Genomic DNA, 57,395 nt, shown 5'->3' on the forward strand with positions numbered 1-57,395 from the left:
CCCCCACCACGACCACCGCCGCACCGCGGATGTCCTCGGACGCACCCCCGCCTCCCTCCGCGCCCCCTCCGCCACCACCCCCTTTCGGCCCACCGCCGCCCACCGCCCCGCCCGCGCGGGGGGCCACCGAGACCGACGCGCGCGCCGTCGACGACGAGCCGGAGCAGGACGCGCTGCGGGGATGGCCCGCCGGGGGGGATGCCCCCGCCACTTCGCGCCCCGCCGGTCCAGCGCCGAGGAGCGCTCCCTGGGAGCCGCCCCCCACGGCCCAGGACGCCGCAGCCGCATCCGCCCCGGAACAGGACGCCGCCGACGCCCGGGACGGCCGTCCCGGCACTTCCCCCCAGGCCGGCCCCGCCGACCCGCAAACGCTTCGGACCGCCACCCGAGTCGACCTCCCCGTCCCGTTGCCCGCGCCCGTCGGCTACGTCGGCTCCGGGCCCCCCACCTACGAAGCCGAACCCACCGCGCTGCCCCCGGCGGACCCGGACGACCTCGACGACCTCGTCGCGGACACCGTGCTGGACGGGGCCCGGTACGGATCCTCCACGCTGCGGGCCGCCTCCATGCGGGGCGACTCCGCGCGGTACCGGGGAGAGCCACGGCGGGATTCCCTGCTCACCGCACGCTTCGGGGCGGGGGAGCACGCGCTGGTGCTGGTCGCGATGGCGACCGGTGCGCGGGCCACGCCGGGTGCGCACCGGGCGGCCGCCGAGGCGTGCCGCTGGATCGGGCGGGCCGTGGGCCGTAGCCACGTCAGGCTCGCCGAGGACATAAGGGCGGGACGGCGCGGCGACCTGAAGTCGGGTCTGCACCGTCTCACCGACCGAAGCCTCGGCAAACTCCGGGCCAGCGCCGCCGAGCAGGGCGTCGAACCGGAGGAGTACGCCGCCGCCCTGCGCTGCCTGCTCCTGCCCGCCGACCCCGAGTGCCGTACGCGCGTCTTCTTCGGAGTCGGCGCGGGCGGACTGTTCCGGCTGCGCGGCGGCGAGTGGCAGGACATCGAACCGCGGGTCTTCGACGTCCCCGGCGAGCCGGTGGTCGGCTTCGGGTCCCTGCCGGCCGAGACCCCCGAGGGCGACCGGCTCACCATGGACCTCGGCATCCCGACACCCCCGAGCCCGTACGAACCGGCCCCCGAGCCGCCCCGTGAACCCTTCCGCTTCCGCGCCTCGGTGGCCCGGCCGGGGGACACGCTCCTGATGTGCACAGACGGCCTCGCCGAACCGCTGCGCGGCGAACCCGAACTGTGCGGGTACCTCACCGGCCGCTGGTCCGGGCCCACCCCGCCCGGACTCGCCGAGTTCCTCGCCGACGCCCAGGTCAGGGTCAAGGGGTACGCGGACGACCGTACGGCCGCGGCCGTCTGGGAGGCGTGACAGCCGGCCCCTCAGCCGGTCCTCTCCACCCACTGGCGCGAGACGTCGTACCAGTAACGCGGCAGCCCCTTGATGGAGCTCGTGCGGAACGGCCGGCCGGCGTCGTCGATGCGGACGGTGCCGGTGCGGCCCTGCGAGGCCCAGTCCAGCTCCAGGTACCAGCGGCAGTCGCAGCCCTCGGTGCGGGCGGTGACGAGCAGGACCTCCGGGTCCTCGGCGGAGACGCGGTACGGCAGGCGCATGGCCGGGATGGGCGTGCCCGTGTCGTTGCCCTCTACGGGGCGGGCGATGGGGCGGTCGATGTCGAGGTCGACGTCGAAGAAGCGGGGGGTGACGGCTCCGCCGCAGCCCTGGTCCATGGAGTAGGCGGTGCCGGGGGCGGGGTCGGTGCGTCCGACGACCCGTACCCGCAGCGCCTCCAGGATGACGGCCGTGGAGGTCCGTCCCTGCACCGAGATCCGTACGTTCGTGTCGCGCCCGTGCACCGCGTTCTGGGTGCCCGCCCAGGTGCCGGCGTCCTGCGGGGCGGGGGGCGGGGGGACCTGCCGGGGCTCCTTGTCGATGACGTAGTCGTGGCCGCAGCCCAGCGCCCAGACCTGGGAGTCGGCGGTCCAGGTGAGGGGGACGGCGGGGACGTCCCCGCCGTCCTGCTCGTGGCTTCCCGAGGGGCTGCGGCTCCCCGTCGGCTTTCCGGAGGGCTTCGCCGTCGTGCCGTCGGCCGAGGGGGACCCGGCGGTCGCGGAAGGGCTCGGCGATCCGGTCGAGGGAAGGCGGCCCGGGGCGCCCGGCGCGGTCGTACGGGACGACGGGGCGCGCGAGGACCGTGCGGAGTCGTCACCCTCCGGCGAACCGGACGGCATGGCCGACAGACTGCCCAGCGTGACGAGGAGTACCGCCGCGACGGCCGCGGACACGACGGTGCGTCGGCGGCGGTACCAGGGGCGGGGCGCGGGAGCGGGGACCGTGCCCACCGGGGGCACGTCTGGCTCTGGCTTTGGCTCCGTCTCCGTCTGTGACTGCGTCTCCGTCTGGGGCTGTGGCTGAGGCTGCGCAGCCTCGGCTGCCTCGGACGCCGCTTCCCCAGGCCGCGGTCGCTGCCGTGCCGCCACCGCCATCAGCCACAGCCGGTGCAACTCCAGCCGTTCCTCCGCCGACGCCCCGCACAGGCCCGCGAACCGCTCCACCGGAGCGAAGTCCTGGGGGACCGCATCACCGGCGCAGTAGCGGTGCAGCGTGGAGGTGTTCATGTCCAGGCGGCGGGCCAGCGAACCGTAACTGCGGTCCGTCCGCTCCTTCAGCTGCGTCAGCAGCGCCGCGAACTCCCCGACGTCGTCCTGTGATGCCGGCACCATTCCCCCGTCCGCCCGGATCCGTATCCCAGGCACTCCATATACCTGCACGTCAGATGGGCTGGGACGGTTCCACCCTGATGGATCGCGCATCCCCTGTTGCGCCCGCCTGCCGTGACCACTGATGCTCTGGGTGTCGCACCGACGACCGCCGGACCGACCATCCGGCGTCGTGGCGGCACATCCCACACCCATGCACTCGTTCACGGGGGACACCCATGCCCAAGCGCATCCGAGCCGGCGCGCTCACCGTACTGGCCATCACGGGCGTCACGCTCGGCTCCGCCCTCGTCGTACAGGCCGACGCCCAGCAGGCGCCGGCCGCCACGACGAACACCGCGGCGGCGACGACCGCCGCCGCACCGAAGTTCCTCGCCGCCGCCGAACTCCCGCCGCACCCCACGTCCTCGTGGACCGCCGGCAAAGTCACCGACGGCGTCCCGGACGAGCTGCGGCTCTGTCTGGAGGAGGCGCTCCTCGCCTACGACTCGCGGTACCGCGCCTTCCACACCGACCTCGACACGAGCGCCCGGCAGCTCACCGTCGTCGTCGGCAGCACCGCCAAGGCCAAGGCGCTCGCCACGCGTCTGAACAAGGAGATCCGCTCCTGCGCGACGCGCATCGAGCAGTCCGACCCGGAGACCGAGGCCTCGTACAAGGGCTACGGAACGCTGCCCGTCGAGGAGGGCGCCCGTGTCCACGGTCTGCACACCGTCACGTCCTGGGGTGCCTCGGACGTCCGGCTCCTCTCCGTCGGGCGGGACGGCCGGGCCGTCACCGTCGTGGAGTGGGCGCAGTTGGGCGACTTCGGTGACGCGCCGGTGAAGGCGTTCAGGAAGACGACCACGACCGCCGTGAACAAGCTCTACTGACCGCACGACGGCCGCGGAAGCCGGGGCCGCCCTCCCGCACGGGGGTCGGGCGGGCGGCCCCCGCACCGCCTCATCTCCCGCTGGGGACCCGCCACGGGCAACTGCGTGAGGAAGGAACCAGCGGATTCCGGCCAGTTTCGCGAGCCGTACGGTCTGCCTGGTCGGCGCTCGTCGCCGGGCCTGTCGGCATCCGGCCCGGCCGGGCCCTCGGCTGGTGCGCGCGCGGCGCCGGCCCGCGAGCAGCGAACACCGGCTTCGGGTGGTCGGCGGCCGACGCGGTGACGTTGGCGAAAGTGCGCAAGGCCGTGCGGACTGTTTCGCCGGGCGGCCGGCACCGTGCCCGAGACGTCGTGGACCACAGGACCCATGGCGGCGGACGGCCCCATGACGGCCCCATGTCGGCTCCGAGAAGCCTCAAGGATGGCCGAACACCTGGTCGTTGACTATTCGACATGACTGTCGTGAGTCCCACAGGGGCATGGATCCCCGTGAACGTGTTCGAGCAGGAGGGGAACCGACATCGGCACGCGGGCGGGGGTCATGAAGAGGCAGGTACGAGGAGGCGGTCCCATGGCAAGAGGGGCCTTCTCGACGGACACAGTGGAGGACAGGGCCGACAGCGCGATGGACGAGGCGCCGGCGCCACAGCTCAAACGCAGACTCGGACGGGCGGACCTGGGAGCGGTGCCCGAGGCGCGCAGAGCACTGCGCGAGCTGTTACGGCACTGGGGCAGGCCCGGACGGGCCGAGGTCGCGGAACTCCTGACCAGCGAGATCGTCACCAACGCGATCATCCACACCGACCACGACGCGCTGCTGACGGCCACCGTCGGACCGCGTGGTCTGCGGGTGGAGGTGCGGGACTTCGTCTCCCGCAGGCCCAGACTGCGCGTACCGAACGCCGACGACGGTACGCACGGCCGGGGCCTGGTCCTCGTGCAGTCCCTCGCGGACGCGTGGGGCGTGCGGGTGCACGGGGTGGGGAAGGCGGTGTGGTTCGAGCTGGACGCCGGCGTCGCCTGAACCAGACGTCGACCAGAACGCGAACCGAAACGGGACGGGGTGCGGCTCGCCTGAGCCGCACCCCGTCCCGTGAACCCGGTTACCTCTAGCCGAACTGCTGCTCCAGGTCCTTGAGCTTGCGCTCAAGGGAGTCGAGGCGCGGCAGGGCCATGGTGTCGTCCTCCGCGGTGAGATCGACGGTGATGGGGTCAGACGCGGTGCGAACGGGCTGCAGGGAGGGCCGCTGGCGTGCGGCGGGCAGTTGCTCCGGCGATATGGCAGGCTCCGCGGTGGTGCGGTCCGACGGGGCACGCTCCAAGGTCGCCTGCGCCTCCAACTGGCGGCCGCGGCCGACGAAACCGCGGTGGCCCCGGCTGATCGCCTTGAGCTGCGCGCGCTCGACCCGCTCCTTGTCACGGCGCCGCATGCGGGCCGCTTCCTTCTCGCGCTTGTCCTCGCGGACCTCGTCGACCGCCTCGTCCAGGCTGCGCACGCCCTCAAGGAGCATCAGCGACCACGCCTTGTACGTCTCACGAGGCGCCCGCATCCAGCGGACGGCGCGGATCTGCGGCAGCGGACGGGGCACCAGGCCCTGCTCGCGCAGGGCGGCCCGGCGGGTCTGCTTCAGCGCGCGGTCGAACAGCACGGCCGCCGACATGGACATGCCTGCGAAGAACTGCGGGGCGCCCGCGTGGTCGATGCCCCTGGGCGCGTGCACCCAGTTGAACCAGGCCGCGGCGCCCGCGAACGTCCACACGAGTATCCGGGAGCCGAGCGCCGCGTCGCCGTGGCTGGCCTCGCGCACCGCGAGCACGGAGCAGAACATCGCCGCACCGTCCAGGCCGAACGGGACCAGGTACTCCCAGCCGCCGGACAGGTTGAGGTTCTGCTGGCCGAAGCCGACCAGGCCATGGAAGGAGAGTGCGGCGGCAACCGCCGCACAGCAGAACAGCAGTACATAGGAGGCGGTGCCGTATATGGCCTCCTTGCGCCTGCGGCGCTCCTCGCTGCGCTCCCACGAGTCGTCCGCGCTCGCGTCCTTCCCCGAGGTGCGCTTGCCACGCGCGAGCACCGCAACCGCCGCCAGCATGCCCAGGAGCAGTACGGCGCCCGGAAGCAACCAGTTCAGCGATATGTCGGTCAGTCTCATCTGGGGTCCCTTGCATTGGGATAGGGCGTAACGCCCGCCATAGTGGCCCAATCCCAACGGCCCTCAGGCGTTTTCGGGGCAAGAGGCCGCCAAGGAAGTGCAAGGGGATGCCCAGGGCGGCGTTCTGCTCGAACTGCCGCTTGAGGGGCGGGAGTTGAGTTCGAATAAGACTACCCGTACGGGTGGTTCCACGGAAAGTTACTGCGGCCGGTGAGGAAATTGTGAAGTGCCTGTAACCCGAGGGTGTCCCAGTCGCGAGTGAGCTTACGGGACGCCTGATCCGGGCCCGACCCGAGGGTGCCTCAACTCGCCGCGAGTGCCGTCAGCTTGGCGACCCGGTCCGCGTCGCAGGTGCGCGGACAGGTGGCGCAGGTGTCCTCGGGCTCCAGCGTGTAGAACATGCAGCAGCTCGCCCGGTCCCGGGTGGGCAGCGACTCGCCGTTCGGTCCGGCCAGCCGGCGGAAGGCCGCCGAGCCGACGTACGGCCTGGTCGACCCCGGCAGGAGGAGTTCCAGCTCGCGCTCGGCCCGTCGCTGCTCGTGCTCGTGCTTGTGCTCGCTCTCGGCCTCGCCGAGCAGTTCGGCGACGTACCAGAGGCCCTCGACGATCTCGTCCGTCACCATGCCCCACAGGGCGCGGCCGCGGCGTCGCATCCGCGGCCCGAACCCGGCCAGTACCGGTTCCATGTGCTCGGCGACCGCCGCCCGCACCTCGGCCCGCAGGGCCTCCTCGTCGGGGACCACCCGGGCGCCGGGCAGTGCTGCCGCCGGGTCGTCCGGCAGGCAGGCGAAGGGGCCGGGGCGCACGGCGAAGGACATCGGGCCCCGGGTGCGGTCGTACGAGACATGCGTCACGGGGAAGCGCGGGACCCGGCGGTGCAGGAACCACGGCGCGGTGATCAGGAGGCAGGCGGGCCAGGCGTACCGGTGCAGCCCGAAACTGGCGATCACGTCCGGGCGGCCGGGGCGGCCGTGGTCCCGTAGCACCTGTGCGTCGTCCCAGGCCAGGAATCCTTCGAGGCCGGGGCCGGCCTCGGCGAGCTCGGTGGCGGTGACCCAGCCGTCGCCGCGAGGGAGCCGCTCGTCGGGGTGCAGTTCCGTGACTGTCAGGGTCGGGAGGACCTCGGTGACGCGTGCGTAGGCGTCTGCGACGGCTGAGCGGGGGGTGGGCTGCGAGGCGGGCATCCGGCACCATCGATTCGAGGTCGCTGTAGAGGTAAGGCTTACCTTATCCAGAGTGCGCGTCATGGGAACTGTCGGGTTATGCCCTAATCTGCTTGACGGGCGAGTAACAAGACGCCGTAATGACCCCAAGTACCGACACGTCCGGAGGAGGACCCGTGAAGCAGGGCGCGCAGGGCTCCGTCGAGGCGGGCGTGCCCGGGTTCTCCGGCGTTCCCGCGGACGCCGTCCGGGTGCCGCCGCAGTCCAGGGCCGCGGACGTGAACCGGGAGTGGGGCACCGCCGTCCGCGGTGAACACACCCACAGCGAAACGCCCATGCCCCGGCCTCGCCCCGCCATCCAGCGGTCCTCGGTGCGCGGGCAGATCCTCGACGCGCTGCGTACCGCGCTGGTCGCCGGTGAGCTCAGGCCCGGCGAGGTCTACTCCGCCCCCGCGCTCGGCGAGCGCTTCGGGGTCTCCGCGACTCCCGTCCGGGAGGCGATGCAGCAGCTCGCGCTGGAGGGTGCCGTCGAGGTCGTCCCTAACCGCGGGTTCCGGGTGGTCGAGCGGGGCACGCGCGAGCTGGCCGAACTCGCCGAGATCCGTGCCCTGATCGAAGTACCCGTGATGATGCGGCTCGCCCGTACGGTGCCGGTCGAACGCTGGGCCGAGATGCGGCCCCTCGCCGACGCGACCGTACGCGCGGCGTCGACCGGGTGCCCGGCTACCTACGCGGAGTCCGACCGTGCCTTCCACCGCGCGGTGCTCGCGCTGTCGGGCAACGAACAGCTGGTCCAGATCGCCGAGGACCTTCACCGCCGCGCCCAGTGGCCCCTGGTCGGGGCGCCCGCCCCGCGGAGGCGGGCCGAACTGGTGGCTGACGCGGCGGAACACGCGGCCTTGCTGGACGCGTTGATCGCACGGGACCTGGATGTGGTGCGGTCGCTGGCGGGGGAGCACTTCACGGGTGCTCGCTGACGGGGCGGGTGCCGGGTGCCGGGTGCGCGTTGCGCCTTGTGTTTCGTGGGGTCGGGGCCGTGTCGGGGGGTGTCCGTCCTCGGAACGGCGCGGAATCGGTTGCCTGCCGAGGTGCCGGCGTTGACGCGCCAACCGCTGCAAGCGGACACCCCCCGACACGTCCCCTTGCCGCCGTACGCGAGTGCGGGAGCGCACACCTAGCGAGGGCGGTGACGGCAGGGCGTGGCCCGCCTTTCGGCCGACCGAGTCGGGTGGTGGGTGGGGTAGGTCCCGGGGGTCTGGGGGCGGAGCCCTCAGTAGGCGCCCGCGTGGGGGGCTACGCCGTTGCTGCCGGGGGGGCAGGGGTCAACTGGCGGGATAGCCAGGTCGGTACGCCTCCCAGGAGGCGGAACAGGCGCCGGGCCTCCTCTCGTAGGCGCGTGGCCTCCGGGTCCACCTCCGCGTCGGCCAGGGAGGCCAGTGCCGGTGCCGTCCCCACGAGGTACCCCAACTCCTCGCGAATCCGCAGCGATTCACGGAAGCCGTGCCGTGCCTCCGCCAACTCCCCCTCCCGCAGCGCGAGTCCGGCGAGATGGCGCCAGGTGAAGGACAGGAGCAGTGGATCGGCGTGCGCGGTGGCCCCGGCGTGGGCACGCCGGTACGCCGCCCGGGCCGACTGCGGGGAGTGCGCCAGGTTCTCCGCCAGCAACCCCCGCCGGAAGTCGAGGAGGGCCCGCCCGGGGGCCCCGGGCGGGATCAGCGCCGCGGCCCGGCCGAGTGCCGCCCGGGCCTCGTCGGCGCGGTCCCGGACGCCGTGCAGCGTCGCCGCGTAGGCAAGGTGCCCGCGTTCACAAGCGGCCGCGCCGCGCTCGTCGTCGCCGTGGGCCAGCGCCTCGGCGGTGCGCAGCGCGTCCTCGGCCTGCTCCCAGCCCTGCTCGGTGTACAGGCACCGTTCCACCAGCAGGGCGGCCCGTTGGAGCGCGGCCGGTGCGGTGACCGGTTGGAGCAGTGCGGCGGCGTCTGTCCAGCAGGCGCGGGAGCGTAGCCGCCATACCGCGGTCTGGAGTGGATCGTCACCGGCGGTCGTTCCGTTACCAGACATGGCGGTATGCGCCACGTTGCCCTCCCCGAGCACGCCATCGAGCTATGAGTGGTGGCGGCATCTCAGCACGGATCGCCCGGCTGGGCCAAGGGGGTGGGTGAAGGATTTCACAAAGTCGTGGGACTCCTGGTAGGCGCGTTGTGCCCTGAGGAGTCAGCTCATTCGCAGTGCCAGGAAGAAATCCAGCTTGTCCTCGAGGCGTGAAAGATCACGGCTCGTCAACTGCTCGATCCGTCCCACCCGGTAGCGCAGCGTGTTGACGTGCAGGTGGAGGCGGTTCGCGCAGCGCGTCCAGGAGCCGTCGCAGTCGAGGAAGGCCTCCAGGGTGGGGATCAGTTCGGCGCGGTGGCGGCGGTCGTAGTCACGCAGGGGGTCGAGGAGGCGGGCGGTGAAGGCCCGGCGGACGTCGTCCGGGACGAAGGGCAGGAGGAGGACGTGGGAGGCCAGTTCCTGGTGGCCGGCCGCGCAGACCCGGCCGGGGCGGGCCGCGGCCACTCTGCGGGCGTGCCGGGCCTCCTCCAGGGCGCCGCGCAGGCCCTCCGCCGAGTGGACCGACGCACTGACGCCGAGCGTGACCCGCCCGTCGTCGTCGAGGCCGGCCGACAGCGGGTCCCGTACGGACTCCAGGAGCTGGTCGGCGAGGATCCCGGCCTCCGAGCCGTCGTGCTCCGTGGACACCGCCGGCAGGGGTACGAGCGCGACGGCCTCGTCCCCGGTGTGTGCGACGGCGATCCGGTCGGAGGGCTCCGGTCCCGTCGACAGCGGGTCGACCAGGATCTCCTCGAGGAGGGACTGGGCGATCGGGCCGCCCTCCAGCTCGCCGTCCCGCCACTCGACGCGGGCGACGACCACCTGCCAGTGCGGGGCCGCGCCGAGGCCGGGGAGGAGGACCGGGGCGGCCACCCGCAGGCGTGCGGCGATCTCGGCGGGCGCGGCACCCGTCTGCACCAGCTCCAGGACCTCCTGGGCGAGGCGCCGGCGGACCGTGCGCGCCGCGTCCCGCCGGTCGCGTTCGACCGAGATCAGCTGGGTGACGCCCTGGAGCAGGTCCAGCCGCTCCTCCGGCCACTCCCCGGCGTCCGCCTCGACGGCCAGCAGCCAGTCCGACAGCACGCTCTCGCGCACGTCCCGGGAGCCCTGAGGGGAGCGGCCGCCGCTGCTGTGGACTGGGAAGAGCGAGTAGGTGGTGGTGCCGAGCAGTACGCGGTACGGGCCGCGGCGGCCCGTGCGGACCGCCGCCAGGTGTTCGGCCGCGAGCTTGGCGCTCACGTCGGCCGGCAGGGCGGGCCCGGCGAGCTTGGAGCCCGCGATGGGCCGCCCGGCGGGGGACAGCACCCAGGCGCGCAGGTCCAGGTCGGAGCCGAGCAGGTCCAGGACCACGTCCGGGCCGCCGCCCGCCGGGCCCGAGGTCATCATCCGCCGGTGCCGGTCCACGACCGCCGCGAGATCACCGGCCCGCTCGCCGGACACCTGTCGTACGACGTGCTCGGTGATGGTCGCGAACGCCACCGACTCGTGCACCGCGAAGAGGGGGAGACGGTGGCGCGCGCAGGCCGCCACCAGGTCGTCCGGCACGGCCCCGAGTTCGGCCTCCCCGGCCGCCAGCGCGGCCACCTGGGCCTGCACCAGGAGTCGTACGAACGGTTCGGAGTCGGTGGCGTCCCGGCGCCAGGCCAGGCCGGTGAGGACCAGCTCTCCGCCGGAGAGGTAGCGGCTGGGGTCCTTGAGGTCGGTGGTCATCACGCCCCGCACGGTGCGGTCCAGCTCGTCCTCGCCGCCGAGCAGCCGCAGGCCCAGCGCGTCGGTGTCCAGCAGTGCGCGCAGCCGCATTCTCGTCGCCGCCGTTCTTTTTCGTCTCGGAATCTACGATGGGTCGTGAGCGTCCGCGGACGAGGTGTCCGTCCGGCGGTGGAGGAGCGGTGCTCGCCGTTCCGGAGCCGCATTCCGGCCGTGTTCCAGGTCACACGGGATGTGCCGCGCGTTTCCAGAGGAAAACGGGGAGGTTGCCGATGGCCTCCTTTCATACGAATCTACAAGATGACCGCCCTGGCCAGCCAACTCCTTCATGGTTTCCGTGACTGACCCGGTCGGCGTACGGCGCTGTGTACTGGCCTGACTCCGCGTAAACAGCCCATGAACGAGCCGGGGCCGCCGCACACGGATTGGCTCGATCTGTACGACCCACGAGACGAAGAAGAGAGCCGGTCATGGACTTCCTTCGCCCCGCCAGCTGGGAGGAGGCGCTCGCCGCGAAGGCCGAGCACCCCACCGCTGTGCCGATTGCGGGTGGCACCGACGTGATGGTCGAGATCAACTTCGACCACCGCCGGCCCGAGTACCTGCTCGACCTGAACCGCGTCGGCGACCTCGAGGAGTGGGAGGTCGGCGAGGACAGTGTGCGGCTCGGGGCCTCCGTCCCCTACGCGAAGATCATGGAGCACCTGCGGGGCGAGCTTCCGGGTCTCGCTCTCGCCTCGCACACCGTCGCCTCCCCGCAGATCCGCAACCGCGGCGGCGTCGGCGGCAACCTCGGTACCGCCTCCCCGGCCGGTGACGCCCACCCCGCCCTGCTGGCGGCGGGTGCGGAGGTCGAGGTCGAGTCGGTGCGAGGATCGCGCCGGATTCCGATCGACGCGTTCTACACCGGCGTGAAGCGCAACGCGCTGGCGCCCGATGAGCTGATCCGCGCGGTGCACATCGACAAGGCGGACGGGCCGCAGCAGTACTCGAAGGTCGGAACCCGCAATGCCATGGTCATCGCCGTGTGTGCGTTCGGGTTCGCCCTGCACCCGAAGACACGGACCGTGCGTACGGGGATCGGGTCGGCCGCGCCCACCCCGGTCCGTGCCAAGGCCGCGGAGGAGTTCCTGAACGCCGCACTGGAGGAAGGCGGCTTCTGGGACAACGGGAAGATCATCACCCCGTCGGTGGCCAAGCAGTTCGCGGACCTGTGCGCCGGCGCCTGCAACCCGATCGACGACGTCCGGGGCACCGCGAGCTACCGCCGCCACGCGGTCGGCGTCATGGCCCGCCGCACCCTCACCTGGACCTGGGAGTCCTACCGCGGCACCGACGGTCGGACACAGCAGAAGGGGAGCGCCGCGTAATGCGCGTCAATTTCACGGTCAACGGCCGTCCGCAGGAAGCCGACGACGTGTGGGAGGGCGAGTCCCTGCTGTACGTGCTGCGGGAGCGGCTCGGCCTGCCGGGTTCGAAGAACGCCTGCGAACAGGGTGAATGCGGGTCCTGCACCGTCCGGATGGACGGTGTGCCCGTGTGTTCCTGTCTGGTCGCCGCGGGACAGGTGGAGGGCCGCGAGGTCGTCACCGTCGAAGGGCTGGCGGAGTTCGCCAAGCAGCGTGCCGAGCACGGGGGCTGTGCGTCCGGTGCCTGCGGTACGTCCCTTCAGGACGCCCAGCAGTGGGCTGCCGAGGGGCACGACTCGCAGACCGGCGAGGGCACCGAACTCTCCCCGGTGCAGCAGGCGTTCATCGACGCCGGCGCCGTCCAGTGCGGCTTCTGCACGCCGGGTCTGCTGGTCGCCGCCGACGAGATGCTGGAGCGCAACCCGAACCCGACCGACGCGGACATCCGCGAGGCACTGTCGGGCAACCTGTGCCGCTGCACGGGCTACGAGAAGATCATGGACGCGGTCCGCCTGGCGGCCGCCCGACAGGGAGAGGCGGTCTGAGCATGCCGAGCAACGGCGCCCCCATCGGGACTCCCACCAAGGTCACCCAGGGCTCGAAGACCAAGGGCGGCATCGGCGAGTCCACGCTCCGCCCGGACGGCACCCTCAAGGTCACCGGCGAGTTCGCGTACTCGTCCGACATGTGGCACGAGGACATGCTCTGGGGGCAGATCCTGCGTTCCACGGTCGCGCACGCCGAGATCGTCTCGATCGACACGAGAGAAGCCCTCGCCCTGCCCGGCGTCCACGCCGTCATGACGTACGACGACCTGCCGACCGACGTGAGGAACTACGGGCTGGAGATCCAGGACACCCCGGTCCTCGCCCACGGCAGGGTCCGCCACCACGGCGAGCCGGTCGCCATCGTCGCCGCCGACCACCCCGAGACCGCGCGCCGCGCCGCCGCGAAGATCAAGGTCGAGTACCGGGAACTGCCCGTCATCACCGACGAGGCCTCCGCGACCGCGCCGGACGCGATCCTGATCCACGAGGACCGCGACGACCACCACGTCGGGCACGTCCCGCACCCGAACATCGTGCACCGCCAGCCGATCATCCGCGGTGACGTCGCGGCGGCCCGGGAACGCGCCGACTTCGTCGTCGAGGGCGAGTACACCTTCGGCATGCAGGACCAGGCCTTCCTCGGCCCCGAGTCGGGCCTTGCCGTACCGGACGAGGACGGCGGCGTCCACCTCTACATCGCCACCCAGTGGCTGCACTCCGACCTGCGCCAGATGGCGCCCGTGCTCGGTCTGCCCGAGAGCAAGGTGCGGATGACGCTGTCCGGCGTCGGCGGCGCGTTCGGCGGCCGCGAGGACCTGTCGATGCAGATCCACGCCTGTCTGCTGGCGCTGCGCACCGGCAAACCCGTCAAGATCGTCTACAACCGTTTCGAGTCCTTCTTCGGGCACGTCCACCGCCACCCGGCCAAGCTGTACTACGAGCACGGGGCGACCAAGGACGGCAGGCTCACCCACCTGAAGGCGCGGATCGTCCTGGACGGCGGCGCGTACGCCTCCGCCTCCCCGGCCGTCGTCGGCAACGCCGCCTCGCTCGGCGCGGGCCCCTACGTCGTCGACAACGTCGACATCGAGGCCATCGCCCTCTACACCAACAACCCGCCCTGCGGCGCCATGCGCGGCTTCGGCGCGGTCCAGGCGTGCTTCGCCTACGAGGCGCAGATGGACAAACTCGCCGACAAGGTGGGCATGGACCGGGTCGCGTTCCGTCAGCTCAACGCGATGGAGCAGGGCAGCCTCATGCCCACGGGCCAGACCGTCGACTCGCCCGCGCCGGTCGCCGAACTCCTGCGCCGCGTCAAGGCGATGCCCATGCCGCCGGAGCAGCAGTGGCTCGCGGCCGGTGAGGCCGCCGACGTACGCCAGCTGCCGGGCGGCCTCTCCAACACCACCCACGGCGAAGGTGTCGTACGCGGTGTCGGCTACGCGGTCGGCATCAAGAACGTCGGCTTCTCCGAGGGCTTCGACGACTACTCGACGGCCAAGGTGCGCATGGAGGTCATCGCCGGTGAACCGGTGGCGACCGTGCACACGGCCATGGCCGAGGTCGGTCAGGGCGGCGTGACCGTGCACGCGCAGATCGCCCGTACCGAGCTGGGCGTCGCCCAGGTGACGATCAAGCCGGCCGACACCCAGGTGGGCAGCGCCGGTTCGACGTCCGCGTCGCGTCAGACGTACGTCACCGGTGGCGCCGTCAAGAACTCCTGCGAGCTGGTGCGCGAGAAGGTCCTGGAGATCGGCCGCCGCAAGTTCGGTTCCTACCACCCCGCCTGGGCGACGGCGGAGCTGCTGCTCGAGGGCGGCAAGGTCGTCACCGACGGCGGCGAGGTCCTCGCGGGCCTGGTCGACGTGCTCGACGGCGAGGCCGTCGAGGTCGAGGCCGAGTGGCGGCACCGGCCGACCGAGGCCTTCGACCTGCGCACCGGGCAGGGTTTCGGACACGTCCAGTACACCTTCGCCGCGCACCGCGCGGTCGTCGAGGTCGACACCGAGCTCGGCCTGGTCAAGGTCATCGAACTGGCCTGCGCCCAGGACGTCGGCAAGGCGCTCAACCCGCTGTCCGTCATCGGCCAGATCCAGGGCGGCACGACCCAGGGTCTCGGCGTGGCGGTCATGGAGGAGATCATCGTCGACCCGAAGACCGCGAAGGTCAGGAACCCCTCCTTCACGGACTACCTGATCCCCACCATCCTCGACACGCCGACCATCCCCGTCGACGTGCTCGAACTCGCCGACGACCACGCCCCGTACGGGCTGCGCGGCGTCGGCGAGGCACCCACCCTGTCGTCGACCCCGGCGGTCCTGGCGGCCATCAGGAACGCGACGGGGCTGGAGCTGAACAGGACGCCGGTCCGTCCGGAACACCTGACGGCGGTGTAGTCGGGCGTCGCGTAAGAGCTCGGGTGGTTGCGGTTCGTGGGCGGGTACGGGTGAGTGGGGCTTCTCGCGCAGTTCCCCGCGCCCCTGAAGGCACGGCCCTTCGGGCCTGGAAGCACGGGGCGCAGCCCGGCCTTTCAGCGGCGAGGGGAACTGCGCGAGAAGCCCCGACGCACCCGCAGCCGCCCACGAACCCACCACGCAAGTACCCCGTTCGTCTCGGGCCGTCCCCCGGGTCGTGAACCTTGGGAGAAGGCCCACATGACCCAGCAGTCACTCCAGCCGAAGGCCCACGCCGAGGAACCCCGCGTCCCCGCCGGCAGGCCCTGGATCGACCGGTACTTCCAGATATCCCCCCGCGGATCCTCGGTCGCACGCGAAGTCCGCGGCGGCGTCACCACCTTCATGGCGATGGCGTACATCCTCCTGCTCAACCCGCTGATCCTGTCCGGCAAGGACGCGGCGGGGAACACGCTCGGCCAGCAGGCGCTGATCACCGCGACCGCGTTCGCGGCGGCCCTCAGCACGCTCCTGATGGGCTTCTTCGGCAAGGTGCCCCTCGCCCTCGCCGCCGGCCTCTCCGTCTCCGGAGTCCTCGCCTCCCAGGTCGCACCCCAGATGACCTGGCCGCAGGCGATGGGCATGTGCGTGATGTACGGCGTGGTCATCATGCTGCTCGTCGTCACCGGGCTCCGCGAGATGATCATGAACGCGATCCCGCTCGCTCTCAAGCACGCGATCACCATGGGCATCGGCCTGTTCGTCGCCCTCATCGGCTTCTACAAGGCCGGTTTCGTGCACCAGGGCAAGGCGACCCCGGTCTCCCTGGGCCCGACCGGCGAACTGGCCGGCTGGCCGGTGCTGCTCTTCGCCGTCACCCTCCTCGCGATCTTCATGCTGCAGGCGCGCGGCGTCCCCGGCGCGATCCTGCTCGGCATCGTCGGCGGCACCGTACTGGCCGTCGTCCTCAACGCCCTTGACGTCATCGACCCCCGGCAGTGGGCGAGCGGCGCTCCCGAACTGCACGGCCAAGCGGTCTCCATGCCGGACTTCTCGATCTTCGGCGACGTCGAGTTCGGCGGCTGGGGCGAGGTCGGCGCGATGACCGTCGGCATGATCGTGTTCACCCTCGTGCTGGCCGGCTTCTTCGACGCGATGGCCACCATCATCGGCGTCGGCACCGAGGCGAAACTCGCCGACGAGCAGGGCCGGATGCCGGGCCTGTCCAAGGCGCTGTTCATCGACGGCGCGGGCGGTGCGATCGGCGGCGTGGCGGGCGCCTCGGGCCAGACGGTGTTCGTCGAGTCGGCGACCGGCGTCGGCGAGGGCGCCCGTACCGGACTGTCGTCCGTGGTCACAGGCCTGTTCTTCGCGGCCTGTCTGTTCTTCACCCCGCTGACGGCCGTCGTGCCGGGTGAGGTCGCCGCCGCGGCCCTGGTCGTGATCGGTGCCATGATGATGATGAACGCCCGGCACGTCGACTGGGCCGACCGCGCCACCGCGATCCCGGTCTTCCTGACCGTCGTGATCATGCCGTTCACGTACTCCATCACCGCGGGCGTCGCCGCCGGTGTCATCTCGTACGTGGCCATCAAGTCCGCCCAGGGCAAGGCGCGGGAGATCGGCGCCTTCATGTGGGGCCTGACAGTGATCTTCCTGGTGTACTTCGCTCTCGACCCGATCGAGAGCTGGCTGGGCGTGCACTAGGGGGTGTTTTGCAAGTCCCGCACAGCACCCACGGCGCCCGGCACGCACCCTCGCCGCACCGGCCAAAGACCCAAGTACGTCCAGTACGAGGGCCTTCGTCCGGCACGCCGAGGGCACGCACCGAACACCGCGGGCACGCACAGGACTTCCAAAACACCCCCTAGCCGACCGTGGCACGTGCCCTCCCCACGACCGCAGTTAGGAGACCGAGACATGCTGGACATCGCCGAGGAACTGAACCGGTGGGCCGGGATGGGACGTGACTTCGCCGTGGCCACCGTCGTGGCCGTCGGCGGCAGCGCCCCCCGCCTGCCCGGCGCCGCCCTCGCGGTGGACGCCGACGGCACGGCGATCGGCTCGGTCTCCGGCGGCTGTGTGGAGGGCGCGGTCTACGACCTGTGCCAACAGGCCCTGCGGGACGGGGAGCCGGTGCTCGAACGCTTCGGGTACAGCGACGACGACGCCTTCGCCGTCGGTCTGACCTGCGGCGGGGTCATCGACGTCCTCGTCACGCCGGTACGGGCGGGCGACCGGGTCCGTCCGGTGGTGACGGCCGCGCTCGACGTCGCCGCGCGCGGGCGGGCGGCCGCGCTGGCCCGGATCGTGTCCGGCCCCGCCGAGCTGGTGGGGCGGGCGATGCTGGTCCGTCCCGAGGGTTCGTACGACGGCGGCTTCGGTGCCCATCCCGAGCTGGACCGCACGGTCGCCGCGGAGGCCGGCGCGTTCCTGGACGCCGGCCGTACCGGCACCCTGGAGATCGGCGAGCAGGGCTCCCGCTGCGGGGCGCCGCTCACGGTGCTGGTGGAGTCGTCCGTCCCGCCGCCCCGGATGATCGTCTTCGGCGCGATCGACTTCGCGTCGGCGCTCGTGCGGATCGGCAGGTTCCTGAACTACCACGTGACGGTGTGCGACGCGCGGCCCGTGTTCGCCACCCCCGCCCGCTTCCCCGAGGCAGACGAGATCGTCGTCGAGTGGCCGCACACCTACCTGGAGCGCACCGACGTCGACGCCCGTACGGTCCTGTGCGTCCTGACCCACGACGCCAAGTTCGACGTACCCCTGCTGAAGCTCGCGCTGCGGCTGCCGGTGGCGTACGTCGGCGCGATGGGCTCCCGGCGCACCCACCTGGACCGCAACGAGCGGCTGCGCGAAGTCGGCGTGACCGAACTGGAGTTGGCGCGGCTCAGGTCGCCGATCGGGCTCGACCTCGGCGCGCGCACGCCGGAGGAGACGGCCCTGTCGATCGCCGCGGAGATCGTCGCCGCCCGGCGCGGCGGCAGCGGGGTCTCACTGACCGGCGCCCACACGCCCATCCATCACGACGTGACGTCGGTGCCGGCGGGGCGGATCGGGTCGGTGGCCTGACGGATGCCGCGGTGTACCGGCGGCTGGTCGGGCCAGGCGAACGCGTAGTCCGGGTCGCCGCCCCGGCCCAGCCGGACGAAGCGGATCAGCTCCCGCGCGATGCCCGCGTTGCCCTGCGCCCACCCCGGGCGGGGTTCGAGGTCGCCCGGGGTGACCTTGTGCTCGAAGTTGGACCAGCGGGCGCCGTCGGCGTCCCGGATCGCGCGGTCGGCCAGATCCGCGACGAGGACGGCGGCGAAGTCGTGGCCGTCGTCCTGCTCGGCGATGCGGTCGCAGGCGAGTGCCAGGACGCCCGCCGTGCCGCAGCAGCGGCCGTTGTTGTCCCAGAAGCCGGGACGCAGCCGTTCCGGCAGACCGGAGCGGGTGACGGTGTGCCAGCAGCGGTCGGCGAGGGCCGACCAGGCGGCGGGGGCATCGAGGACGTCCCGGAGCCGGCGGAAGACCTGCGCGTCGCCGGCGGGCCCGTGACACCATCCGTAGCTGTACCGCTCGATCAGGTCGGGAAGGTGCGCCGGGTCGGAGTGGGCGACCAGAAACCCCTCGGGCCCGTCCTCGGCCCGGGCCACGACGCCCGCGGCACCGGCCTCGGCCAGCTCGACGAGGTCCGTCCGTCCCGCCGCGGCGCCGACGGTGGCCAGCGCGTACACGATCCCCAGCGTGCCGTGCGAGATGTGGTGCATGCGCCCGTCCCTGCCGGTACGGAACTCCCAGTGCACGCCCGCCGGAACCGGCTCGGCGGTCCGCAGATAGGGCTCGAGGGCGAGCACGGCGAACTCCTCGTCACCGGCGGCCAGCGCGCCCAGGGCGATCCCGGCGTTCCCGCCCATCAGGTCGAACAGCTCGCCCCATCGGGTGCCGTCGAACCGCGACCGCACGATCCCCAGAGCCCGGTCGGCGGCGGCACCGGCGGCGGCGTCGCCCAGTTCCTCGTGCACGGTCCGCAGCACGAGCGCCATGCCGGTGAGCCCGAAGTACAGGGAACTGTCCTCACAGTCGTCGACGGCGGCCACGAGAGAGCGGGCCGCGCGCAGGGCGGTGTCGGCGTACGCGTCGTCCCCGAAGTGCCGCCACGCCTCCAGGAGCACCGGGACGACACCGGCCGTACCGCTGTAGAGCATGGGTTCCAGTCCGGCGTCGGATGGCCGCGCGGCCCAGGCGAGGCCGCCGCTCCCGCTCTCCCGCGCCTGCCCGAGCAGCCACCGCAGGGCGTCCACGGCCAGCGCCTCGATCCCGTCCACCGCCACGGCCTTCACGTCCGTCTGAGTCATGACCTCACTCTGGCACCGGCCGGGCGCGCCCACAGGTGTCTTTGCCGACGGATGGGCCGGGGCGCCCGGTCGTCACGGACGTCTGAGCAGCTCGTTGACCGTCCGTCCGAACACCGTCCGTGCCGCGGCCCGCAGCACGGGGTCGAAGACGCGGGGCAGCAGACGCACCCGCAGCTCCTCGCGCCACAGCACCCGCGTACGGCCGCCGGGGCCCGGCCGCACCTCGATCTCGGCCCAGCCCGTGACGATCCGGCCCCGCTTGTCCAGACGGCACAGGCCGGGCAGGTCGCCCGTGGGCGGGCGCCACACCGTGACCTCCATCCGGTCGTCGAAGGCGAGCGGGCCGAGTCCCGAGCGGGCCACGACGAAGGTGCCCTCGCCCGTCGGCGGCGGCGTGAGCTCGGTGACGCGGGTCAGCGGGACGGTGTCGCCGTGGCGCGGCCACTGGGTGAGGCGGCGCCACGCCTCGTCGAGGGAGAGCGGTGCCGTACGTTCGAGGAGGAAGGTGACCACTCAGTGATCGTAGGCAACGCGCGCCGCTGAACAGTGCGTTCGTATACGGCTCGGCCGGGCGCGCGAGTGGGCGAACACCTGGAGTGTTCCGGCCCGGGCACGGAGGGTGATCGAGCGCTCCGCCACGCATGTGCCGCCGTCGTCCTGGTTACTCGCGCCGACACGCAAGTGAAGGCGAGAGCGAGGAGAGGCCCGTGAGCGCACACGCCTGGCGCCGGGCGCTGGTCACCGGCGGAGCAGGATTCGTGGGATCCCATCTGTGCGCGCGACTGGTCGCCGACGGCACCGACGTCGTGTGCCTCGACAACCTGGCCACCGGCTCCCGCGCCAACGTGGCCGAACTGGAGCAGCGCCGCGGCTTCCGCTTCGTCCGCGCCGACGCCACCGACCCCGCCGCGCTGCGCGACCTGCCCGGCCGGTTCGACCTGGTGCTGCACTTCGCCTGCCCGGCCTCGCCCGCCGACTACCTGCGGCTGCCCCTGGAAACCCTCGACGTCGGCAGCACCGGCACCCGCAACGCCCTGGAGCGGGCCAGGGCCGACGGCGCGCGTCTCCTGCTCGCCTCCACCTCCGAGGTCTACGGCGACCCGCTGGAGCACCCGCAGCACGAGGGCTACTGGGGCAACGTCAACCCGATCGGCCCGCGCAGCGTCTACGACGAGTCCAAGCGCTTCGCCGAGGCCCTGCTCACCGCCCACCGCCAGGTCCACGGCACGGACGCCGCCATCGTCCGGATCTTCAACACCTACGGCCCAAGGATGCGCACCGGCGACGGCCGTGCCGTCCCCGCCTTCGTGTCGCAGGCCCTGGACGGCGCCCCGCTCACGGTCGCGGGCGACGGCGGGCAGACCCGCTCGCTGTGCTACGTCGACGACACGGTGGACGGCGTCCTCGCGCTGGCCGCGTCCGGCGCCGACGGCCCCGTGAACATCGGCGGCGCCGAGGAGATCACCATGCTGGAGCTCGCCCGCCGGATCATCGAGCTCACCGGCTCCTCCTCCCGGATCCGGTTCGTCGAGCGCCCCGCCGACGACCCCGCCCGGCGCCGGCCCGACACCCGGCTGGCCCGGGAGCTGCTGGGCTGGCAGCAGAGGATCGGCTGGAGCGAGGGGCTGGAGCGCACGATCGGCTGGTTCACGCACGCCGTGGCGGCCTGAGCGGCCCTGAAGCAGGCCCCGACAGTGACAGTGCGGTGACCCTGAGTGATACCCGAATCATGAAAAGTCGGTGCATTTCGCGGTAAGTCGTCTTCAAGTGTTTGAGGCAGCTGAGCCGAGTCACTCGCGAGCTTTGGAATCACATCCGCCGCTTGGGACGGAGTACACCCCATGCGCATCCTTGGTATCAACGCCCTGTTCCACGACCCGGCCGCCGCCCTCGTCGTCGACGGCCACACGGTCGCGGCAGCCGAGGAGGAGCGCTTCAGCCGCCGCAAGCACGGCAAGCGCCCCCTGCCGTTCTCCGCGTGGGAGCTGCCCGAGCTCTCCGCCCGCTGGTGTCTGGAACAGGCGGGCACACGCCCGGAAGAACTCGACGCGGTGACCTACTCCTTCGACCCGAAGCTGGCCCGGCCCGCCCGCGACCTGGGCCTGGACGACCCCTGGGACCCGCTGCGTCTGGAGTACGCCCGGCGCGCCCCCGAATTCCTGGCCGAGGCCCTGCCCGGCCTCGACGCCGACCGGGTGGTCTTCGTCCCGCACCACGTCGCGCACGCCGCCTCCGCCGGGCCCGCCTCCCCGCACCCCGACAGCGCCGTCCTCGTCCTCGACGGCCGCGGTGAGGCCGCCTCCCACCTGGCCGGCCGCTACCACGAGGGCAAACTCGACATCCTCGCCACCCAGGCGCTGCCCCACTCCCTGGGCCTGCTCTACGAAGAGCTCACCGAACACCTCGGCTTCCTGCGCAGCAGCGACGAGTACAAGGTGATGGCCCTCGCCTCCTACGGCAAACCGCGCTTCCTGCCCCAGCTGCGGCAGCACGTCCACGCCACCGGCGACGGCGGTTTCCGCGCCCACGGCGTCGACTGGGCCGCCCTGACCCCGCCCCGCGCCAAGGGCGAGGACTGGACCCAGGACCACGCCGACCTCGCCGCCAGCGCCCAGGCCGTCCTCGAGGAAGTCCTCCTCGAACTGGTCCACTGGCTGCACGGCGAGGCCGGCGGCCAGGCGCTCACCCTCGCCGGAGGCGTCGCCCTCAACTGCGTCGCCAACTCCAAGATCGCCGCCCGTGGGCCGTACCGGCACCTGTGGGTGCAGCCCGCCGCCTCAGACGCCGGAACCGCCCTGGGCGGAGCCCTCCACGTGGCCGCACAGGACGCACCCCCGCAGCCCATGCCGGGCGCCGACCTCGGCCGCGGCTGGAGCGACGAGGAACTGCGCGCCCGGCTCGACGAGGCCGCCGTACCGTACGAGCGGCCCGCCGACGTCGCCGAGGCCGTCGCCGAGGAACTGGCCCGGGACGGGGTCGTCGCCTGGTTCCAGGGACGCAGCGAGTACGGGCCGCGTGCCCTCGGACACCGCTCCCTGCTCGCCCACCCGGGACGGGCCGAGAACCTGGAACGGCTCAACCACGTCAAGGGCCGCGAGGAGTTCCGGCCCGTCGCCCCGATGGTGCTGGCCGAGCGCGCCCACGAACTGTTCAGCGGGCCGCTGCCCAGCCCCTACATGCTCTTCGTCCACGACGTCGCACGGGCATGGCAGGACCGCATCCCGGCCGTCGTGCACGTCGACGGCACCGCCCGCATCCAGACCGTCGAGGAGCGGCGGGAACCGCTGGTGGCTCGGATGCTGCACGCCTTCGAACGGCGCACCGGGCTGCCCGTGGTCGTCAACACCAGCCTCAACACCGCCGGCCGGCCCATGGTCGACGACCCGCGCGACGCACTGGAGTGCTTCGGTTCCGCGCCCGTCGACCTGCTCGCCATCGGGCCGTACGTCGTGCGCCGGGGGAGGGCGTTCGCATGACACCGACGACCTCCGTCGGCACGGCGTACGCGGTGGTGATCCCCACCCTCGTGCGCGACACCCTCGCCGACTGCCTCGCCGCGCTCGCCGCCGCGACCGGCCCGAAACCGCACGAGATCGTCCTCGTCGACGACCGGTCCGACCCCGATCCCGGGCGGTGGGAACACCCGCTCAGCGTGCTGGGCGACCTGCGCGAGCGCACCACCGTCGTCCCGAGCGGCGGGCGCGGGCCCGCCGCCGCCCGCAACACCGGACTGCGCGTCATCGCCTCGCCCTGGGTCGCCTTCCTCGACGACGACGTCCAGGTCGGCCCGCACTGGTGCGAGCAACTGGTGCAGGACCTGGCCGACACGACCCCGCGGACCGCGGGCGTGCAGGGCGTGATCGCCGTACCGCTGCCCGGCGAGCGCCGGCCCACCGACTGGGAACGCGGCACCGCCGGACTCGCGCAGGCCCGCTGGATCACCGCCGACATGGCCTACCGCACCGACGCCCTGAAGCAGGTCGGCGGCTTCGACGAGCGCTTCCCGCGCGCCTTTCGCGAGGACGCCGACCTCGCCCTGCGCGTCCTCGACGCGGGCTGGCGCATCCGGCAGGGCCGCCGCACCACCCGCCACCCCGTGCGCCCCGCCGACCGCTGGGTGTCCCTGCGCGCCCAGCGCGGCAACGCCGACGACGCCCTGATGCGACACCTGCACGGCCCCGACTGGTGGGAGAAGGCCATCGCCCCGCGGGGCCGGCTGCGCAGGCACGCCACGATCACCGCGGCCGGCGCCGCCGCGTGCCTCCTCGCGGTCACCGGACACCGCCGGGCCGCCACGGCCGCCGCACTGGGCTGGGCCGCCGGCACCGGCGAGTTCGCGTGGGCGCGCATCGCCCCCGGACCGCGCACCCGGTACGAGGTGACCACCATGCTCGCCACCAGCGTGCTCATCCCGCCCGCGGCCACCTGGCACCGGCTGCGCGGGCTGTGGCGGCACCGCGACGCACCCGCCTGGCAGGAGGTGGCCGCATGAGCCGCGTACAGGCCGTGCTGTTCGACCGCGACGGCACCCTCGTCCACGACGTTCCCTACAACGGCGACCCGGACCGCGTCCGCCCCGTCGACGGCGCCCGCGAGGCGCTCGGCCTGCTGCGCCGGCACGGCATCCGCACCGGCGTCGTCACCAACCAGTCGGGCATCGCGCGCGGACTGCTCACCGACGCCGACGTCCGGCGCGTCAACCACCGCGTCGACGAGCTCCTCGGCCCCTTCGACGTGTGGGGCGTCTGCCCGCACGGCCCCGACGACGGCTGCCACTGCCGCAAACCCGAACCGGGCCTCGTCCTCTGGGCGGCCGGACGCATCTGCACCGCACCCTCGGACTGCGTCGTCGTCGGCGACATCGGCGCCGACGTCGAGGCCGCACGCCGGGCGGGCGCCCACGGCATCCTCGTCCCCACGCCCGAGACCCGGCCGCAGGAGACGGCGCGGGCCGGCCATGTCGCCCCCGACATCCTGACCGCCGCACGGGCCGTGCTGAACGGCCCGCCGACCGGCCGCGTCCTGGCCGACGAACGGCCCATCGAGGCCGCCTACGACACGGGCGGAAGGGGATCCGTGGAGGCTCGCCGCCCGCACGACGACGGGGGCGGAACTGCGGCCGGCGATGCTCCCCGTCTGCCGCACGACACGGGCGGGAGGCCGTCCCTCCACGCTCCCCGCACGCCCGACGACATCAGCGGGAGGCCGTGGTGAAGGCTCTCGTCACCCGTCTCGACAGCTTCGGCGACGTCCTGCTCGCCGGACCCGCCGTCCGTGCCGTCGCCGCCCGGGCCGACACCGTCACCCTGCTGTGCGGGCCGCGCGGCGCGCCGGCCGCCCGGCTGCTGCCGGGCGTGGACGACATCCTCGTCTGGGACGCGCCCTGGGTGGGCCTCGATCCCCCGCCCGTCGGCCGCGGCGAGGTCGAGCAGCTCATCGACACGATCGACGCCGACACGGCCCTGATCCTGACCTCCTTCCACCAGTCCCCGCTGCCCACCGCCCTGCTCCTGCGCCTGGCCGGGGTGGCACACATCGCCGCGGACAGCGAGGACTACCCCGGCTCCCTGCTCGACGTACGCCACCACCGCGCCCCGCACGCCCACGAGGCGGAGGCGATGCTCGACCTCGCCGAAGCCGCGGGATTCCCCGCGCCCGACGACGGACGGCTGCGGGTGCTGCCCCCGCCCCGCACCACCGGGCTGACCGGCCCGGAGCCGTACCTCGTCCTGCATCCCGGCGCCAGCGTCCCGGCCCGCGCCTGGAGTCCCGACCGCAGTGCGGAGGCGGTCCGTGAACTGGCCGAGGCCGGACACCGGGTCGTGGTGACCGGCGGCCCGGACGAGCGCGGCCTGACCGCTCACGTCGCCGGCGAGCACGGGCTCGACCTCGGCGGCCGTACCGGCGCCGCGGAACTGGCCGGGGTCCTGTCCGGCGCCGACGCCGTCGTCACCGGCAACACCGCGCCCGCCCACCTCGCCGCCGCCGTCGGCACCCCCGTCGTCTCGCTGTTCGCTCCGGTCGTGCCCGCCGAGCGGTGGCGGCCGTACGGCGTCCCCTACGTGCTGCTCGGCGACCAGCACGCGCCCTGCGCGGACAGCAGGGCCCGGGAGTGTCCCGTTCCCGGGCATCCGTGCCTGGACACCGTGACCGCCCACGACGTGGTCGCCGCCGTGGAGAAACTCGTCGCGCAGACGGTGGAGGTGGAGGCGGTGAGACAGCCATGAGGATCCTGCTCTGGCACGTGCACGGCTCCTGGACCACGGCCTTCGTCCAGGGACCGCACACCTACCTCGTTCCCGTCACCCCCGACCGCGGACCAGACGGCCTCGGCCGCGCCCGCACCTTCGACTGGCCCGACTCCGTCGTCGAGGTGCCACCGGAGCGGCTGCGGGACGCCGACGTCGACGCCGTCGTGCTGCAACGCCCGCACGAACTCGCCCTCGTCGACCAGTGGCTGGGCCGCCGCCCGCCCCTGGTGTACCTGGAGCACAACGCCCCGCACGGGGACGTGCCCGACACGCGCCACCCGGCCGCCGGTATCCCCGGCGTCGCCCTGGTCCACGTCACCCACTTCAACCGGCTGATGTGGGACGCGGGTGCCACCCCGGCCACCGTCATCGAGCACGGCATCGTCGACCCCGGACACCGGTGGACCGGCGAACTGGACCGCGCGGCCGTCGTCGTCAACGAACCGGTGCGGCGCGGCCGTACCATCGGAACCGACCTGCTGCCCGCCTTCGCAGACGCCGCTCCGCTGGACGTCTTCGGCATGCGTACCGAAGGGCTCGCCGGCCACCTCGGCCTGCCGCCCGACCGTTGCCGGTCCCACGAACTCGTGCAGGCCGACCTGCACGCGGCGATGGCGCGGCGACGCGTCTACGTCCACCCCGTCCGCTGGACCTCCCTCGGACTGTCGCTGCTGGAGGCGATGCACCTGGGCATGCCCGTTGTCGCTCTGGCCACCACGGAGGTCGCTGCGGCCGTGCCCGACGGCGCCGGAGTGGTGTCCAACCGGATCGACGTACTGACCGATGCCGTACGGGACTTCCTGGCCGACCCCCTGCACGCCCGCCTGATCGGCGAAGGCGCGCGGGCGGCGGCGCTCGCCCGCTACGGGCTGTCCCGCTTCCTGGACGACTGGGAGCGGCTGCTGAAGGAGGTGACCCGATGAGGATCGCCATGGTGTCCGAGCACGCGAGCCCGCTCGCCGCGCTCGGCGGTGTCGACGCCGGGGGCCAGAACGTGTACGTGGCCCGCCTCAGCGAGGAGCTGGCGCGTCGCGGCCACGACGTCACGGTCTACACCCGCCGCGACAGCACCGACCTGCCCGACCGGGTTCCGCTGCCCGGCGGCGCCGTCGTCGAGCACGTTCCGGCCGGACCGCCCGAGGCCGTCCCCAAGGACGAGCTGTTCCCCCACATGGCCGCGTTCGGTGCCTACCTGGCCCGCGCCTGGGCCCGGGAGCGGCCCGACGTGGTGCACGCCCACTTCTGGATGTCCGGCATGGCCGCCCAGATCGGCGCGGCCGCCCACGGCGCCCCGGTCGTGCAGACCTTCCACGCCCTGGGCACCGTCAAGCGGCGCCACCAGGGCAGGCGCGACACCAGCCCGTACGAACGCATCGGCATCGAGCGGCAGATCGGCCGCACCTGCGAACGCGTCCTGGCCACCTGCACCGACGAGGTGGACGAACTGGTGGACCTCGGCGTGCCGACCCGACAGGCGTCCGTCGTGCCCTGCGGGGTGGATGTCCAGCACTTCCACCCCGGCGTGGACCCCGCCACCGCCCCCGCCCGGCAGCAGCGGCACCGACTGCTCGCCTGCGGCAGGCTGGTCCGCCGCAAGGGCTACGACCAGGCGATCCTCGCACTGGCAAAGGCCCCCGACACCGAACTCCTCATCGCGGGCGGCCCCGCACCCGGCCTGCTGGACGCCGACCCCGAGGCGGAACGACTGAGCCGGCTCGCGCAGCACACCGGCGTCGCCGACCGGGTGCGGCTGCTCGGCGCGGTCGACCCGGCCGACATGCCCGCCCTGATGCGCAGCGCCGACCTCGTCCTGTGCACCCCGGTGTACGAGCCGTTCGGCATCGTGCCGCTGGAAGCGATGGCGTGCGGTGTCCCCGTCGTCGCCACCGACGTCGGCGGCCACCGGGACAGCGTGGACGACGGCGGCACCGGCCGGCTGGTGCCGCCCGGCGACCCCGAGGCGATCGCCGCCGCCGTACGCGACCTGCTCGCCGAGGACGGCACCCGCCGCCGCCACGGCCGCGCCGGCCGCGCCCGCGTCCTCGCCCACTACACCTGGCAGCGGGTCGCCGACGGTGTCGAACAGGTCTACCGCCAGGTGGCGGTCGGACAGGCACAGCCGAGGGAGGTGGCCTGATGACCCTGCACCCGCCCACCGTCGCCCACTGCGACGAACTCCAGGACGCCCTGGGCGCGTTCCGCGCCTCGGCCCACACCATCGACCGCTGGGGCGAGCGCCTGGCCGTCGTCCTCACCGGGGGCGGCAGGCTGCTGGCCGCGGGCAACGGCGGCAGCGCCGCCCAGGCCCAGCACCTCACCGCCGAACTCGTCGGCCGCTACCGCGACGACCGGCCGGCGTTCTCCGCGATCGCCCTGCACGCCGACACCTCCAGCACGACCGCCATCGCCAACGACTACGGAGTCGACCAGGTGTTCGCCCGCCAGGTCCGCGCCCACGGCCGCCCGGGCGACGTCCTGATGCTGCTGTCCACCAGCGGCGCCAGCGCCAACCTGCTGTCCGCCGCGGACGCGGCACGCTCGGCGGGCCTGCACGTGTGGGCGCTCACCGGCCCGGCCCCCAACCCCCTCATGGCGGGCAGCGACGAATCCCTGTGCGTGACGGCCGCGTCCGCCGCGACGGTCCAGGAACTCCACCTCGTCGCGGTGCACATGGTGTGCGCGGCCTTCGACGCGGCGGTGGAACGGGGGACGGCATGACGGGCGGCCACGGCATGACGGGCGGCGCGCGCGGTGGCGGGCGCCGCCGGGCCCCGCTGCTGGTGGTCGGCGACGCGCTGCTCGACCGGGACGTCACCGGTCACGCCGAGCGGCTCGCGCCCGACGCGCCCGTGCCGGTCGTCGCCGACTGCGGGCAGCGCGTGCGGCCGGGCGGCGCCGCCCTCGCCGCCTACCTCGCCGCCCGCGACGGCCACGACGTCACCCTCGTCACCGGGCTGGGCGACGACCCCGCCGGCCGGGAGCTGCGGCGACTGCTCGAACCGTGGCTGACGCTGATCCCGCTCCCACTGACCGGCCCGCTGTCCGAGAAGACCCGCGTCCTCGCCCAGGGCCGCCCCGTCGTCCGCCTGGACCGGGGCGACGGCCGGGTGACGGAGGCCACCGACCAGGCGCGTCGGGCGATCCGGAGGGCACCGTCCGTGCTGGTCTCGGACTACGGCCGCGGCGCCGCCGACGCCCTGCGTGACGTCCTCGCCGAGCGCCCTCCCCTGCTGTGGGATCCGCACCCGCGCGGAGGCCCGCCCGTCCCCGGCACCCGGCTCGTCTCGCCGTCGGAGAAGGAGGCGTACGCGCTGTCCGGGGAGAGCGGCACACCGGACAGCGACCTGCGTGTCGCCGCCCGCGGCGCCGCCGCGCTCGTCCGGGACTGGCACGTCGCCGCCGTCGCGGTGACCCTCGGCGCGCGCGGCGCTCTCCTGTCGTACGGGGAGCACCCGCTGCTCGTCCCCGCGCCCACCACGCACGCCGGCGACCCGTGCGGTGCGGGAGACCGGTTCGCGGCCACGGCGGCCGGGCTGTTCGCGAACGGCGCGCTGGTCGGCGAGGCGGTGGAGGGCGCGGTGGCCGCCGCGAGCGACTTCGTCGGCGCCGGCGGTGCGGCAGCGCTGGCGTGCGAGGAGACCAAGTCGCCGGCCGTGGAAGGCGATCCGGACGACCCGTTCGCCCTGGCCGCCCGCGTGCGCGCCGGGCACGGCACCGTCGTCGCCGCGGGCGGCTGCTTCGACCTCCTGCACGCCGGCCACGTCGGACTGCTCCAGGCCGCCCGGCGGCTCGGCGACTGTCTGGTCGTCTGCGTCAACTCGGACGCCTCGGTGCGGCGGCGCAAGGGCGAGGGCCGCCCGGTCAACCCGCTCGCCGACCGCGTCCGCGTCCTGAGCGCGCTGGCCTGCGTGGACACGGTCGCCGTCTTCGACGAGGACACCCCCGAACGCCTCCTCGCCGAACTCCGCCCGCACGTCTGGGTCAAGGGCGGCGACTACGCCGGCGCCGAACTCCCCGAGGCCACGCTGCTGGAGGAGTGGGGCGGCCAGGCGGTCCTGCTGCCCTACCTCGACGGCCGCTCCTCGACGACCCTGATGGCCCGCGCGGCGGGCGTGGCCCGATGACGCCCGCCGTGCCGGTCGCGGGGCCATCGGACACCACGCGCCGCCCGGCGGGGCAGGGGCCCTCGGGCCTTGTGCCCGCGAGGTCGGTTCCGACGGCGGCCGGTGGTCGGTCCTCACCCCCGCCCCGCACGCCGGGCACTGCCACTCGACCCTGCCGTCGCCCTGGAACGGAGGTGCCCCGTGACCACTCCGCGCCCCCGTCTGCTGGTCCTGCGTGCCCTCGGCCTCGGTGACCTCCTCGCCGGTGTGCCCGCGCTCCGCGCGCTGCGGCGCGGCTTCCCGGGGCACGAACTCGTGCTGGCCGCGCCCGCCGAGCTCGGACCGGTCGCGGCGGCCACCGGTGCCGTCGACCGGCTGCTGCCCGCGTCGGCACCCGGCCGGGCCGTCCCGCACCGCATCGACTGGACCGGCCCGCCCCCCGACCTCGCGGTCGACCTGCACGGCAACGGCCCGCCCAGCCACCGCCTACTGACGGAGCTGCGCCCGCTGAAGCTGATGGCCTTCGCGCACCCCGGGACGCCCGAGGTCGACGGCCCGCGCTGGCTCCCGGAGGAACACGAACGGGCCCGCTGGTGCCGGCTCGTGCGCTCGTACGGCGTCGACGCCGACCCCACCGACCTGCTCCTTCCACGTCCGCCCGGGCCGTCCCCGGCCCCGGGCGCCGTCGTCCTGCACCCCGGCGCCGGCGCACCCTCCCGCTGCTGGCCGACGGAGCGCTACGCGGCGGTCGCCGAGGCGCTGCGCGGGCACGGGCAGCGGGTCGTGGTCACCGGGGGAGCGGACGAGGCCGACCTGGTGGCCGACCTGGCCAAGCGCGCCGACCTGCCCGACACGGACGTCTTCGGCGGCGGCCTGCCCTTCGACCGGCTCTCCGCGCTGGTCGCCGACGCCCGCGCCGTCGTCAGCGGCGACACCGGCATCGCCCACCTCGCGGTCGCCCACGCCACCCGCTCCGTCACCCTCTTCGGCCCGGTCCCGCCGAGCCGGTGGGGACCGCCCGCCCGCCCCCGCCACCGCGCCCTGTGGCACCCCGGCCCGGAGGGCGATCCGCACGCCGGCACACCCGACCCCGCCCTGCTGCGCCTCCACCCCGAGGACGTCCTGGCCGCCCTGCACGAGCTGTGTGGCACCCCTTCACCATGACCCCGGCCCCGTCGGCATCGTCATCGCGACCCGCAAACTTCGCGTCCCTCGCCGAGACCCTCAGCCGGCTCGACGCCCTCGGCTTCCTGAGGTCCGGTGATGGACCGTCAGGTCCTGTGCGTACGTCAGTCACCAGCCGTCCGCCGCGAGGTAGGCGGCTGCGGCGGACGACGGAGGCGCAGGCGACCCCTGGGTCTTGCGCGAGGGCGGGGTGTTGCCGACGGTGGTCGAGTCACGGCTGCGCGCACTGGAGCACGTCCAACGGAACTCGACCGCCCGCCGCTACACGGGCTGAACCGGCCTCAGTCCTCGGTCCACCGGCACAACAGGCGGAACGCCGAGAACAGCGTGAAGGGCCAGACGGCGGCGAAGGCCCAGATCACGCCCGGTTCGGAGGTGCGGATGCCGGTCACCATGAGCCCGATCGACACCGCGAGCAGGAGCGCGGCGATCCAGACGGGCGGCCGCCAGGAAGCCGACCGGGACAGGGCGGAGGGCCGACGCGGCCGCAGGGTGCGCATCCGGCGGTCGAGGCGGCGGTCGCGGCGCAGCACGCGTTCCATCTCTTCGAGGATGCGCTGCTCGTGGTCCGGGAGTCGGCTTGTGGTCACGGTCGCTCCTCGCGGGGCCGGAGAGTTCCTCTGCGAGTGCCCGCCCGCCGCCCGGACTAACCGGTGGTACGCAGCCTGCCCGCGTGTGAGGACCACCCTCGGCCGGTTACCGCACCCCCGGGCCGAAGAGCGACCCGGGGGTGCGAGCGGCGTGGGTCACTGGCCGTAGAACGTGGCGTCCGCCCGGTCCGTGGCCGTACTCGGAGTCTGCACGTACAGCAGGTACGTGTAGTGGCGGAGGTAGCGCCCGGCGGAGGCGTACGACTCGTAGGAGACGCCCGCCGAGTCCGACAGGCCCGCCCGCCTGTGGAAGGTGGCGGCGGAGGCGAACCCGGCCGTCCCGTCGTTCTTCTCCAGCCGGACCTCGAAGCTCGCGTTGCTCCGCAGGTAGTAGCCGGGGAAGTTGGCCGACTCCAGCGACACGGTGCCGCTGCCGGCCAGACCGGTGACCACGCGGAACTGCGAGTCCGCGAGCGGGCTGACGTTGGCGTCGATCCGGGCCCGGTAGTCGAAGTGGCGGATGAAGCGGTCCGCGAAGTTGTACGACGAGAAGCGCTGCGGGGTGACGCCGTCGGCCACCGGGATGCCGAAGTCGGGCGTGCCGTCGGCCTTCCAGTACAGCTTCTGGACGCGGGTGCGGCGGTTCGGGTCGTTCAGCGGGTCGCCGCTGATGTCCTTGTAGTTGCGGTCGTGATAGACGAGGACATCGCTCTTGCCGTCCTCGGAGACGGTGAAGGAGTTGTGGCCCGGGCCGTACTGGCCGGTGGCCGCGTTGCTGGTGAAAACGGGCGTCGGGCTCTTCGTCCAGGACGCCGGGTTGAGCAGGTCGGCGCTCGCGGAGGCGGACAGCAGGCCGAGGCAGTAGTTGCTGTCGGTGGCGCTGGCGGAGTACGACATGAACACCTTGCCGCCGTGCTGGATCACCGCCGGACCCTCGTTGACCTTGAAACCGACCGTCTCCCAGGCATAGGTGGGGCGGGTCAACAGGACCGGGGTACCGGTGATGGTCCAGGGGCTGGACATCTTCGCGAGGTAGACGTCGGTGTTGTTGTCGACCGACGGGTCGCGCTGCGCCCAGGACAGATAGCGCACCCCGTTCACCACGAAGGTCGTGGCGTCCAGCGAGAAGCTCTCCCACTGGGTCCTGATCTGGCCCTTCTCCGCCCAGGTGGCGGTCAGCGGGTTGGCGCCCGTGCCCTCCAGGACGTACATCCGGATCGCCCACTTGTCACTGGTGGAGCCGGCGGCGAAGTACACGTACCACTTGCCGTCGATGAAGTGGATCTCCGGTGCCCAGATGTTGGCGCCCATCACGCCGCTGGCGTGCTTGGTCCAGATCGTCGTCTCGGGCGCGGTCTGCAGGCCCTGGATGGTGGTCGCCCGGCGCAGCACGATGCGGTCGTACGCGGGCACGGTGGCGGTGAAGTAGTAGTAGCCGTCGGTGTGCTTGAAGATGTGCGGGTCGGCGCGCTGTTCGGCGATCGGGTTGGTGTAGGTGACTGCGGGAGAGTCGGGCACGGCGGCCTGGGCGGCGGGGCCCGGGCCGACCAGGCAGGCCGCGAGGGCGACCAGCCCGGCCAGGAGCAGGCGTACGGCGTTGCGTCTCAAGAGGTTTCTCCAGATCACGGGGTGTGGGGCGGGGAGGGAGGTCAGACCGTGGGGACGAGGCGCCACTGCTGGCAGTTGTTGTTCAGCCACGTCCACAGCCGTACGTCGGCCCCGTTGACGGTGCCGCAGTTCGCGACGTCGGCGACCTTGCCGCTGTTCTCGTTCACGATCCGCACGTAGTCACCGGTGGCCGTGTAGACCAGACGGAACTTCTGGCAGTTGTTGTTCAGCCAGGACCACTGCTTGATGTCCGTGCCGTCGGCCGTCGCGCAGCTCGTGGTGTCCATGACCTTGCCGGTCGCGACGTTGACCAGCCGGCTGGTGTCGTTGCCGAGGTCCTCGACGCGCCACTTCTGGTTGGCGCCGCCGTTGCAGCTCCACTGGAAGATGTTGGCCCCGTCCGCGGTGTTGCCGCCCTCGACGTCCAGGCACTTGCCGCTGTTGCGGTTCACCAGGGTGTACGCGGTCGGGGTCGCCGCGGTCTCGCCCGCAGGACCGGGCAGTGTCGTGCCGAGCGCCACCGGGGTGCCGAAGTTCGGCGTGCCGTCCGCGTTCCAGGTGAACTTCTGCGCCCGCGTCGTACGGCCGTTGCCGCAGCCGCCGTTCGCGGCGTTGTTGGCGTGGTAGACGATCCAGTTCTCGGTGCCGTCCGGCGAGGTGAAGAAGCCGTTGTGGCCGGGTCCGTAGACGCCGTTCGCGTCACTGCGCTGGAAGACCGGCGTCTGCTTCTTCGCCCAGGAGGAGGCCAGCAGGGGGTCGCTGCCGGTGAGCTCCAGCTGGCCCAGCTTGTAGTCGGCGGTCTGGCAGTGGGAGGCGGAGAAGGTGAGGAAGGTCCGGCCGTCGTGGTAGAGCGGCTCGGGTCCCTCGTTGACCGGGCCGCCCTGCGTCTCCCAGCTCAGGGTGGGGCTGGAGATGATGGAGAAGGGGCCGCTGAGCGTGTACGGGTTGCTCATCGGGGCGATGACCAGGCTCTGCGTACTGCCGTTGATCTTGCCACTGCCCAGGAGGTAGAGCTTGTCGTCGTGCTTGAGCACACTGGCGTCGATCAGCCAGCCCTGAGCACCGGCCGGGCCAGGTGTGAGGCTGGCGTCGGTGAGGATGTTCTTGTACGTGTACGGGCCCATGGGGTCGGTGCCCGCGCTCTCCAGGACGTGGGTGCGCTGGGAGTCGCAGCAGGCGACACCGCTCTGCGCCGCGGAGTAGTACAGGTACCAGTGGCCGTCGAAGAAGTGCAGCTCGGGTGCCCAGATGTTGGTGTTGCGGGTGGGGGTGGTGTCGCTGAAGACCTGGACGCTGGCGGCCGTGGAGAGTCCGGCCAGGGTCGGCGACTTCCGCATGGTCAGCACACCGGTGAAGGACGTGGTGACCAGGTAGTAGTTGCCGTTGTAGTACTCGAGCCAGGGGTCGGCGCCCTTCTGCGACTTCACCGGGTTGGTGTACGGGCGGCCCTCGGCGGCGACGGCCGGGGTCGTCGCCGACACCATGGCGATCAGTACGGCGGTGAGCACGCACAGGATCAGGGATCTGTGGCGTCTGGCGGGGGGCTGCTCTGACATCTTCGGCATGCGGGACCGTCCCTGTACGAAATTTCGAACGTGGTTCGTGAATTCGGTCAGAAGATAAGCGGGGGGCCTACCTGCGTCAACGGTTTGGTCACGTGCGCTTTACATGTGCGACGCTCAGCGCGTTCGCGACGACGGCCGCACCGATGCCCGCAGGTCACGTGGCGCGGCGCCGCCCACCCGGCCCCCCAGGCCGTGATCGACATGCTCCAGGCGTCCGTCGCCGGCCCAGGCGGCGCCGGCCCTCGCCGTCCGACGCGCCACGGAACGGCATCGGTTCGGCCGCCCGCTGTCCGGCTCGCCGACGGGCGCCGGTACCGGAAGCGTGACGCGGGTGAGGGCCCGCGGCGCACCGGGGGCCCTCCTTCGTCGGCCTTCCGCCGAAGGTCAGCTCGCCGGCGAGGCCGGCTCCCGGATCGCCTCGGGGTCGAGCGGCAGGTCGGTCCGGTCGCGCTTGAACCGCGCGGCCTGCTCCTCGACGTCCGGCAGGGCGGCGCCGGGGGCCGCGAAACCGCGGAAGAGGGGCGAGCAGTACTCCCGCGACAGGCCCGCGGCGCTCCAGCGCCCTCCTGGTGGCCGGCGCCGCTGCTACCAGGAGGCCAGCGAGCCGTCGGTGTTGCGCCACACGGGGTTGCGCCAGCGGTGTCCGCGTTCGGCGGCCGCGCGGACCGCGTCCTCGTCGATGGTGATGCCCAGGCCGGGTGCGGTCAGGCGGTCGATGTAGCCGTCGCGGAAGGTGAAGGGCTCGGTGTCGACGAGGTAGTCCAGCAGCCCGCTGCTGTCGCCGTACCCGATGCCGAGCGCCTGTTCCTGGATGAGGAAGTTGGGGGCGGCGAAGTCGAGTTGGAGACTGGCGGCCAGTGCGATCGGACCGAGCGGGCAGTGCGGGGCGACCAGGACGTCGTACGTCTCCGCCATCGCCGCGATGCGCCGGGTCTCCGAGATGCCGCCGGCGTGGCTGATGTCCGGCTGCGCCACGGCGATGCCGTCCGCCAGCACGGAACGGAAGTCCCAGCGGGAGTAGAGCCGTTCACCGGTGGCGATGGGGATAGAGGTGGAGCGCACCACGGCGCCGAGGTCCCGGGTGAACTCCGGCAGCACCGGTTCCTCCACGAACATCGGCAGCAGGGGCTCCAGCAGCGGCAGGACGCGGCGGGACATCGCCCCGCTGAAGCGGCCGTGGAAGTCCAGCGCCAGGTCGCGGTCCGGGCCGATCGCCTCGCGTACCGCGGCCACCTGCTCCACGATGGCGTGGATCGCGGCGGGCGTGTCGAGCGGTTCCAGCTGACCGCAGGGGTTCAACTTGACCGCGGTCAGCCCTTTGGCGACCTGCTCGGCCGCCGACTCGCCTATCTCCTGCGGGGTTTCGCCGCCCACCCAGCCGTAGATGCGCACCCGGTCGCGGACATGGCCGCCGAGGAGCTGGTGCACCGGGACGCCGTGGGTCTTGCCCGCGATGTCCCACAGGGCCTGGTCGATGCCGGCCAGGGCGCTGCTGAGAACCGGGCCGCCGCGGTAGAAGCCGCTCTTGGCGAGCACCTGCCAGTGCTCCTCGATACGGGCCGGGTCCTGCCCCACGAGGTAGTCGAACATCTCCTCCACGCAGCGGGCGACGGTGTGCGCCTTGCCCTCGACGATGGGTTCGCCCCAGCCGGAGATGCCCTCGTCGGTGTCGACGCGCAGGAAGACCCAGCGCGGCTCGACGAGGAAGAGTTCGTACCCAGTGATCTTCATGGTGTGGACCTCCGGTCCTGGTGCACGGCCCGGAGGCCGACGGTGATGGGTGTCGCGGGGAGGGGGCGGGAGGGAAACGCGTGGGGGAGTGCCGGGCGGCCTACTCCTGGGAGCTGATGCCGCGGCCGCCGTCCACGAGCAGGTTCTGGCCGGTGATGAAGGAGGCGTCGTCGGAGGCGAAGAAGGCCACCGCGGCCGCGATGTCCTCGGGGGCACCGAGCCTGCCGACCGGTGTCCGCCCGATGGTCAGGTCCTTGTACTCCGGAGGGGTGTCCGCCCACAGGGCGGTGACGACGGCTCCGGGAAGGACGGCGTTGAACCGGATCTCCCCGCCGTACTCGACGGCGAGCTGGCGCACCAGGGCGCCGATCCCGCCCTTGGCCGCCGCGTACGCGGGGAAGCCGCGGAAGCCGAGGGCGGCGTGCACGGACGAGGTCACCACCACCGCCCCCCGGGCTTCTCTCAGCAGCGGCACCGTGGCGCGGACGCCGTAGAACACCGAGTCGAGGGAGAGCCGCAGCTGGTCGTGCCAGGCGGCGTCGTCCAGCTCGTGGGCCGGGCCGGGCAGGTTCCGGCCGGCGTTGAGGTGCAGGACGTCGAGGCGTCCGGTCCAGGACGCCACCTCCTCGACGGCCGCGGTCCACTCCTCGGGCGAGGTGGCGTCGAGCCGCCGGGCCCGGGCGTGTCCCTGCTCGGCGCGGATCTCCTCGGCCACCCGGTGGGCGCCCTCGCTGTCCACGTCGGTGACGAGGACCGACGCCCCCTCCGCGGCCAGGCGGTGGGCGGTGGCCGCTCCGATCCCGGAGGCGGCCGCGGTGAGCAGGGCCGTACGGCCCGCGAAGCGGGTCGGCCCGGGTGCTCTCATGGCGTTCCTCCGGGTCTCGCGGTGGAGCCGCGCAGGACCAGACGCGGCTCGGTGGGTACCAGGACGTCCCCCACGGGCGCCCCCTGGATGGCGGCCACCAAGGCGTCCACGGCCGCGGTGCCCAGTTCGTACAGGGGCATCGCCACGGTCGTCAGCGGCGGGGAGAGGTGGGCGGCGACGGGCAGGTCGTCGTTGCCGACGATGGAGATGTCCTCGGGGATGCGCAGGCCGAGCCCTCGGATCGCCGCCATCGCGCCTATCGCCTGCGCGAGCGAGCTGGTGTAGAGGGCGGTGACCGGCGGGCGGGTGCCGGCGTCCGGGCGGAGCAGTTCCAGGGTCGCGGACACGCCGCCGTCCTCGGTGAAGTCCCCGGACGCGACCGGGGCGGCACTGAGCCGCAGCGCGTCGGCGTGCCGCAGGAACGCGTGCTTGCGGGCATCACTGGGAGTGATGCCGGATGGGCCCGCGACATGTCCGATCGCCCGGTGACCCAGCCCGTGGAGGTGGTCGAGGGCGGTGACGCTGGAACGGGCCACGTCCATGGTGACGTTCCGCCCGGAGCCCTCGACCGACCGGTTGAGGAAGACATGCGGGATCGGGCTGCGGCTCAGGGCGTCCAACAACGGGTGCCCAGGACGGGCCGAGGCGATCAGCAGTCCGTCGACCCGGCCCTCCTGCACCAGGTCGTTGAAGGACTCGTCGGCCTCCTGCCCCTCGAAGTCCTCGGCGAGCAGGGAGAGATAGCCCAGTTCGCGTGCCCGCTGGTAGGCGCCCCGGGCGATGGTGACGTAGGTGGGGTTGGCGAGGGCGGGCACGAGCAGGGCGAAGGCGTGCGTGCTGGCACCCGCCAGGGCCCGTGCGCCGGAGTGGGGGCGGTAGCCGAGCGCGGTGGCGGCCTCGTGCACGCGCCGCCGGGTCTCCGGCCGCACGGACAGGTCCTCTCGACCGTTGAGCACCTTGGACACGGTGGCCTTGGAGACCCCCGCCTCCCGGGCGACGTCCACCAGCCTGGCCCGCACGGGCTGTTCCGGCACCGGGGCCCCCTCTCTCTTCGCTTGACCGGAGATGGCTTGTTCCCGGCCTCTTGACACTCTCTGGCGGTGCAACCTAACGTTCGCGAAAGTTTCAGTCAACCGGTTTCCTCAGGCGGAAATAAGCGACACGCCTGAGCAGAGCCCTGGAAATCGGTCAGGCCATCCGCGGAACTTTTCAGCCAACGCTGACGGCGGATGCCGTGTGCGCTGAAGCACCTTCACACGCCGACCGCGGACGCGACCACCGTCGCAACCGCGATCTCGTCATACGAGTGCCGACGTCCGCGTACGGAGACGGGTCCACACGTCCCGGTCCGGACGCCGCCTCCCGCCTGCCCTCCGCTCCGCAACTCCCCGCTGTCCCCGGCATGCCGGGACATCCGTCTGAAAGGCCGCGAACGTGCCTATATCTACAGGTTCCCTCGACAGACGTCAGTTCCTCAGGGCCTCCGCCGCCTCCGCCGGTGCCGCGCTCGCCGCGACCGCGCTGTCCGGCTGCGCCAACTCCGTCGGCGACGACGACGGCGGCGGCGCCGGGAGCGGCAGGACGACGCTCAACGTCATGACGGTGGAGAACGAGTGGGACAAGAAGACCCTCAAGGCCGCGGAAGCGGCGCTGGGGATGCGCCTCAACGTCATCATCGCGGACCCCACCAAGCTCAACGCCATGCTGGCCGCCAAGAACCCGCCGGACGTGGTGCGCGGTTTCGGCGCGACGGAGACCGCGTACTTCGCCGCCCGCGGGCTGATGACCGACCTGGACCCGTACTTCGCGAAGAGTGACGCGCTCAAGGTCTCCGACCTCGACCCGGTCAACGACGTGTGGCGCTACGACGGCGAGAAGCAGGGCGCGGGCCCCCGCTACGGCATGGCCAAGGACTACTCCCAGGACCAGATGTTCTGGTACCGCACCGACCTGCTCGACGCCGCCAAGCTGGACCAGCCCAGCGCCACCGAGGCGCTGTCCGCCGACGCGTGGCTGGACATGGGCAAGGAGCTGGTCAAGCGCCGGCTCGGCAAGGTCAAGGTGTACGGACTGAACGCCACCGGCATGGGCGCCTTCTCGCAGCTCATGGGCATGACGGCCTCGGCCGGCGGAAGCCTGTTCGCCGAGGACCTGGCCACCGTGGACTTCTCCTCGCCCGAGGCGCTCAAGGCGCTGGACTGGTTCCTCGCGTACTCGCGCGCCGACATCGGTCCGAGCCCCGCCAACCCGAACCCGGACGGCTGGGACGGACCGACCTACCAGGCCAAGCGGATGGCGATGAGCTGCAACGGCTACTGGTTCGGCGGACTGGTCGGCGCCGACCCCAAGCTGGCCGACATCACCCGGTTCGCGCCCGCCCCGCAGCTCGGCGGCAACCGCGTCAGCCCCTGCTTCGGCGCCACCGGCTTCTGGATGCCCAGGGACGCCAAGAACAAGGACGCCGCCTGGAAGTTCTTCGAGTGGTACTTCGCCGGCAAGCCCGCCCAGGAGCGTGCGGCCAGCGGCTGGGGCATTCCCTCACTGAAGTCGCTGCACGCGCAGATGCCGCAGGGCACCGCGTTCCAGAAGCAGGCCTTCGAGGTCCAGCAGCAGGAGCTGTCGCACCTGTCCGTGCTGAGCTTCACCCCGTACGCCCAGCAGGCCGCCCTGGACGGCGTCCTCAGCAAGGTGCTGCCCGGCGCGATCAAGTCCAAGACGGCCACGGGCAAGGTCGCCGACGAGCTGAACTCCCGGATGAACGAGGCGCTCGCCCAGGGCAAGGAGCTGGTGGGGTGACCACCGATCAGCTCGCCGGACCGGCAGGCGTGCCGGGTGCGTCGTCGCCCACGGGGGAGACGGCCGCCCGCCCCGCCCGCCGGCCGGGCCGGCGCCCGGCTCGCAGGCCCCGCTCGCTGGAGTCCCGCCGCGCGTTCGCCTTCTACGTCTTCGTCGGCCCCTGGATCCTGGGCTTCCTCACCCTGACGGCCTTCCCGCTGGGCTACGCGCTGTGGCTCAGCTTCACCAACGCGGACGGCCTGTCCGCCAACTCGCGCTTCGTGGGCCTGGACAACTACAAGGAGGTCTTCACCAACGCCGAGACCATGGCCTCCCTGGCCCGCACCGGAGTGTTCACCGCGATCACGGTGCCGCTGACGATCGCGGCCGGGCTGCTGCTGGCGGTGCTGGTGAACCAGCCGATTCGCTCGCGCGGAGTCTTCCGCACGCTGCTGTACCTGCCCGCCGTGGTGCCGCCGGTCGGCGCCGCCCTCACCTTCAAGCTGATCTTCGACCGCGACTCGGGAGCGGCCAACGGCATCCTGGACGGCTTCGACGTCAACGGCGTGTCCTGGCTGGTGGATCCCTACGCCCGCTGGGTCCTGATCGCGCTGACGATGTGGGGCGTGGGCAACGTCATGATCATCTCGCTGGCGGGGCTACAGGACATCCCCAAGGAGCTGAACGAGGCGGCGCGGGTGGACGGGGCCAGTGCCTGGCAGTCCTTCAGCCGGATCACCCTGCCGCTGCTCTCCCCGGTGATCTTTTTCCAGGTGATCACCGGCATCATCGCCGCCGTGCAGAGCTTCCTGCCGCTGCTGATCTCCCTCGACCCCTCCCCGAGGGGCGTCTCGGCCGTGCCCGAGGGCAACTACCTGTACATGATCGACGTGTTCTCGCAGTACTTCGCCAACGGCCGCTACGGATACGCCTCCGCGATGCTCTGGGTGCTCTTCGCGATCATCGTCTTCATCACCTTCCTCGTCTTCAGACTCAGCAAGGGCGCGGTCTTCTACTCCGTGGAACCGGAAGCCGTGAAGAAGCCCAAGCCCCGCACGATCGGAGGCACGTGATGGTGTTCCGCCGCCGCAGCGCCGTCTACATGCTCCTGGTGGGCTGCCTCGTCCTCTTCCTCAGCCCCTTCGGCTGGCTGATGATCACCGCGTTCAAGGACCCCTCCGAACTGCGCGCCATCCCCATCCACTGGTGGCCGCACCAGCCCAACCTGGGCAACTTCAAGGAAGCCCTGACCCACTTCGACTACCTCGGCTACGCCCAGAACTCGATGACGATCTCCGTCATCTACGCGGTGCTGGTGACGCTCGCCTCGGCCTGGGCGGGGTACGGCTTCGCCCGGCTGAACGCCCCCGGCAAGCGGGCCGTCTTCGCCGTGCTGCTGTCGACGATGATGCTCCCGCAGGTCATCACCCTCATCCCGACCTATCTGCTGTTCGCCAAGGTCCACCTGACCAACACCTACATGCCGTGGGTGCTGTGGGGGCTGTGCGGTGCGCCGTACCTCATCTTCCTGTTCCGGCAGTTCTTCTCGAACATGCCGAAGGAACTGGAGGAGGCGGCGATCGTCGACGGCTGCGGGCAGATCCGCATCTTCTGGCGGATCTTCCTGCCGCAGTCCTGGCCGGTCATCGCCACCAGCCTGATCCTCTCCTTCAGCTGGACGTGGGGAGACTGGATCGCACCCGCCCTGCTGCTGGACGACAGCCGCACCACGCTCGCCGTCAAGCTCGCCCGCGGCTATGTCAACGACCACGGCGCGCAGCTCGGCAACCTCGTCGCGGCGGGTGCGGTGATGTACGTCGTCCCCGTACTGGCCCTCTTCCTGATCCTGCAGCGCGGCTTCGTCTCCGGTGTCGCCACGTCCGGACTCAAGTAAGGAATCCCTCTCGATGACCGACACCCAGGTCCGCTCCAAGTCCCCCGCAGGGGTGGGGTCGTGACGGAACGTCCCGCCCTCACCCGGCAGCTCGGCCGGACCCGGGTCATGGCCATCCTCAGGTCGGCCGACGCCTCGGGCCTGCCCGCCGTGGCCCGTGCCCTCGCGGCCGGCGGCATCACCTGCCTGGAGGTCACGCTCACCACCCCGGGCGCCCTCGACGCCCTGGCCCGCATCCGGGACGAGCTCGGACCCGGCGTGGCCGTCGGTGCCGGCACCGTGATCACCGAGGCACAGGCCCGGGACGCCCGGGCGGCCGGAGCCGCGTTCCTGGTCGCCCCCGTGGTGGACGTCCAGGTCATCCGGGCCGCGGCGGACTTCGGCACCCCCTGCTATCCGGGCGCCTGGACGCCGACCGAGGTGTCCACCGCCTGGCAGGCGGGCGCCGCCGCCGTCAAGCTGTTCCCGGCGAGCACCGGCGGCCCCGCACACCTGCGCCAACTGCGGGCGCCCCTGCCGGACATCCCCCTCATAGCCGTCGGCGGTGTCGACCTCGCGCAGGCACGGGACTACCTCGACGCCGGAGCCCGCGCCGTCGGCATCGGCTCCCCGCTGCTGCGCGGAGCCGACCGGAACCCGACCGCGGAGGCACTGACGGCCCTCACGGAAAGGACGCGCGTGCTGCTGGACACCGTAGGCGCCGTCGAGCAGGCCGAGGAGGCCGGCTCGTGAACGGCCCCGCGGAGAACGCGTCCCCCTACCTGGTGACGGTGGGCGAGGTCCTCGGTGTCATGGCGGCAGCGGAGCCCGGTCCGCTCGGACTCGGCGCCCTGCTGCGCCTCGGGCTCGCCGGAGCGGAGTCCAACGTCGCCATCGGCGTCAGCCGGCTCGGCGGCTCGGCCACCTGGATCGGCCGTGTCAGCGAAGACGGCCTCGGCGAGATGATCCTGCGCGAACTGCGCGCCGAGGGCGTCACCACCGTCGCGGTACGGGACCCCGCGCCCACCTCGCTGCTGCTGAAGGAACGACGGACCGCCACGCACAGCCGGGTGCGGTACCACCGCACCCACACCGCCGGTTCCCGGCTGTCCCCGCAGGACATACCCGAGGACGTCGTCGCCGGCGCGGCGGTCGTGCACATCACCGGGATCACCCCCGCGCTGGGGGAGGGCCCCGCCGCGGCCGTCCGCCGGGTCGTGGACATCGCCGTCGACGCCGGCGTACCCGTCTCCCTGGACGTCAACTTCCGGTCCCTGCTGTGGAGCGAGGCTAAGGCCCGGCGCACGCTGCTGCCCCTGCTGCGCGGCAGCGACCTGGTGTTCGCGGGTCCGCACGAGGCCCGGCTGGTGGTCCCCGACGCCGACACCCCGGAGGAACTCGCCCAGGGCATCTGCGAACTGGGGCCTGGCGGTGCCGTGATCAAGATGGGTGCCGAGGGGGCCTTCGCGCTCCTCGACGGGAAGCCGTACCGGCAGCTCGCCATGCCCGTCCGCGTCCAGGACCCGGTGGGAGCGGGAGACGCCTTCGCCGCCGGGTACCTGGCCGAACTGCTCGCGGGCGAACCGCCCGAGCGGCGGCTGCGGACGGCGGCCCTCGTCGGGGCCTTCGCGGTGAGCACCACCGGCGACTGGGAGGGCCTGCCCCGGCGCGCCGAGCTGGCCCTGCTGGACCATCACGACGACGTCGTCCGCTGATCCATCCGCCCGCCGCACGCGTCAACTGCCCATCCGCCTCAAGGACGTTCCATGTCAACCAGCTCCTTCGCCGCACCGACCCTCGTCCTCACCGGCTCCTACACGCCGGACACCGGTGGCGACGGCGCCGGACTCGTCGCCCTGCGCTTCGACCCGGCGGCCGGCGCCCTCACGGTCGACGCCCGGCTGGGGCCCGTGCCTGTCACCGGTGCCTCCTTCCTGGCCGCGCACCCTTCGCTCGACGTCGTCTACAGCACCCACGAGACCGAGTCCGGGGCCGTCAGCGCCTTCGCCCGGCACGGCGACGGCGCCCTCACCCTGCTGGGAGGCCCGGTCCCGAGCGGCGGCGCCAACCCCTGCCACCTCACCGTCCACCCCGGCGGAGGCTGGCTGCTGACCGCCCATTACGGCACCGACACGCTGTGCGGCAGCGTCGCCGTGCACCGGCTCGGCCCGGACGGCGGCATCCGGGAACTGACCGACGTCGTGGTCCACGAAGGGTCGGGCCCGGTCGCCGGACGGCAGGACGGCAGCCACGCGCACCAGGTCCTCGTCGACCCGGCGGCCCGCTTCGTCCTCGTCACCGACCTGGGAGCGGACGCGGTGTTCACCTACCGTCTCGACACCGGGGCGGGCCTTCTGGAGCGCGTCGCCACGAACCCGCTGGCCCCGGGATCAGGCCCCCGCCACCTCGCGTTCGCGCCCGGCGGTGAGCTGGTGTTCAGCGCGGACGAGCTGTCGTCGACCCTCACCTGTCACCACTACGACGCCGGCAACGGCACCCTGACGGCTCGGTCCACCGCTCCGGCCACGACGGCCCGTGACCTCGTCAACCAGCCGGCCGGAATCGTCGCCTCGCCCTGCGGAGGCTACGTCTGGCTGACCAACCGCGGCCCGGACACGGTGGCCGCGTTCCGGATCAGCGGTACCGGTCTCGAGCCGATCGGCGAGGTGCCCAGCGGCGGTGCCTGGCCGCGTGGCCTGATCCTGACCGACGGCCATCTGCTCGTGGCCAACCAGCACGGCGGCACCCTGACGGCACTGCGCGTCCTGGACACGGGTGCCCTCGCGGAGCCGGGACCGGTGGCGCAGCTTCCCTCGGTCGTCTGCGCGCTCGCCCTCTGATCCCCGCCCGGCGGGCGGCTCGGCCCCGCCCTCTTTCCCTCATGACCCGGCCGGCCCTCCACGTACGCCCTGAAAGGCAGTCATGTCCCACCCCGGCACCACCCCCGCACGCTTCACCCTCGACGCGGCCTTCGGCGTCGGCCCCGTCGCCCCGCGCCTGTACGGGTCGTTCGTCGAGCACATGGGCCGCTGCGTCTACACCGGGCTCTACGAGCCCGGCCACCCGTCCGCCGACGCCGCCGGCCTGCGCCAGGACGTCCTGGACCTGGTCCGCGAGCTGGGCGTCACCACCGTGCGCTACCCGGGCGGCAACTTCGTCTCCGGCTACCGCTGGGAGGACAGCGTCGGCCCGCGTGAGGAGAGACCGGTCCGGCTGGACCTGGCCTGGCGGTCCACCGAGACCAACGAGTTCGGCCTCGGCGAGTTCATGGACTTCTGCGCCAAGGCCGACACGGAACCCATGATGGCGGTCAACCTCGGCACCCGCGGGGTTGCGGAGGCCGCGCAACTGCTGGAGTACTGCAACCATCCCGGCGGCACCGAGCTGTCCGACCGCCGTGCCGCCCACGGGGCCAAGGAGCCGTACGGCATCAAGATGTGGTGCCTGGGCAACGAGATGGACGGCCCCTGGCAGATCGGCCACAAGACGGCCGAGGAGTACGGACGGCTCGCCGTCGAGACCGCCCGTGCCATGAGGATGATCGACCCCGGACTGGAGCTGGTCGCCTGCGGCAGTTCGGGCTCGGGCATCGCCACCTTCGCCGCCTGGGAGGCGACCGTTCTGGAAGCCGCCTACGACGAGGTCGACTACGTCTCGCTGCACGCCTACTACGAGGAGACCGACGGCGACCGCGACTCCTTCCTGGCCTCGGCCGTCGACATGGAGCACTTCATCGAGTCGGTCGTCGCCACCTGCGACCACGTCCGCGCCCGTCTGAAGGCGAAGAAGCGGATCAACCTCTCCTTCGACGAGTGGAACGTCTGGTACATCCGCCGCAGCGAGGCCGCCACCCCGCCGGACTGGGACCAGGCCCCCCGGCTGCTGGAGGACAACTACTCGGTCACCGACGCGGTGGTCTTCGGCTCGATGCTCATCGCCCTGCTCCGGCACGCCGACCGGGTCACCTCCGCCTCGCTCGCCCAGCTCGTCAACGTCATCGCGCCGATCATGACCGAGCCGGGCGGCCCCGCCTGGCGCCAGACCACCTTCTTCCCCTTCGCCCAGGCCTCCCGGTACGGCCGCGGCCGGGTGCTGCGCGTCGAGGTGGACAGCCCCACGTACCCCACGGCCAGGTTCGGCGAGGTGCCGCTGCTGCACGCCACCGCCGTGATCGACGACGAGACCGGCGACGTCACCGTCTTCGCCGTGAACCGCAGCCAGACCGACGTCCTGCCGTTGGAGATCGACCTGCGCGGGGTCGACGCCCACACCCTCGCGGAGCACCTGGTCCTGGCCGACGAAAACCCGGAGGCCACCAACACCGCCGACCGGCCCGACCGTGTCGTCCCGCACGCAGCGATCGGGACCAGCGTCACCGGGGGAGTGCTGTGCGCGGACCTCGAGCCCATGTCCTGGAACATGGTCCGGCTGTCCCGTCCGCAGAACTGACCCGTCGTCAGAGGTGCGGTGCGGTCCCACGGGTGGGGCATGCCGGTGTGACACGCCGCCGGATGGCTCATCCGGCCCGTCCGCGGGACCCCGGACGTAGTGTCCAGAATATGAAGAAATGCCATATTCTGCGCCTGACGTGCTCCGTAGCGGTCGTCGGGGCGGTGCTCGGGGCCGCTCCGCCGGCCGCCGGTCACACGACCCACGTGGTCCGCCCGGGCGAATCGATCCAGCAGGCGGTGGACGCCGCCGAACCCGGCGACACCGTCCTCGTCACCCCCGGCACGTACCACGAGAGCGTCAAGGTGAGCACGCCCGGGCTGACCCTGCGCGGCGTGGGCCGCCACACGGTGATCGCACCGGACACGGACAAGGCCGCCAACAGCTGCGCCGAGGCAGGCAACGGCATCTGTGTGGCCGGGACGGAAGACCGCAACGTCGAGGGCGTCACCGTCGCCTCCCTGACCGTGTCCGGCTTCGCCAGGTCCGGGGTGTTCGCCACCGAGGCGGACGGGCTGACCGTGCGGAACGTGACGGCCGTGAACAACGGCGTGTGGGGCATCGCCCAGGAGGAGTCGGTCCGGGCGGTGTTCCGAGGGAACACCGCCCGGGACAACGGCGACGCGGGCCTGTTCCTCGCCAACACCATCAGCAAGGAGCGGGGCGCCGCGGACACCGAAGGCACGGTGGTCGAAGGCAACCGACTGGAGGGCAACCGCATCGGCGTCACCGTCCGGCGACTGCGGAATCTCGTCGTCGAGGACAACTACCTCACCGGCAACTGCGCCGGGGTGTTCGTCGTCGGTGACGAGAACAAGCCGCGGGCCGGGAACCTGGCAGTGCAAGACAACCGCATCACGCGCAACAACAAGTCCTGCCCGAAGACCGCCCGGCTGGCCGCCCTGCAGGGCTCGGGCATCGTCCTGACCGGCGCCGAGGACACCCTGGTGACCCGGAACCTGATCACGGACAACGTCGGCACCTCCCCGCTCTCGGGCGGCATCGTCCTGTTCAAGAGCATGGTGGGCACCGCCAGCGAGCGGAACCGCATCAGCGACAACGAGTTGGCGGGCAACGCCCCGGCCGACCTCGTCAACACGGACACCGCCACGAACAACGTCTTCGAAGGCAACCGCTGCGGGGCGTCGAAGCCCCAGGGCCTGTGCTGACCGACCGGCCGTGACGACCCGTGGACCCGAGAAGGCCAAGAAGGAAGGAAGGCGGCACATGACGACCGCTCAGACCGCCCCACCGCCGCCCATGCGGCTCAGGGAGCTCGTGTTCGGGGCGGCGTGTGCCGCCGCCCTCCGCGCGGCCGCCCGGCTGGGGGTCGCCGACGCGCTCGGCGACGGCCCCATGACCGTGGAGGACCTCGCGGCCGCGGTGAAGACCGAACCCCGGCCCACGCGACGGCTGCTGAGGGCGCTGTCCTGCTACGGCGTCTTCGCCGAGCAGGAGGACGGGACGTTCACGCACACCGACATGTCCCGGCTGCTGCGCGAGGACGACCCGCACAGCCTGCGCGACATCACGCTGTGGTGCACCGAACCGTGGACCTGGGACGTGTGGCCGGAGCTGGACGAGGCGATGCGCACCGGCCGCAACGTCGTCCAGGACCTGTACGGCAAGGAGTTCTTCGCGTACCTCAACGAGGACGCCCCCGAGTCGGCCGAGGTCTTCAACCGCGCCATGACGACCTCCAGCGAGCAGTCCGCGCGGGACGTCGCGGCGTTCCTGGACCTGTCCGGCAGCACGTCGGTCGCCGACATCGGCGGCGGCCAGGGGCACGTGGTGGCGAGCCTGCTGGACAAGTACCCCGCGATGCACGGCTCCCTGCTCGACCTGCCCCGTGTGGTCGAGAACGCCGTGCCACGGCTGCGCGGCGGAGGCGACCTCGCGGACCGCGTACGCATCGTCCCCGGCGACGTCCGCGTGGCCGTCCCGGTCAGGGCCGACACCTACATCATCAAGAACATCCTCGAGTGGGACGACGAGAGCACCGCCCGGACCCTGCGCAACGTCATCGAGGCGGGCGGACCGGGGACGCGGATCGTGGTCGTCGAGAACCTGGTCGACGACACGCCTTCCATGCGGTTCAGCACCGCCATGGACCTGCTGCTGCTCCTCAACGTGGGCGGGGCGAAGCACACCACCGAGAGCATGGCCGCCCGGCTCACCGAAGCCGGCCTGGTCATCGAGGACGTCAGCCCGGTCAACCCCTACCTGCACGCGTTCGACTGCGTCGTCCCCGGCTGATCACCCCGGAGCGCGTCCCACCGCGGAATCCCACCGCAGACCGGTCGCCGGGCCCGAGACACTCGCGGGCCCGGCGACCGGTGGCCGGGGGAGGGGAGGCCGGTTCAGCCGGTGGAGTCCCGCTCCCAGCGGTAGAAGCAGTGCGCCATAGCGTCCTTCGGCGAACGCCAGGTCGAGGGGTCGTACGCCGTGACGTACGCCGACAACCGCTCGCTGATGTCGCGGAACTCGGGGTGTCCGGCCATCTTGGCGATGGCGGGCCCGGGGTCCCGCTCGGACTCGATGAGATGCAGATACACGTCACCGAACTCGAAGAGGCTGCGCCGGGAGACCCCCACGAGGTGCGGGAGCTCCCCCCGGTCCGACTCCTCGAACAGTTTGGCGATGTCCGGGGCCGACCCCGGAGACATCCGGGCGACGATCAGGGCTTGGTGCATGATCCCGTCCTCCGTCCGGCTCAGTCGGTCAGCGTCGGCACGTGACCGCGTTCCGCGGCGGCCTTTTCGAGACGGTCCCGGATCAGGGCCATCTGGGTCTTGGAGTTCCGGTTGATGTTGTCCGTCATCCAGGCGTCGTCGACCGGTGCGTCCGGCTTCATCTCGAAGTCCTGCGTCCACACCATCCGGGTGCCGCCCGGCACCTTCTCGTACTGCCACCGGATGTCCATGTGGGCGAAGGGCCCGGTCTCCACACGGCGGGCCTTGACGCTGAGCGTGTCGCGGTCCGGCTCCCGTTCCGAGACCCAGCTCCACACGGTGCCGTTCTCGTCCGGGTGCATGGTCAGCCGGAAGGTGGTCTTGTTCCCTTCCCGGGACAGGACCTCGACGGACGCGTACTCGCTGAACAACTGGGGCCAGTTCTCGAGGTCGTTGGTCATGTCCCAGACCAGGTCCAGCGGAGCGGCGATGGTGATCTCGTTCTGCGTGTGTCCGGCCATGTCACGCTCCTGCCGGCAGGGCGCCGTTGACGAGATCGAGGAACTGCCGCGGGGTCTTGCAGCGCTCCGCGTCGGGAGGCATCGGCGCGCCGTACCGGTTCTCCAACTCGCCCACGATGCCGAGCAGGCCGAGCGAGTCGATGCCGAGGCCGTCGAAGCCGGAGTCGCGCTGCTGCTCCAGTTCCTCCGGGGCGACGGTGACTCCCGCAGCCTTCTTCATCAGCCCGGCCAGTTCTTCCACGGTGATGCGGTCACTCATGCGGTTCCTCTCCTTTGTTCCGCGGCGCCTCGCTAGCTACGAGGCGTCGGCGGCGCCGTGCCTCAGCACCAGCGCCGAGTTGGAGCCCATGAGCCCCCGGCTGAGGACCAGCGCCGTGCGCGGCTCGGCGGCGCGGGCGCGTCCGGTCACCAGATCGAGGTCATGGCAGACGTCGAAAACATTGGGGGTGGGCGGGATCAGACCGTGCTCCATCGCGAGCACCGCCGCCGCGGCGTCCAGCACGGGCGCCGCGCAGTAGCCGCGGCCGATACCGGTCTTCGGCGCGGTGACCGGCACCCGCCTGCCGTGCGCGCCGAGGGCGTCGGCGATCGCCAGCGCCTCGGCACGGTCCGCCTCCGGTACGCCCAGGGCGTCGGCGAAGACCACGTCGATCTCCTCGGGGGCACAGCCGGCCTCGGCCAGCGCCCCGCGGATGGCCTGCGCGAGGCCCTCCCGCGACTGCTCCCAGCGCGAGGCGCCGGTGAAGGTCGCCGCATGCCCGGCGAGCGTGGCCCGCACGCGCGCGCCCCGCTCCCGGGCCGAGGTCTCCTCCTCCACCACGAGCATGGCGCCGCCCTCGGCCGGCACGAATCCACAGGCTCCGTCGGTGAACGGGCGGTAGGCGCGCGCCGGGTCGTCGGCGGTGCTCAGCTCCGCGTAGCCGAGCTGGCACACCACCGAGTAGGGGGCGAGCGGTGCCTCGGTCGAGCCGGCCACGATCACGTCGGTGCCACGCCGTACGGCACGCGCCGCGTGCGCGAGGGCATCCAGGCCGCCGGCCTCGTCGGCGGCGACGACCGAGCAGGGCCCCTTGAAGCCGCGGCGGATGGAGATCTGGCCGGTGCTGGCGGCGTAGAACCAGGCGATCGACTGGTACGGGCCGACGAAGCGACTGCCTTTGCCCCACAGCTGCTGCAGTTCCCGCTGCCCGAACTCGCCGCCGCCGGAACCGGCCGCGGTGACCACACCCACGGAGAACGGCACCTCACGGGTGTCGGCCTGGCCGAGGCGGGCGTCGTCCAGCGCGAGGTCGGCCGCGGCCATCGCGAAGTGCGTGAACCGGTCGGTCTGCACGAGAGAGCGTTCCTCCACCGCCTCCGCCGGCTCGAAGCCCCGGACTTCGCCGGCCACCCGCAGCGGCAGGTGCTCACAGCCCTCGCGGGTGACCCGGTCGAGGACGCTGATGCCTTCCTGGGTGGACTTCCAGAAGGACTCGGTGCTGGTTCCGTTGGGCGCGACCACACCGATTCCGGTGACGGCGGCGCGCCGTGGACGGCTTTCGCTCATCGTGTCCTCTCCCTCGGCCGGGTCAGGACCACCGCGGACTGGAAGCCGCCGAACCCGCTGCCCACGGAGAGCACGCTGTTCAGCTTCCGCTCGCGAGCGACGCGCGGCACGTAGTCCAGGTCGCACTCGGGGTCCGGCGTCTCGTAGTTCGCGGTGGGCGGTACCACCTGGTGGGCCAGGGCCAGTACGCAGGCGACGACCTCGATCGCCCCGATCGCGCCCAGGGAGTGGCCCACCATGGACTTGATGGAGCTCATGGGCGTGTCGTAGGCGTGCGGTCCCAGGGCCCGTTTCACCGCGGCGGTCTCGTGACGGTCGTTCTGCTGGGTGCCCGACCCGTGCGCGTTGACGTAGTCGATCGCGGTGCCGTCGAGCCGGGCGTGATCGAGCGCGTCCCCGATGGCCCGGGCCATCTCCAGGCCCTCGCTGGTCAGACCGGTCATGTGGTAGGCGTTGCCGAAGGTCGCGTAGCCGCTCAGCTCGCAGTAGACCTGCGCGCCGCGGGCCCGGGCGTGTTCGAGTTCCTCCAGGACGAGTACGGCGCCGCCCTCGCCCATGACGAACCCGTTCCGGTCGGCGTCGAAGGGACGCGAGGCGTGGGCGGGGTCGTCGTTGTTCGGGGACGTGGCCTTGATCGCGTCGAAGCACGCCATGGTGATCGGGGAGATCGGCGAGTCCGAGGCGCCGGCGATGCACACGTCGGCCCTGCCCTCCTCGATCGTGTGGAAGGCGTACCCGACCGCGTCGAGGCCCGAGGTGCAGCCCGTGGAGACGGTCTGCACCGGCCCTCGTGCCCCCACCTGCTCCGCCACCGTCGAGGCGAGCGTGCTGGGTGAGAACGCGCGGTGCAGGTGGGGGTTCGCCTCCTGGTGGTCCACGTCCCAGCGCTGCCCGCCGTGGCTGACCAGGACGTAGTCGCGCTCCAGCCTTGTGGTTCCGCCGACCGCGGTGCCCAGGGAGACCCCGACCCGCCAGGGGTCCTCCCGGGCGAGGTCGAGGCCGGAGTCCCGTACCGCTTCCTCGCCGGCGACCAGCGCGAACTGGATGTACCGGTCGCAGCGTGCGACCTGTTCCGCGTCCAGCCCGTGGGCCGCGGGGTCGAAGTCGCACTCGGCGGCGATCCGCGACCGCAGGCTGCTCGGATCGAAGAAGGTGATGCCCCGCGTCGCGGTGCGCCCGCCCGCCAGCAGGTCCCAGAACGCCGGTACGCCGATGCCACCCGGAGCGACGATGCCTATACCGGTGACCGCCACGCGCCTGGTCATGATCGGACCTGACGTCGCTCGGCCACCCGGCCCGAACCGGCGTGGGCCCCCTCCTCCGCGACCGGGACGGCGTCGCTCTCCTCGGTGTCGACGTGGCCCTGCGGCGGGGTGGGCGCGAGCGGGCCGAGGTGGAAGACGATGCGGGCCTCCACATTGCCGACGTTGCGGAACCGGTGCCGCACATGGGCGGGGATCATGAGCCCCTGCTCGGCCCGCAGCGGGTGGGGATCGCCGTCGAGGTCCACTTCCAGCTGCCCGCACAGGACGTAGATGAACTCCTCGGAGTACGGGTGGTAGTGCTCGGCGATGCGGTCGCCGGGCTGCACGATGGCCACGCCCATGAAACCGCTGGTGGACCCCACCGTGGTCGGAGTGAGCAGGGCGCGCAGATCGCCGCCGCGCCGGGTGTTGGGCTCGATCTCGCTGAGATCCACGATTCTGGGACGGGGTTTGATCACGACGTTGCTCCGATCGTGTGCTGTGTCGACGTGCGGGCCGTGGCCGCCACGACCTGCTGAGGGAGGAATCAGGCGTCCGGCGAGCGGCGGTCGGTGACGAGTTCCATCCGGGTGAGTTCGAGGAAGCGCGTGAGATCGCCGTCCGTCGGCGCGCCACCGTCGGCACAGACGTCACCGTCCAGGAGCCTCGTCAACTCGGCCCCCTTGCCGGGGTCCCGGAGGCCGAGGGACAGGGCGAGACCGCCGGCGTCGAGGCCGCCCCGTACGTCGATGAGCCGTACCACGACGTCGTCGCGCTGGAAGATCGTGCTGCGCAGGACCGGGCTGCGTGGATCGTCCGCCGCCGCCTCGTCCTGCTGGGCGAGCAGCTGGGCCAGTTGCAGGCCGCAGCCGGACCGGACCGGGTAGCACAACGCGAGCCGCTGCCCCGCCGGGTCCTCCTGATCGGCCGTCACATGGTGTACGGCGGGCAGCGCGGCCCGGGTGAAGAAGACCCGGGCGGACTCGGGGTCGTTGAGGTCCCGGTCCTGCTCCAGGTAGGGGTTGATGGCCTCCTCGACGGCCCGCACCTCGGGCTGCCGGGAGACGTGACGCAGCGCCGCGAGCAGGTCGCCCCGCACCTCGATGGCCCGAACCACCCGGTTGCCGTGCATGAACAGGGAGGTGCGGCACAGCCGGGTGGTGTCGTCGACCCGCGGCTCGGGCGAGGCGTAGTCGGAGAGGATCTTCGCGACCGTTTCCTCACTGCCCGGCTTGACCGTGAAGGTGAGCGCGTGGCGGATGACACCGTCCCCGATCCGGGGTGCCGCCTGCAGCCCGCGGGTGCCGGCCGCGGCGTCCACCGCCGGGCCGCCCGTCTCGCGGACGACGTGGAAGCGAAGCGACCTGGTGTCCCGGACACAGCTGTGCAGCGGCTCCACCATCCGCACGTGGTCTTCGCTGTTCACCCAGGTGAGGAAGGGCGGAGCGCTCTCCCACTCACTGGTGATGAGCCATTGGGAGGGATTCTCGATCGACTGGCACAGCTGATCGCTGACATGCCCGGGAACGGACGCGACCTGGTTGCAGAGTTGCTCGTACGCCTCCAGGAACTGCTGCTGGGCTCCGTCGTAGACGTCCACCAGCAGGACGACCCGGAGCCTGGAGCCGTCGAACACCGACTGGGAGACACGCGGCGACACCTTCTGGGTCAGCGGCTGGGAGGCAAGTGCAGACGTGGTGTTCATCCTCGGGCACATCTCCTTCGCGGAAAGGGGAACGGCGACCTTCGGTCGCGGCGCTCCGACGGGGGCGTGAGTCGATCCTGATCAGGTCCTCACCGGCGCGCGATTCGTATGGACTACGCGGGTGACTGGCCTTGGGGCGGAACGAGGTCAGGTGAGGTGGGCGAAGACCACGAGGTTGTCCGTGTAGTCCCTGGCCGCGCGGTCGTAGTCGCCCGCACAGGTGATGAGCCTGACCTGGGCATCGGGGGTGTCGCCGTACACGCGACGGCTGGGGAAGTCGTCCTTGGCGAACGTCTCCACGCTGTCGACGACGAAGGTCGCCTCGCGCCGGTCGGCCCGCAGGACCCGGAAGGTGTCGCCCTTCTTCAGCTCACCGAGCCCGGCGAAGACGGCGGGTGAGGTCGCCGTGTCGACGTGTCCGGCGATGATCGCGGTGCCCCTCTCGCCGGGGGAGACGCCTTTCGCGTGCCAGCCGACGAGGTTGATGTCGTCGGCGGGCGGGGCTTCGAGCTGACCAGTGGGGCCGATGGCGAGGTCCGTGAAGGGGGCGTCCACGTAGATCTTCGGGATGAGCAGGCGCACGGGCCTCGATCGCGGCAGTTGCTTTCCCGTCGCGGGGCCGGAAGGCGAGGGCGGCGCCGCGGTGTGCGGGGCTTGCGGGGCCTGCTGGGCCTGCGCGGGCAGGGACGCGCCGGTCGACGTGTCCCGGCCGCCGATCAGGCTTACCGCGACGACCAGGAGAGCCACGGCGCACAGCACCATCAGGCCTCCGCGTGAGCCCTGGCCGGTGGGCCGCGGCTCGTCGTCGGTGGGGGAGGAAGGAGGGACTGCCATCGGGAACCACCTCTGTGGGGCACGGGAGCAGGGCGGACGGGACGGGCCGGGAACCGGCCGGGGCGGCCGCCACACGATGCACCGGTGGCGGCCGCGGTCGCTATCGCGTCCGGCACGGGTCAGGCCAGGCCGTGGGACTTCTTGCGGCGCACGGCGTACAGGCCGGTCCCGGCGACGGCCAGGACCGCCAGACCGCCCGCGGTCACGCCAGGCGCCGCCAGCGCGCCGCCTCCGGTGTGCATCCCGCCGCTGGGCTTGTGGTGACCGCCTTTCCAGGACTCCTTGCCGTCCTTGGTCCAGCCGGAGTCCTTGTCGTGCCCGCTGTCGCGGGAGGCGCCCGAGTCGTCCGCCGTCACCGCGGTCAGCGCGCCGCCACCCGTGTGCATCCCACCGCGTGGTGCGTCGTGGCTGCCACCCTTGTCGTGTTCCTTGCCGTAGGAGGATTTGTCGTGGTCCCAGTCACCCGCGGCTGCGTAGGCGCCGGGTGCGGTGACGGCGAGGACGGCCGAGGCCGCCGCGGTGGCCAGGAGGATGCGAGCAGAACGCATGCGAGAGTCCTTTCGCCACGACCGGGCAGCTGGCGCTTCGTCAGCTGTGGTGACCCGGCCCTGACGTGATCCACCGTCAGTCAGCGATCCGTATCCCACCACTCCAGCCACTCAGCCGGGTGATCGACTCGGGCCGGGCGGGGCCGCGGTCCGGTGGGTTCCGGCACACGAACGGTCGGCCGGCAGCATGGCTGCCGGCCGAGGTCGCGCCGTGGGTCGCGGTCGGTCAGGGCAGTGCCAGCGCCGTCGTCACGACATGACGCAGGGTCGATTCGGCGTCCGGGTCCGGACCTTGGGATCGCCAGGCCACGAACCCGTCGGGCCGGACGAGTACGGCACCTCCGCGTGTCGTGCCGTGGCGTTCGGCCCAGTCCGCACCCTCCTCGGGGGTCAGCTCGGCGTCCGGCCCGGCCCCCACCCGGTAGGAGACCAGCGGGAGGGACATCCGGTCCGCGAGACGGGTGGCGCACGCGTGCCACCCGCCCGGCTCGTCGGCGTCGCTCAGCAGGACCAGGGACCGTTCGTAGAGGTCCAGGGTGGAGATGCGTTCGCCCTGGTGGCGTACCCACAGGTGGGGTGCCCTGCTGCCGGGCTCGCCGCTCAGGGCGAGTTTCTCCGGTACCACCGCGGCCGCGGGATCGGCGCCGACGACGGCGCCGGTCGGGTAGCGGTAGCCGAGGGCCACGTTGAGGATGCCGCGCTGGGGTGCGCCGCCGGGGCCGGGCGGCGGGGAGAACCCGGGGTGGCTGTGCTCGGCGGACCGGGCGGCCGCGCGGGCGCTGGTCGCCTCCGCCACCGGGCGCCGTTCGGCGTCGTAGGTGTCGAGCAGGCCGTCCCCGGCCCAGCCGCCGAGCACCGCGGCCAGCTTCCAGGCGAGGTTGTGCGCGTCCTGGATACCGGTGTTGGAGCCGAACGCCCCGGTGGGTGACATCTCGTGCGCCGAGTCGCCGGCCAGGAAGACCCGCCCCGCCCGGTAGGTCCGTGCGACCCGTTGGGCGGCGTGCCAGGGAGCCTTGCCGGTGATCTGCACGTCGAGGTCCGGGTCCCCGACCGCCCGGCGGATGTGGTCGACGCACCGCTCGTCGGTGAACTCCTCCATCGTTTCCCCGCGTTCGGGGTGCCAGGGGGCGTGGAAGACCCAGTTCTCGCGGTTGTCCACCGGCAGCAGCGCACCGTCGGCGTCCGGATCGGTCAGGTAGCAGACGATGAAGCGGCGATCCCCCACCACCTCGGCCAGGCGACGGGAGCGGAAGGTGACGCTGATGTTGTGGAACAGGTCGCCGGGACCGCTCTGACCGATGCCGAGCTGTTCCCGTACGGGGCTGCGCGGACCGTCGGCGGCGACCAAATAGTCGGCGCGGATGGTGGTGTGCTCGCCCGTCTCCCGGCTCTTGACCACCGCGGTGACACCGGTGCCGTCGCTGTCGAACGAGAGCAGTTCGGTGGAGAACCGCAGGTCGCCGCCGAGCTGCGTGGCATGGTCGAGCAGGACCGGCTCCAGGTCGTTCTGGCTGCACAGACACCACGCGCTCGGGCTGAACCGGGCCAGTCCGCCGCCCGGATCGATGTCCCGGAACAGCCACTCGCCCTCGTCGCCGACCAGCGTGGGCGTCTGCAGGATGCCGTGGTTGTCCGCCAGGGTGGCCGCGGCCTCCTGGATCGCCGGCTCCACGCCGGCCGCCCGGAACAGCTCCATCGTGCGTACGTTGTTGCCGCGGCCCCGGGGGTGGATGGAGGTGCCGGCGTGGCGCTCCACCAACGTGTGCCGCACGCCCAGTCGGCCCAGGAACAGCGAGGTCGACAGTCCCACCAGGGAACCGCCGACGATCAGGACCGGGACCTTGTGGATGGTGTCGCCGGCCTGCCCGGCTCTTTGCTTCATCACTCGCCTCCAGCACGTCGTGTCCGCCGACTCGGCCGGTACGGACGG

51 protein-coding genes are annotated in these 57,395 nt (G+C 72.4%); 28 read left to right on the plus strand and 23 right to left on the minus strand.

What is annotated here, in order from left to right; all coding sequences use genetic code 11:
• On the plus strand, nt 1-1,379 hold a 1,379-nt coding region (locus KUM49_RS15930; protein WP_374200157.1), incomplete at its 5' end, for a protein phosphatase 2C domain-containing protein.
• An 11-nt stretch (nt 1,380-1,390) separates the two neighbouring features.
• Here KUM49_RS15930 and KUM49_RS15935 read toward each other — a convergent pair.
• Nucleotides 1,391-2,731: a transcriptional regulator gene (locus tag KUM49_RS15935; RefSeq protein ID WP_217237503.1), complete on the minus strand. Its 1,341-nt coding sequence runs from the start codon at nt 2,729-2,731 to the stop codon at nt 1,391-1,393.
• A 215-nt stretch (nt 2,732-2,946) separates the two neighbouring features.
• Between KUM49_RS15935 and KUM49_RS15940 the strand changes: the two genes are divergently transcribed.
• Complete coding sequence (locus tag KUM49_RS15940; protein WP_217237504.1) at nt 2,947-3,600, plus strand: hypothetical protein; 654 nt, start codon at nt 2,947-2,949, stop codon at nt 3,598-3,600.
• 570 nt (nt 3,601-4,170) lie between these two features.
• Nucleotides 4,171-4,623 (plus strand): ATP-binding protein, encoded by a 453-nt coding sequence (locus KUM49_RS15945; protein WP_374200158.1) that lies wholly within the window; start codon nt 4,171-4,173, stop codon nt 4,621-4,623.
• 85 nt (nt 4,624-4,708) lie between these two features.
• On the opposite strand, the gene KUM49_RS15950 is transcribed toward KUM49_RS15945, so the two are convergent.
• Both KUM49_RS15950 and KUM49_RS15955 read right to left on the minus strand, forming a co-directional pair.
• Nucleotides 4,709-5,752 (minus strand): DUF2637 domain-containing protein, encoded by a 1,044-nt coding sequence (locus KUM49_RS15950; RefSeq protein WP_217237506.1) that lies wholly within the window; start codon nt 5,750-5,752, stop codon nt 4,709-4,711.
• A 302-nt stretch (nt 5,753-6,054) separates the two neighbouring features.
• The gene (locus KUM49_RS15955) at nt 6,055-6,936 is read right to left on the minus strand and encodes a (2Fe-2S)-binding protein (protein WP_217237507.1); all 882 of its coding nucleotides are present in this window, start codon (nt 6,934-6,936) and stop codon (nt 6,055-6,057) included.
• Between the two features lie 155 nt (nt 6,937-7,091).
• Here KUM49_RS15955 and KUM49_RS15960 point away from each other — a divergent pair, with 155 nt between their 5' ends.
• Complete coding sequence (locus KUM49_RS15960) at nt 7,092-7,892, plus strand: GntR family transcriptional regulator (protein WP_308406637.1); 801 nt, start codon at nt 7,092-7,094, stop codon at nt 7,890-7,892.
• 316 nt (nt 7,893-8,208) lie between these two features.
• Here KUM49_RS15960 and KUM49_RS15965 read toward each other — a convergent pair whose 3' ends face one another.
• The gene (locus KUM49_RS15965) at nt 8,209-8,988 is read right to left on the minus strand and encodes a hypothetical protein (RefSeq protein WP_217237509.1); all 780 of its coding nucleotides are present in this window, start codon (nt 8,986-8,988) and stop codon (nt 8,209-8,211) included.
• A 138-nt stretch (nt 8,989-9,126) separates the two neighbouring features.
• Complete coding sequence (locus tag KUM49_RS15970) at nt 9,127-10,803, minus strand: PucR family transcriptional regulator ligand-binding domain-containing protein (protein WP_217237510.1); 1,677 nt, start codon at nt 10,801-10,803, stop codon at nt 9,127-9,129.
• A 377-nt stretch (nt 10,804-11,180) separates the two neighbouring features.
• On the opposite strand from KUM49_RS15970, the gene KUM49_RS15975 reads away from it, so the two are divergent.
• From KUM49_RS15975 to KUM49_RS15995, 5 genes are all read left to right on the plus strand, one after another.
• The gene (locus KUM49_RS15975) at nt 11,181-12,080 is read left to right on the plus strand and encodes a xanthine dehydrogenase family protein subunit M (protein ID WP_217237511.1); all 900 of its coding nucleotides are present in this window, start codon (nt 11,181-11,183) and stop codon (nt 12,078-12,080) included.
• Nucleotides 12,080-12,664: a (2Fe-2S)-binding protein gene (locus KUM49_RS15980; protein ID WP_217237512.1), complete on the plus strand. Its 585-nt coding sequence runs from the start codon at nt 12,080-12,082 to the stop codon at nt 12,662-12,664. The genes KUM49_RS15975 and KUM49_RS15980 overlap by 1 nt, the downstream gene beginning before the upstream one ends.
• A 2-nt stretch (nt 12,665-12,666) precedes the next feature.
• On the plus strand, nt 12,667-15,063 hold the full coding sequence (locus tag KUM49_RS15985) for a xanthine dehydrogenase family protein molybdopterin-binding subunit (protein WP_217237513.1): 2,397 nt from the start codon (nt 12,667-12,669) through the stop codon (nt 15,061-15,063).
• Nucleotides 15,064-15,321: 258 nt separating this feature from the next.
• Nucleotides 15,322-16,767: an NCS2 family permease gene (locus KUM49_RS15990; protein WP_217237514.1), complete on the plus strand. Its 1,446-nt coding sequence runs from the start codon at nt 15,322-15,324 to the stop codon at nt 16,765-16,767.
• Nucleotides 16,768-16,980: 213 nt separating this feature from the next.
• The gene (locus KUM49_RS15995; protein WP_217237515.1) at nt 16,981-18,132 is read left to right on the plus strand and encodes an XdhC/CoxI family protein; all 1,152 of its coding nucleotides are present in this window, start codon (nt 16,981-16,983) and stop codon (nt 18,130-18,132) included.
• On the opposite strand, the gene KUM49_RS16000 is transcribed toward KUM49_RS15995, so the two are convergent.
• Both KUM49_RS16000 and KUM49_RS16005 read right to left on the minus strand, forming a co-directional pair.
• Nucleotides 18,084-19,400, minus strand: a complete 1,317-nt coding sequence (locus tag KUM49_RS16000; RefSeq protein WP_217237516.1) for a lanthionine synthetase LanC family protein — start codon at nt 19,398-19,400, stop codon at nt 18,084-18,086. The genes KUM49_RS15995 and KUM49_RS16000 overlap by 49 nt on opposite strands.
• Before the next feature lie 72 nt (nt 19,401-19,472).
• Entirely contained in the window at nt 19,473-19,913 is a 441-nt protein-coding gene (locus tag KUM49_RS16005; protein ID WP_217237517.1) for an SRPBCC family protein, read from the minus strand.
• 194 nt (nt 19,914-20,107) lie between these two features.
• Here KUM49_RS16005 and KUM49_RS16010 point away from each other — a divergent pair, with 194 nt between their 5' ends.
• From KUM49_RS16010 to KUM49_RS16055, 10 genes are all read left to right on the plus strand, one after another.
• The gene (locus KUM49_RS16010) at nt 20,108-21,070 is read left to right on the plus strand and encodes an NAD-dependent epimerase/dehydratase family protein (RefSeq protein WP_308406638.1); all 963 of its coding nucleotides are present in this window, start codon (nt 20,108-20,110) and stop codon (nt 21,068-21,070) included.
• A 171-nt stretch (nt 21,071-21,241) separates the two neighbouring features.
• Nucleotides 21,242-22,876 (plus strand): carbamoyltransferase C-terminal domain-containing protein, encoded by a 1,635-nt coding sequence (locus tag KUM49_RS16015; protein ID WP_217237519.1) that lies wholly within the window; start codon nt 21,242-21,244, stop codon nt 22,874-22,876.
• Entirely contained in the window at nt 22,873-23,892 is a 1,020-nt protein-coding gene (locus KUM49_RS16020; RefSeq protein ID WP_217237520.1) for a glycosyltransferase family 2 protein, read from the plus strand. The genes KUM49_RS16015 and KUM49_RS16020 overlap by 4 nt, the downstream gene beginning before the upstream one ends.
• A complete protein-coding gene (locus KUM49_RS16025) occupies nt 23,889-24,614 on the plus strand; it encodes an HAD-IIIA family hydrolase (RefSeq protein WP_217237521.1) in 726 nt (241 codons plus the stop codon). The genes KUM49_RS16020 and KUM49_RS16025 overlap by 4 nt, the downstream gene beginning before the upstream one ends.
• Nucleotides 24,611-25,627, plus strand: coding sequence for a glycosyltransferase family 9 protein (locus KUM49_RS16030; RefSeq protein WP_217237522.1), 1,017 nt, complete (start codon nt 24,611-24,613; stop codon nt 25,625-25,627). The genes KUM49_RS16025 and KUM49_RS16030 overlap by 4 nt, the downstream gene beginning before the upstream one ends.
• Nucleotides 25,624-26,574 (plus strand): glycosyltransferase, encoded by a 951-nt coding sequence (locus KUM49_RS16035; RefSeq protein WP_217237523.1) that lies wholly within the window; start codon nt 25,624-25,626, stop codon nt 26,572-26,574. Before KUM49_RS16030 ends, KUM49_RS16035 begins: the two co-directional genes overlap by 4 nt.
• Nucleotides 26,571-27,788 (plus strand): glycosyltransferase, encoded by a 1,218-nt coding sequence (locus KUM49_RS16040; protein ID WP_217237524.1) that lies wholly within the window; start codon nt 26,571-26,573, stop codon nt 27,786-27,788. The genes KUM49_RS16035 and KUM49_RS16040 overlap by 4 nt, the downstream gene beginning before the upstream one ends.
• Entirely contained in the window at nt 27,788-28,369 is a 582-nt protein-coding gene (locus tag KUM49_RS16045) for an SIS domain-containing protein (RefSeq protein ID WP_217237525.1), read from the plus strand. Before KUM49_RS16040 ends, KUM49_RS16045 begins: the two co-directional genes overlap by 1 nt.
• Entirely contained in the window at nt 28,366-29,775 is a 1,410-nt protein-coding gene (gene rfaE2, locus KUM49_RS16050) for a D-glycero-beta-D-manno-heptose 1-phosphate adenylyltransferase (protein ID WP_254401334.1), read from the plus strand. The genes KUM49_RS16045 and rfaE2 overlap by 4 nt, the downstream gene beginning before the upstream one ends.
• Nucleotides 29,776-29,955: 180 nt before the next feature.
• Nucleotides 29,956-30,918, plus strand: coding sequence for a glycosyltransferase family 9 protein (locus tag KUM49_RS16055; protein WP_308406639.1), 963 nt, complete (start codon nt 29,956-29,958; stop codon nt 30,916-30,918).
• 302 nt (nt 30,919-31,220) lie between these two features.
• Here KUM49_RS16055 and KUM49_RS16060 read toward each other — a convergent pair whose 3' ends face one another.
• From KUM49_RS16060 to KUM49_RS16085, 6 genes are all read right to left on the minus strand, one after another.
• Nucleotides 31,221-31,529, minus strand: a complete 309-nt coding sequence (locus KUM49_RS16060) for a DUF3040 domain-containing protein (protein ID WP_217237526.1) — start codon at nt 31,527-31,529, stop codon at nt 31,221-31,223.
• 156 nt (nt 31,530-31,685) lie between these two features.
• Complete coding sequence (locus KUM49_RS16065) at nt 31,686-33,137, minus strand: family 43 glycosylhydrolase (RefSeq protein WP_217237527.1); 1,452 nt, start codon at nt 33,135-33,137, stop codon at nt 31,686-31,688.
• A gap of 41 nt (nt 33,138-33,178) precedes the next feature.
• Nucleotides 33,179-34,702: a family 43 glycosylhydrolase gene (locus KUM49_RS16070; protein WP_374200159.1), complete on the minus strand. Its 1,524-nt coding sequence runs from the start codon at nt 34,700-34,702 to the stop codon at nt 33,179-33,181.
• 585 nt (nt 34,703-35,287) lie between these two features.
• Nucleotides 35,288-36,433, minus strand: a complete 1,146-nt coding sequence (dgoD, locus tag KUM49_RS16075) for a galactonate dehydratase (RefSeq protein ID WP_217237528.1) — start codon at nt 36,431-36,433, stop codon at nt 35,288-35,290.
• Between the two features lie 100 nt (nt 36,434-36,533).
• Nucleotides 36,534-37,298: an SDR family NAD(P)-dependent oxidoreductase gene (locus tag KUM49_RS16080; RefSeq protein WP_217237529.1), complete on the minus strand. Its 765-nt coding sequence runs from the start codon at nt 37,296-37,298 to the stop codon at nt 36,534-36,536.
• Complete coding sequence (locus KUM49_RS16085; protein ID WP_217237530.1) at nt 37,295-38,332, minus strand: LacI family DNA-binding transcriptional regulator; 1,038 nt, start codon at nt 38,330-38,332, stop codon at nt 37,295-37,297. The genes KUM49_RS16080 and KUM49_RS16085 overlap by 4 nt, the downstream gene beginning before the upstream one ends.
• A gap of 400 nt (nt 38,333-38,732) precedes the next feature.
• On the opposite strand from KUM49_RS16085, the gene KUM49_RS16090 reads away from it, so the two are divergent.
• The 9 genes from KUM49_RS16090 (at nt 38,733) to KUM49_RS16130 (ending at nt 48,651) form a co-directional block, all read left to right on the plus strand.
• On the plus strand, nt 38,733-40,094 hold the full coding sequence (locus KUM49_RS16090; RefSeq protein WP_217237531.1) for an extracellular solute-binding protein: 1,362 nt from the start codon (nt 38,733-38,735) through the stop codon (nt 40,092-40,094).
• Nucleotides 40,091-41,146, plus strand: coding sequence for a carbohydrate ABC transporter permease (locus KUM49_RS16095; protein ID WP_217237532.1), 1,056 nt, complete (start codon nt 40,091-40,093; stop codon nt 41,144-41,146). Before KUM49_RS16090 ends, KUM49_RS16095 begins: the two co-directional genes overlap by 4 nt.
• Entirely contained in the window at nt 41,146-41,967 is an 822-nt protein-coding gene (locus KUM49_RS16100) for a carbohydrate ABC transporter permease (RefSeq protein WP_217237533.1), read from the plus strand. Before KUM49_RS16095 ends, KUM49_RS16100 begins: the two co-directional genes overlap by 1 nt.
• A gap of 60 nt (nt 41,968-42,027) precedes the next feature.
• Nucleotides 42,028-42,699: a bifunctional 4-hydroxy-2-oxoglutarate aldolase/2-dehydro-3-deoxy-phosphogluconate aldolase gene (locus KUM49_RS16105; RefSeq protein ID WP_217237534.1), complete on the plus strand. Its 672-nt coding sequence runs from the start codon at nt 42,028-42,030 to the stop codon at nt 42,697-42,699.
• Nucleotides 42,696-43,661: a sugar kinase gene (locus tag KUM49_RS16110; RefSeq protein ID WP_308406640.1), complete on the plus strand. Its 966-nt coding sequence runs from the start codon at nt 42,696-42,698 to the stop codon at nt 43,659-43,661. The genes KUM49_RS16105 and KUM49_RS16110 overlap by 4 nt, the downstream gene beginning before the upstream one ends.
• Nucleotides 43,662-43,712: 51 nt before the next feature.
• A complete protein-coding gene (locus KUM49_RS16115; protein WP_217237535.1) occupies nt 43,713-44,786 on the plus strand; it encodes a lactonase family protein in 1,074 nt (357 codons plus the stop codon).
• Between the two features lie 82 nt (nt 44,787-44,868).
• A complete protein-coding gene (locus KUM49_RS16120; protein WP_217237536.1) occupies nt 44,869-46,395 on the plus strand; it encodes an alpha-N-arabinofuranosidase in 1,527 nt (508 codons plus the stop codon).
• A gap of 110 nt (nt 46,396-46,505) precedes the next feature.
• Nucleotides 46,506-47,564, plus strand: a complete 1,059-nt coding sequence (locus KUM49_RS16125; protein ID WP_217237537.1) for a nitrous oxide reductase family maturation protein NosD — start codon at nt 46,506-46,508, stop codon at nt 47,562-47,564.
• Nucleotides 47,565-47,622: 58 nt separating this feature from the next.
• Complete coding sequence (locus KUM49_RS16130; protein WP_217237538.1) at nt 47,623-48,651, plus strand: methyltransferase; 1,029 nt, start codon at nt 47,623-47,625, stop codon at nt 48,649-48,651.
• Nucleotides 48,652-48,755: 104 nt separating this feature from the next.
• On the opposite strand, the gene KUM49_RS16135 is transcribed toward KUM49_RS16130, so the two are convergent.
• From KUM49_RS16135 to KUM49_RS16180, 10 genes are all read right to left on the minus strand, one after another.
• Nucleotides 48,756-49,088 (minus strand): TcmI family type II polyketide cyclase, encoded by a 333-nt coding sequence (locus KUM49_RS16135; protein ID WP_217237539.1) that lies wholly within the window; start codon nt 49,086-49,088, stop codon nt 48,756-48,758.
• 20 nt (nt 49,089-49,108) lie between these two features.
• The gene (locus KUM49_RS16140; protein WP_217237540.1) at nt 49,109-49,588 is read right to left on the minus strand and encodes an SRPBCC family protein; all 480 of its coding nucleotides are present in this window, start codon (nt 49,586-49,588) and stop codon (nt 49,109-49,111) included.
• A 1-nt stretch (nt 49,589) separates the two neighbouring features.
• Complete coding sequence (locus KUM49_RS16145; protein ID WP_217237541.1) at nt 49,590-49,847, minus strand: acyl carrier protein; 258 nt, start codon at nt 49,845-49,847, stop codon at nt 49,590-49,592.
• Between the two features lie 36 nt (nt 49,848-49,883).
• Nucleotides 49,884-51,134 (minus strand): ketosynthase chain-length factor, encoded by a 1,251-nt coding sequence (locus KUM49_RS16150; protein ID WP_217237542.1) that lies wholly within the window; start codon nt 51,132-51,134, stop codon nt 49,884-49,886.
• Entirely contained in the window at nt 51,131-52,399 is a 1,269-nt protein-coding gene (locus KUM49_RS16155) for a beta-ketoacyl synthase (RefSeq protein ID WP_217237543.1), read from the minus strand. Before KUM49_RS16155 ends, KUM49_RS16150 begins: the two co-directional genes overlap by 4 nt.
• Nucleotides 52,396-52,857 carry a cupin domain-containing protein gene (locus KUM49_RS16160; RefSeq protein WP_217237544.1) on the minus strand — a complete coding sequence of 154 codons (462 nt, stop codon included), beginning with the start codon at nt 52,855-52,857 and terminating at the stop codon, nt 52,396-52,398. The genes KUM49_RS16155 and KUM49_RS16160 overlap by 4 nt, the downstream gene beginning before the upstream one ends.
• A 68-nt stretch (nt 52,858-52,925) precedes the next feature.
• Nucleotides 52,926-54,083 (minus strand): SchA/CurD-like domain-containing protein, encoded by a 1,158-nt coding sequence (locus KUM49_RS16165; protein ID WP_217237545.1) that lies wholly within the window; start codon nt 54,081-54,083, stop codon nt 52,926-52,928.
• A 147-nt stretch (nt 54,084-54,230) separates the two neighbouring features.
• A complete protein-coding gene (locus KUM49_RS16170) occupies nt 54,231-54,917 on the minus strand; it encodes a class F sortase (protein WP_217237546.1) in 687 nt (228 codons plus the stop codon).
• A 119-nt stretch (nt 54,918-55,036) separates the two neighbouring features.
• Complete coding sequence (locus KUM49_RS16175) at nt 55,037-55,465, minus strand: hypothetical protein (RefSeq protein ID WP_217237547.1); 429 nt, start codon at nt 55,463-55,465, stop codon at nt 55,037-55,039.
• A gap of 226 nt (nt 55,466-55,691) precedes the next feature.
• Nucleotides 55,692-57,347: an FAD-dependent monooxygenase gene (locus tag KUM49_RS16180; protein WP_217237548.1), complete on the minus strand. Its 1,656-nt coding sequence runs from the start codon at nt 57,345-57,347 to the stop codon at nt 55,692-55,694.
• Nucleotides 57,348-57,395 lie beyond the last annotated feature (48 nt).

It is taken from the genome of Streptomyces sp. AC555_RSS877, from assembly GCF_019049245.1.
Lineage (GTDB): Bacteria > Actinomycetota > Actinomycetes > Streptomycetales > Streptomycetaceae > Streptomyces.

Coding starts and splice junctions, on each gene's coding strand:
- KUM49_RS15995 (WP_217237515.1), top strand. CDS start 16,981: ATGCTGGACATCGCCGAGGAACTGAACCGGTGGGCCGGGATGGGACGT.
- KUM49_RS16135 (WP_217237539.1), bottom strand. CDS start 49,088: ATGCACCAAGCCCTGATCGTCGCCCGGATGTCTCCGGGGTCGGCCCCG.
- KUM49_RS16080 (WP_217237529.1), bottom strand. CDS start 37,298: ATGAGAGCACCCGGGCCGACCCGCTTCGCGGGCCGTACGGCCCTGCTC.
- KUM49_RS15975 (WP_217237511.1), top strand. CDS start 11,181: ATGGACTTCCTTCGCCCCGCCAGCTGGGAGGAGGCGCTCGCCGCGAAG.
- dgoD (WP_217237528.1), bottom strand. CDS start 36,433: ATGAAGATCACTGGGTACGAACTCTTCCTCGTCGAGCCGCGCTGGGTC.
- KUM49_RS16015 (WP_217237519.1), top strand. CDS start 21,242: ATGCGCATCCTTGGTATCAACGCCCTGTTCCACGACCCGGCCGCCGCC.
- KUM49_RS16045 (WP_217237525.1), top strand. CDS start 27,788: ATGACCCTGCACCCGCCCACCGTCGCCCACTGCGACGAACTCCAGGAC.
- KUM49_RS15940 (WP_217237504.1), top strand. CDS start 2,947: ATGCCCAAGCGCATCCGAGCCGGCGCGCTCACCGTACTGGCCATCACG.
- KUM49_RS16150 (WP_217237542.1), bottom strand. CDS start 51,134: ATGAGCGAAAGCCGTCCACGGCGCGCCGCCGTCACCGGAATCGGTGTG.
- KUM49_RS15935 (WP_217237503.1), bottom strand. CDS start 2,731: ATGGTGCCGGCATCACAGGACGACGTCGGGGAGTTCGCGGCGCTGCTG.
- KUM49_RS16125 (WP_217237537.1), top strand. CDS start 46,506: ATGAAGAAATGCCATATTCTGCGCCTGACGTGCTCCGTAGCGGTCGTC.
- KUM49_RS15950 (WP_217237506.1), bottom strand. CDS start 5,752: ATGAGACTGACCGACATATCGCTGAACTGGTTGCTTCCGGGCGCCGTA.
- KUM49_RS16070 (WP_374200159.1), bottom strand. CDS start 34,702: ATGCCGAAGATGTCAGAGCAGCCCCCCGCCAGACGCCACAGATCCCTG.
- KUM49_RS15955 (WP_217237507.1), bottom strand. CDS start 6,936: ATGCCCGCCTCGCAGCCCACCCCCCGCTCAGCCGTCGCAGACGCCTAC.
- KUM49_RS15985 (WP_217237513.1), top strand. CDS start 12,667: ATGCCGAGCAACGGCGCCCCCATCGGGACTCCCACCAAGGTCACCCAG.
- KUM49_RS16040 (WP_217237524.1), top strand. CDS start 26,571: ATGAGGATCGCCATGGTGTCCGAGCACGCGAGCCCGCTCGCCGCGCTC.
- KUM49_RS16180 (WP_217237548.1), bottom strand. CDS start 57,347: ATGAAGCAAAGAGCCGGGCAGGCCGGCGACACCATCCACAAGGTCCCG.
- KUM49_RS16120 (WP_217237536.1), top strand. CDS start 44,869: ATGTCCCACCCCGGCACCACCCCCGCACGCTTCACCCTCGACGCGGCC.
- KUM49_RS15990 (WP_217237514.1), top strand. CDS start 15,322: ATGACCCAGCAGTCACTCCAGCCGAAGGCCCACGCCGAGGAACCCCGC.
- KUM49_RS16165 (WP_217237545.1), bottom strand. CDS start 54,083: ATGAACACCACGTCTGCACTTGCCTCCCAGCCGCTGACCCAGAAGGTG.
- KUM49_RS16140 (WP_217237540.1), bottom strand. CDS start 49,588: ATGGCCGGACACACGCAGAACGAGATCACCATCGCCGCTCCGCTGGAC.
- KUM49_RS16100 (WP_217237533.1), top strand. CDS start 41,146: ATGGTGTTCCGCCGCCGCAGCGCCGTCTACATGCTCCTGGTGGGCTGC.
- KUM49_RS16000 (WP_217237516.1), bottom strand. CDS start 19,400: ATGACTCAGACGGACGTGAAGGCCGTGGCGGTGGACGGGATCGAGGCG.
- KUM49_RS15945 (WP_374200158.1), top strand. CDS start 4,171: ATGGCAAGAGGGGCCTTCTCGACGGACACAGTGGAGGACAGGGCCGAC.
- rfaE2 (WP_254401334.1), top strand. CDS start 28,366: ATGACGGGCGGCCACGGCATGACGGGCGGCGCGCGCGGTGGCGGGCGC.
- KUM49_RS16175 (WP_217237547.1), bottom strand. CDS start 55,465: ATGCGTTCTGCTCGCATCCTCCTGGCCACCGCGGCGGCCTCGGCCGTC.
- KUM49_RS16155 (WP_217237543.1), bottom strand. CDS start 52,399: ATGACCAGGCGCGTGGCGGTCACCGGTATAGGCATCGTCGCTCCGGGT.
- KUM49_RS16130 (WP_217237538.1), top strand. CDS start 47,623: ATGACGACCGCTCAGACCGCCCCACCGCCGCCCATGCGGCTCAGGGAG.
- KUM49_RS16145 (WP_217237541.1), bottom strand. CDS start 49,847: ATGAGTGACCGCATCACCGTGGAAGAACTGGCCGGGCTGATGAAGAAG.
- KUM49_RS15980 (WP_217237512.1), top strand. CDS start 12,080: ATGCGCGTCAATTTCACGGTCAACGGCCGTCCGCAGGAAGCCGACGAC.
- KUM49_RS16035 (WP_217237523.1), top strand. CDS start 25,624: ATGAGGATCCTGCTCTGGCACGTGCACGGCTCCTGGACCACGGCCTTC.
- KUM49_RS16020 (WP_217237520.1), top strand. CDS start 22,873: ATGACACCGACGACCTCCGTCGGCACGGCGTACGCGGTGGTGATCCCC.
- KUM49_RS16025 (WP_217237521.1), top strand. CDS start 23,889: ATGAGCCGCGTACAGGCCGTGCTGTTCGACCGCGACGGCACCCTCGTC.
- KUM49_RS15970 (WP_217237510.1), bottom strand. CDS start 10,803: ATGCGGCTGCGCGCACTGCTGGACACCGACGCGCTGGGCCTGCGGCTG.
- KUM49_RS16170 (WP_217237546.1), bottom strand. CDS start 54,917: ATGGCAGTCCCTCCTTCCTCCCCCACCGACGACGAGCCGCGGCCCACC.
- KUM49_RS16115 (WP_217237535.1), top strand. CDS start 43,713: ATGTCAACCAGCTCCTTCGCCGCACCGACCCTCGTCCTCACCGGCTCC.